Origin of the sequence: Haloarchaeobius baliensis, from assembly GCF_052060055.1 — an archaeon.
GTDB lineage: Archaea > Halobacteriota > Halobacteria > Halobacteriales > Natrialbaceae > Haloarchaeobius > Haloarchaeobius baliensis.
The window spans coordinates 221,990-277,741 of the sequence record NZ_JBPPFR010000002.1 but is presented as its reverse complement, the minus strand read 5'-3'; the positions used below and the strand labels follow the sequence as shown (position 1 = coordinate 277,741).

The window sequence follows — 55,752 nt, the reverse complement described above, 5'->3', positions numbered from 1 at the left end:
GTCGGGAACGCCATCCCGGGGCTCTCGGGTGTGTCTCGACGGATCAGCGGCGTGCTGACCGGCCACCTCGACCGCGCCACGAACTCGACCGGCATCGTCGGGCTCGGCGCGGTCCACGCCGCGTTGCCCTGTCCCATCACCTACCCGGCGTACCTGTACGCGTTCGTCATCGGCGACCCGGTCCGCGGGGCAGTCGCGCTGTCGCTGCTCGGCATCGGGACCATCCCGACGCTGTTCGCGTATGGACTCGCCATCGGCTCGCTGTCGGTCCGCAACCGGACGCTGCTGCACCGGGTGATGGGCGTGGCGTTCCTCGGGCTGGGCTACCTGCCGTTCGCCCACGGGCTGATGCTGTTCGGCATCCACCTGCCGCACCCACCCGTCCCGTACTACCAGCCGCTGTGAGCGACCGACACTCCGACACCACCGACCCATGACAGGCTGCACGCTCTGTGACCTGGACCTGCCCGCCGACCCGGTCACCGATCCGGACGTCGACGGGGAGTTCTGCTGTCGGGGCTGTCTCGCCGTCGCCCGTTCGCTCGACGACGTCGAGGAGCTGGACGCAGCCTCGCCAGAGGAGCTGCTCGACGGCGGCGACGAGGACGCCGACGGTGAGGTCTGCTACCTGTCGGTCGACGGCATGCACTGTGCGACCTGCGAGCTGTTCCTGGAGTCGACCGCGACGGACCACCCCGGCGTCGAGGGCGCGTCCGCGAGCTACGCGACGGACACGATGAAGCTCGTCTACGACCCGGCACGCGTCGACGCCGGCGACCTGCCCGACGTGGTCTCGACGACGGGCTACGAGGCGCGCGAGCGGGTCGCGGACGACGACCACGAGCCCGACTCCCCGACGGCGACGTTCCTCGTCGGCGGCGGCTTCTTCGGGATGATGACCATGCTGTGGTACGTACTGTTCATCTACCCGCAGCACTTCGGCTTCGACCCCGTCGTCGAGTTCGGCTCGTTCGGCCGACTCTACCTGCTCGCACAGATCTGGCTGTTCACCAGCGTCGTGCTGTTCTACAGTGGGTTCACACTCCTGCGCGGTGCGTACGTGAGCCTCCGGGCGGGCCAGCCGAACATGGACCTGCTCGTCTCACTCGCGGCGACGAGCGCGTACGTCTACAGCACCGCCGTGATGCTCACCGGCGGCATCGACGTCTACTTCGACGTGACCGTCGCCATCGTGCTCGTCGTCAGCGCGGGCAACTACTACGAGGACCGCGTGAAGCGCTCGGCCGTCTCGCTGCTGTCGGACCTGACCGCCGCGTCGGTCGAGACGGCACGGCGCCGCGACGGCAGCACGCTCCCGGTCGAGGACGTCGCACCGGGGACCGAGCTGCTCGTCCGGCCGGGCGAGCGCGTCCCGCTCGACGGCACCGTCGTCGAGGGCGTCGCCGCCGTCGACGAGTCGCTCGTGACCGGCGAGTCCCTGCCCGTGACCAAACGCGAGGGCGACGCGCTCGTCGGCGGCTCGGTCGTCACCGACGCCCCGCTCGTCGTCGCGGTGAACGAGGACGCGACGAGCACGCTCGACCGCATCGTCGGCCTGCTCTGGGAGGTCCAGAGCGCCCGGCCCGGCGTCCAGCGGCTCGCGGACCGGCTCGCGACGGTGTTCGTGCCCACGGTGACGGTCCTGGCGGTGCTGGTCGCCGCTGGCACGCTCGTCCTCGGTGGGAGCCCGACCGGGGCGCTGCTCGTCGGCCTGACCGTGCTCGTCGTCGCCTGCCCGTGTGCACTCGGGCTCGCAACGCCGCTGGCCGTCGCCGCCGGCATCCAGCGCGCCGCCGAATCGGGCGTCGTCGTCACCTCCGAGACGGTGTTCGAGGTGCTGCCCGACGTGGATATCGTCGCGCTCGACAAGACGGGGACGCTGACGAGCGGCGAGATGACGGTCACCGAGGTCGATTCGGACGACGACGATGGCCTCCTCGCCCGGGCCGCCGCGCTGGAGCGGTACTCGAACCACCCCGTCGCCGACGCCGTCGTCGCGTTCGCCGCCGGCGAGGGCGTGCGTCCCGGCCCCGAGACGCCGGCGGCCGACGGCGGCGAGCCGGCCGAGCCCACGGCTCAGCGCCGGGCCGCCGACGACTGGGACGACCCCGCCTCGGCCGTCGAGGTCCGACCCACCGGCGTCGTCGGGACCGTCGAGGGCGACCGGACCGTCGTCGGGACCCGCGAGCTGCTCGAGTCCGAGGGGCTCGTCGTCCCCGACCGCTTCGCGGCGCGCGCCGACACCATCGCCAGCGACGGCGGCGTTCCGGTCCTCGTCGGCTGGGACGGGCACTGCCGGGGTGTCCTCGCGGTCACCGACCGCCCGCGGGACGACTGGGACGCGACGGTCGACGCACTCGCCGCCGACGGCCGCTCCGTGGTCGTCCTGACCGGCGACGACGGCGCCGCCGCGGAGCGGTTCCGCGACCACCCGGCCGTCGACGAGGTGTTCGCCGGCGTCCCGCCGGACGGGAAGGTCGCCGCCGTCCAGCGACTCCGGGCCCGCGGCACCGTCGCGATGGTCGGCGACGGCGACAACGACGCCCCCGCGCTCGCCGCGGCCGACGTCGGCGTCGCCATCGCGGGCACCGGCGGGCTGGCCGCCGAGGCGGCCGACGCGGTGGTGACCGACGGCCGGCTCGACGCCGTCCCCGTGCTGTTCGACGTGGCCACCGCGACCCGGCGACGCGTCCGCGAGAACCTGACCTGGGCGTTCGGCTACAACGCGGTCGCCATCCCGCTGGCCGCCACCGGGCTCCTGAACCCCCTGTTCGCCGCGCTGGCGATGGGGGCAAGCAGCGCCCTCGTTGTGCTGAACTCCGCGCGGCCCCTCGTTCCCACGGAGTGAAAATCTGAGGACCGGGTTTATACGTGGACTGCGTATCTACTGGTATGACCCAGTACCCGAAGCAGACGACCGATGGACTCCCGACCGAAGAGCGCATCCTCTGGATCTCCGGCGCGCTCGGGCTCCTCGTGGCGTTCCTGCTGACGGCCGCGGTCGTGTTCGCGACCGTCGGTACCAGCACGCTCACGAGCGGCTACGTCCCGGTGGCGCTCGTGTTCACGTCCCTGCTCGTGCTCGTCGTGGCCGCGATGCGCCACTACGGCAACCTGCGCCCGCGCTGACGGACAGCTTCTCCTGCAGAACCGATAGGTACTCACACCGGACAGTTCTACGGACAGCCATGCACGTCAGGCCGGCGGAACCGGGCGACGCCGAGGCGGTCCTGGCGGTCCACGAGGCCGCCATCGCCGAGGGCGGCCCGCGAGCGTACGACGACGCCGTGGTCGAGGCCTGGCACGCCGGCCGGAGCGTCGACGACTACGAGTTCGACGGCGACGACACGTTCCTCGTCGCGGAGACGGACGAGGGGGCGGTCGTCGGGTTCGGCACCGCCCTCCCCGAGCACCGCGACCACCTCGCCGCCGACGTCGACGGCGAGGTGACCGCGCTCTACGTGGCTCCGGACCGGGCAGACGCGGGCGTCGGCACCCTGCTCCTCGATGCGCTCCACGAGTCCCTCCGTGAGCAGGGCGCGGCCACGGCCGCCTGCTGGGCGTCGGCCAACGCCGCTGGCTTCTACGAGCGCCGGGGCTACGAAGCCGTGACGACCCACCGGCACGCGTTCGCCGACGGCGTCGAGGGCGACGTGGTCGAGCTGCGGACCGGCCTCTGACCCCACCCCGAACCGCGGTCGGCCGACCGTCGCACCGCCCACGTGACACGGGTGTAACCTGCCGACACGGGTGTCCACACGCTATTTCTCCGCCCGACGCCTACCGGGACGCATGACCGATACGGACAGACTCCACGGCATCCACCACGTGACGGCGGTCGCGTCGGACCCCGCCGGGAACGTCGCGTTCTACACCGACGTGCTCGGCCTCCGGATGGTCAAGCGGACCGTCAACTTCGACGACGTGACCACGTACCACCTCTACTACGGCGACACGACGGGGACACCGGGAACGGCGATGACGTTCTTCCCCTTCGGCGAGACGCGGCAGGGCCGCGTCGGGAAGGGGATGGCGAGCGCGACGGCGTTCCGTGCGCCCGAGGGGTCGCTGGCCTACTGGCAGGAACGCCTTCAGGAGAGCGACGCCGACGTGACCGAACCGGTCGAGCGCTTCGGCGAGACCGTGCTGCCGTTCCGCGACCCGGACGGCCAGCCGCTCGAGCTCGTCTTCGGCGACGATCCCCACGACGACGGCGCGGTCGAGGCGTGGGGCGACGGCCCTGTCCCGGCCGAGCACGCGCTGCGCGGCTTCGCCGGCGTGACGCTGCTGCCGACCGACCCCGACGCGACCGCCGACGTGCTGGCGACGATGGGCTACGAGGCCACCGACACAGTCGGCGACCGCACCCGCTACGAGGTGCCCGACCGCGCCGGCGTCGTCGACGTCCTCGACCGCCCCGACGCGCCCGCCGCCCGCCCCGGTGCCGGCACGGTCCACCACGTCGCCTTCCGCACGCCCGACTCCGAGAGCGAGCTCGCGTGGCGTGAGGCGCTCCTCGACGCCGGCCAGCGCGTCACCGAGCAGAAGGACCGGCAGTACTTCCAGTCCATCTACTTCCGCGAGCCCGGCGGCATCCTGTTCGAGATCGCGACCGAGGGCCCCGGGTTCACTGCAGACGAATCCGTCGCGGAGCTGGGCAGCGAGCTCAAGCTCCCGCCGTGGCTCGAGGACGACCGCGAGCGCATCGAGGCCGGCCTCCAGCCGCTGGACCACGACTCCACGGAGCCGGTGACCGACGGCGGCGTCGCCGGCGATGGCAGCGGGGACACCGACGCGGACGACGGCCAGCCGGGTGGGCGGTGACGATGGCCGACGGCCCACATGCCGACGCGCAGGTGCTGACGACCGGTGCGCCGCTCGCGGAGGCCCGCGCTGCCGTCGTGGCGCTCCACGGCCGCGGCGCGATGGCCCGGAGCGTCCTCGCCCTCGCGAACGAACTCGACGTGCCCGACGTGGCCTGGCTCGGCCCGCAGGCCACCGGCAACACCTGGTACCCCTACTCGTTCATGGCCGACATGGCGAACAACGAGCCGCACCTCTCGTCGGCGCTCGCACTCGTCGACGAGACCGTCGACCGCGCCGTCGACGCCGGCGTCCCGCGCGAGCGGGTCGTCCTGCTCGGCTTCTCGCAGGGCGCCTGCCTCGCCAGCGAGTACGTCGCCCGGAACGCGACCCGGTTCGGCGGCCTCGTCGCCTTCAGCGGCGGCCTCATCGGGCCCGAGGGCACCCCGCGTGACTACGACGGTGACCTCGACGGGACGCCGGTCTACCTCGGCTGCGACGCGAACGACCCGCACATCCCGAAGGAGCGCGTGCACGAGACACGGGACGTGCTCACCGCTCTCGGTGCCGACGTCACCGAGCAGATCTTCGAGGGGATGGGTCACACCATCGTCCCCGAGGAGGTCGAGGGGGCACGGTCGGTGCTCGCGAGCGCCGCTGGCGACGACGGCGAGTAGCCGACAGGGACCCACTACAGCGCCCAAATCCTCTTTGTGCAGGTCCGTGAACTTCCGGCTATGTCCGACTCCGACATCGTCGTCGAGCGCCTCCCGCCGGACGAGGCGTTCGGCCTGGTGGCCCACGAGACCCGCGTCCGCGTGCTCGAAGCGCTGCTCGACGCCGGCGAGCCGCTGTCGTTCAGCGAGCTCAACGACCGCGTCGGGATGCGCGACACCGGGCAGTTCAACTACCACCTCGGGAAGCTCACCGACCGCTTCGTCGAACAGGACGACGACGACCGCTACGCGCTCACACTCGAGGGCGCCCGCGTCGGCGGCGCCATCCTCTCCGGCGGCTACACGAAGGGCATCGACGCCGACCCCGTCCAGATGGACGCTCCCTGCCTCGGCTGCGGCTCGGCGATGGAGGCGACGTTCGAGGGGACACAAATCCTCATCACCTGCCCCGACTGTGGCGAGGACTTCGCGACCGCCCAGGTGCCCCCGGGCGCCCTCTACGACTGCACGCCGGCGGAGGCCGTCGACGTCGCCCACCGCTGGGCCATGCAGATGCACCAGACCGCAGAGTTCGGCTTCTGCACGCGCTGCAACGGGCGGATGGACCGCTTGGTCATCGACGCCGCGGCCGACGGCGCCCCGGACTGGCTCGCCGACGGCCGTTTCGAGGCGTTCGTCCACTACGAGTGCGAGCGCTGCGGCTCCAGCTGGTTCACCGACGTCGGGCTCGCGCTGATGTCGCATCCGGCGGTCATCTCCTTCCACTACGACCACGGCATCGACACCCGAGAGACACGGCTCTGGGAGCTCGACTGGGTGAGTGCCGAGGCCTCGACCGTCGCCGACCGGAACCCGCTCCGCGTCGCCATCTCGGTCACGCTGGACGGCGAGACCCTGGAGCTCACGGTCGACGACGAACTGACCGTCCTCGACGAGGCACGGACGTCCGCCTGAACCAGCCCGACGCCCGCGTCGCCCTCACTGCACCGCCAGCCCGCGGACCGGCCCCGTCTCGTCCCACGCGACCGCCTTGCTCCACGAGCGACCACCGTCCGTACTCCGGTAGAGCCCGTCGTCGGCGGCCGCGAGGAACGTTCCGGGACCCTCGGGTGCAAGAACGGGTCGCCTGAACCCCTCCGGCTCCGGAAGCCCCGCCATCGCCACCTCCCAGGGGTCGTCGCCGTGCTTCCGGTAGACGTAGCTCTCGGCGGTCCCCGCTCGGTGGGCCCGGGACGCGCCGCTCGCCGCGGAGACCAGCCGCAGGTCGCGGTCCGCCCGGTCGACAGCGACGCTCCAGCAGTAGCGGTGGTCGAGCCCGGACTGCGGCTGGCCCCACGTCCGGCCGTGGTCGGTGCTCTCGGCGTAGCCGTCGCCGGCCGCGCTGTACACCCGGCCGACCGCGTCGGGATGCGTCGCGAGCTGGTGGTTGTCGCGACGGCTCCCGTCGGGCCGTTCGATCCACGTCTCGCCGCCGTCGTCGGTGACGACGAGCGCGCCCGCCTCAATGCCGACGTAGAGGCGGCCCTCGCGGTGCGGGTCGGGCTCCAGCCAGCGGACGTGATGGGTGTCCGGCCGGGGCGGGAAGTACCACTCGTCGGCGGAGGGGAGCTCGGTGAGTCCGGGGCGCTCGGTCCAGGAGTCGCCGCCGTCGCCGGAGTGGAACACGCGACTCGGTTCGGTGCCGGCCCAGACACCGTCGGAGTCGTGGGGATCGAGCGCGACCGCAGTCACGGAATCGGGGAGCGACTCGCCGACGCGGTGCCAGTCGCCGTCGCCGCGACCGCCGTCCTCTCGGCGGTACAGCCCGGCGTCGAACGTCCCGGCGAAGACGCGGTCCCGGCCGGCGGCCACGCACTCGAACTCGTGGCCGGCGTACCGCTCGGTCACCGTGTCGTCGTCGACGGTCAGGAGCGCGTCGTCCAGTGCGACGAACTGCATAGCTCCGGATACGCGCTCGCGGACAAAAACCTCGGGTGCCGGTGGCCGGTCGTGGGACTAGCGGTAACCCAGCGCGCTCAGACGGTCCTCCAGCTCCTCGGGGACCGACTCCTCCTCGTCGGGGGCGCGTCCTGCCTGGACGGTCTCCAGCGCCTCGAGCCGCTGCTCGGCGGCCCGGCAGAGCGCGTCGACACCATCCTCGTCGGCGGCCTCGGGCCATCGGTTCTCCTGCTCCTCAGGGTCGACGCTCCGGTCGTACAGCTCGCGCTCGTCGGCCGCCGGGCACTCGATGTACGTCCAGCGCTCGTCGCGGACGCTGACGACGGTGTCGCCGTCGCCGAGGTTCCGCGGGATGGGCTGCTGGGTGACCGAGTCGCCGCGGACCGTCACGGAGACGATGGGAGCCGCGTCGGGGTCCGCACCCTCGCGGAGCGTCGGCACGAGGCTGTCGGCGGTGAACCCCTCGGGACGCCGGACGTCGTGGAGCTCACACAGCGTCGGCGGGATAGCGTCGAGCGCGACCGGCGCGTCGACCCGCCGCGCCGGTGTGTCGGGCGCGTCGACGATGAACGGCACGTGCGTCAGCTCCCGGTAGAGCTTCGGGTAGTGCGAGAGGTGGCCGTGCTCCATGAACTCCTCGCCGTGGTCGCCCGCGACGACGACGGTCGTCTGGTCGCGGATTCCCTCGCGTTCGAGCGCGTCGAGCACCCGCCCGATGCTCTGGTCGACCTGATGGCTGGCCGCACGGTAGAGCGTCCGCAGGTCGGCGAGGGTCTCCGGGCCGACCTCCCGGCCGAGCCCGGTCCGCAGGTGCGGGCTGAGCATCCGGAGGGTGCCGTAGTCCTCGTCGGTGACCGCCCGGACGTTCACCGGCGCGGGGACGTACGGCGTGTGGGTGTCCATGTAGTGGATCCAGCAGAAGAACTCGCCCTCGGCGTCCTCGATGAACGAGATGGCGGCGTTCTCCACGTCGCGCATCCGGGAGGTGTTCTCCGCCGGATAGCTCTCCTGCCCTCGCAGGCGACGGACGGCGGCCCGGAACGGCTGGGTGGCGAACTGCGCCCACGCCTGCCAGGTCGGGTGCGCGGAGAGGAACTTGCTCACCGGGTTCGACCCCTCTGAGTGGTACGTCTCGAACGCCTGGAACCCTCGGTCGTAGCCCCAGTACGCGGTCAGGAACCCGTTCGAGGCGTTGAACCCGCCCGTGGCGATGTCGGACCGGCCGAGGGTCTCGGCGAGCGTCGGCCCGTTCCCGACGCCGATACGTGGCCCGTCAGCGAACACCGGTGCGCCCCCGAGGATGCTCGGGAAGGAGAAGGGCGTCCAGTTCCCCTGCGCGAAGGCGTTCTCGAACACGGTCGACCGACCGGCGAGGTCCCGAAGCGCCGGCGTGTGCGACGAGTCGGATGTCAGGTCGAGTGCGTCCGCTCGCAGCGAATCGACGGTTATCAGAACGGTGGCTCGTGCGTCCTCACTCATACGTGTCTGTCCGGGATACACCCCGGCTTCTCGCCTACTCCTAGCGCTGGTGCTGCAAAATAGCTATCGGGGGGAATATATATAGTGCTCCGGAGGTGGGATGGCGAACAGGCGACACGCGGCGGTTCCGTCGGCGACGTGTCGCACACCCGCTCTCCGCCGGCGGACGACGGTCAGGTCACGGCGGCTCTGGCCCCGGCTTCGTGTATAAACCATCGCCCAGAGACGGGCCGCCGATCCAGTTCAGAGCTCCCGCTCGACGACGTAGCCCCACCGCTCGTAGTCGAGTTCCTCGTAGAATCGATGGATGGAGGTCTTCTCCCGGGGCGAGGCGAGCGCGACCCGCTCGCAGTCCCGTTCGCGAGCCCACGCTTCGACGAAGCGGACGAGTTCGGTACCGTAGCCCTCGCCGCGATGGGCCTCGTCCACGACGAGGTCGTAGAGCCACGCGTGGCGGACGTGGTGGAGGACGCTCGTGAGGACGACGCCTGCGACTGCGACGAGCTCGCCGTCGACGTGGCCGCCGAACAGGTGGTACTCATCGTCGCCGGTCCACGCGAACACGTCGTCGGGGTCGCGGTCGGTCCACAGCTGGCGGAGGAGCGGGACGGCGGCGCGGCGTTCGGCGTCGCTCGTCAGCTCGCGTATCTCCATGGTCGGACTCCAGCAGCCGGGGAGAAAAACGCTGGGTCGCCCTCAGTCGTCGTCGGTCGGCGTCGCCATCTCGCGGGTGACTGGTTCGACGCGCTGGCCGCGCGGGCCCTCGACGTCCACGTCGGGGAGCAGGTCGCGCAGGTAGCGGCCGGTGTGCGAGGCCTCGACCTGCGCGACCTCCTCCGGGGTGCCGGTGGCGACGACCTCGCCGCCGTGTTCGCCGCCCTCGGGCCCGAGGTCGAGGACGTGGTCGGCGTTCTTCACGAGGTCGAGCTCGTGCTCGATGACGACGACGGTGTTGTCGTTGTCGACGAGGCGGTGCAGCACGTCGATGAGCTTCTTCTCGTCGGCCGAGTGCAGCCCCGTCGTCGGCTCGTCGAGCAGGTAGAGCGTGTTGCCGGTGTCGCGCTTGCCGAGCTCCTCAGCGAGCTTGATGCGCTGGGCCTCGCCGCCGGAGAGCGTGGTCGACGGCTGACCGAGGGTCATGTAGTCGAGGCCGACGTCCTTCAGGAGCTTCAGCCGGCGGCGCAGGCGCGAGGACGCCTCGAAGAACTCGTACGCCTCCTCGACGCTCATGTCGAGCACGTCCGCGATGGTCTTGCCCTTGTAGGTGACGTCGAGCGTGGCGTCGTTGTAGCGCGCGCCCTCGCACTCCTCGCAGGGGACGTAGACGTCCGAGAGGAAGTTCATCTCGATCTTCACGGTGCCCTGTCCGCCACACTCCTCGCAGCGGCCGCCCTTGACGTTGAACGAGAAGCGGCCCTTCTCGTAGCCGCGCTGCTTCGACAGTTTGGTCTCGGCGAACAGCTCGCGGACGTAGTCGAAGATGCCGGTGTAGGTCGCGGGGTTCGAGCGCGGCGTCCGTCCGATTGGGCTCTGGTCGATGAGCCGCACCGTCTCGATGCCCTCGATGCCCTCGATGTCGTCGTGCTCGCCGGGGTTGACGGAGGTGTTGTCGTTCATCCGGCGGGCGAGACCCTTGTACAGCACGTCGTGCATCAGCGTGGACTTCCCGGAGCCGGAGACCCCGGTGATGGCGGTGAAACAGCCCAGCGGGAGGTCGACGTCGACGTCCGTGAGGTTGTGCTGGCGCGCGCCGAGCACCGTCAGGTGGTCCTCCGCGGTGCGGCGCGTGTCCGGCACCGGAATCTGCCTGCGCCCGGCGAGGAAGTCGCCGGTGACGCTGTCCTCGCTGGCGACGATCTCGTCGAAGTCACCCTGCACGACGACCTCGCCGCCGCGCTTGCCGGGGCCAGGCCCCATGTCGATGACGTTGTCGGCGCGGCGCATCGTCTCCTCGTCGTGTTCGACGACAATGAGGGTGTTCCCGAGGTCGCGCAGGCCCTCCAGCGTGTCGAGCAGTTTGTCGTTGTCGCGCTGGTGCAGGCCGATGGACGGCTCGTCGAGGACGTACAGCACGCCGACCAGCCCGGAGCCGACCTGCGTCGCGAGCCTGATCCGCTGGGACTCGCCGCCGGAGAGCGTGGAGGCCTCGCGGTCGAGCGTGAGGTACTCCAGGCCGACCTCGGTCATGAAGCCGAGCCGGGCGCGGATCTCCTTCAGTATCTCCTCGGCGATGGTCGTCTGGCGCTCGTCGAGCTTCGCCTCCATCCCCTCGAAGTGCGCCAGCGCGTCGCCGATGCTCATGCCGTTGACCTCGCTGATGGCGGTACCGGCGACGTAGACGGAGCGCGAGGCGGGCTTCAGACGCGTGCCGTCACACGCCGGGCACTCGGTGACGGACATGTAGTCCTCGATGTGGTCGCGGGTGCCCTGCGAGTCCGTCTCGACGTAGCGGCGTTCGAGGTTCGGGATGATGCCCTCGAAGCGCTTCTCCTTGCGCCGGATGCCGTTCTTCGTCTGTCGCTTGAACACGACCTCGTCGTCGGTGCCGTAGAGGAACTGGCGCTGGATATCCTCGTCTATCTCCTCGAACGGCGTGTCGAGGCTCACGTCGAAGTGCGCGGCGACGGCGTCGAGGCGCGTCTGGTAGTACGACCGGTTGTAGCTCCAGGGCTCGAAGACGTGCTTCAGGGGCTTCGACTCGTCGACGACGACCCGGCGCTCGCTGACCTCCTTCGTCTCGCCGATGCCCTCGCACTCCGGGCAGGCGCCGTGGGGCGAGTTGAACGAGAACGAGCGCGTCTCGATCTCGGTGAAGTCGATGCCGCAGTGCGTGCAGGCGAGCTCCTCGGAGAACTCCAGCACGAGGCGGTCGGCGCCGGCGTGGTCGCCGTCCTCGTCGCCCGCGACGTCCGCGAGGTCGCCCGTCGAGCGGGCCTCGCTGCCGCCGATGTCGGGGTCCTCGGGCGGGTCGGGGAGGATCAGCTTCATGACGCCGTCCGCCTCCTCGAGTGCGGTCTCGACGGAGTCGGTGATGCGTGGGCGGGCGTCCGACGAGAGCTTCACGCGGTCGACGACCACGTCGATGGTGTGGTCGTAGTTCTCGTCGAGCTCCGGCCGGTCGACGGTCAGGTCGTACTCCTCGCCGTCGACCTCGACCCGGGCGTAGCCCTCGCTCACGAGCTCGTCGAAGCGGTCCTCGAACGCGCCCTTCTGGTCGCGGACGACCGGTGCGGCGATCTTCGCGCGGGTCCCCTCAGGGAGGTCGAGGATGCGAGAGACCATCGTGTCGGCGGACTGCTCGCCGACCTCGCGGCCGCACTCCGGGCAGTGCGGCGTGCCGACGCGGGCGTACAGCAGGCGGAGGTAGTCGTGCAGTTCCGTGACCGTGCCGACGGTCGACCGTGGGTTGTTCGCCGCGTTCTTCTGGTCGATGGAGATGGCGGGCGAGAGCCCCTCGACCGTCTCGACCTGCGGTTTGTCCATCTGCCCCAGGAAGTTCCGGGCGTACGCCGACAGCGACTCGATGTACCGTCGCTGGCCCTCGGCGTACACCGTCTCGAACGCGAGCGAGGACTTGCCCGACCCGGACAGCCCCGTCACCACGTTGAACTGCTCGCGTGGGATGCGAACGTCGAGGTCTTTCAGGTTGTGCTCCTCGGCACCCTTGACCTCGATGAAGTCCTTGCTCATCTGGTCGTAGCCTGGGGCGGGACGACCCTTAGGGTGTCGGTTCCGGGTTGTCCCGTGTGAACGGGTCGAACGATGCCGGGGTTTAAATGCCGGGCGGCGGGCAGTGAGAGTAATGAGTGCACCAGCGCGCTACGACATCTCGGGCGTCGAACTCACCGACGACCGGTACACCGTCGTCCAGAGCCTCATCCGGAACAAGTACAGGGCCGACGACGCGGCCGGGAACACGGTGCTGAAGGGGAAACAGAAGCTGTTCAAGATGAAAGAGGAGTTCCCGTTCGTCGACGCGAACGGTGAGGAGGTGTTCACCGTCAAGGCCGGTGGTATCATCGACGTGGCGGGCAACTACATGCTGCGCGACGCCCGCACAGGGGAGGACGTCGTCGTCCTCGACAACGACTTCTCGCTCCTGCAGGACACCTGGCGGGTCCGGGACGCCCGCACCGAGGAGGTCATCGCCCGGATCGACTCCCGCGGCGCGGCTGTCACCCTGGCCCGGAACTTCCTGCCGTTCGGCGAGCTCATCCCGCACAAGTACGAGATAACCGACGCGAACGGGGACCACGTCGGCAAGATCGACGGCCAGTTCTCGTTCAAGGACCGCTACGACATCGTCATCGACGACGCCACCGACGTGCCGAAAGAGCCCATCGTCGCGGCCGCGATGGTCATCGACGCCATCCAGGGCAACTGAGCGGACGTCCCACCCTCACGCTGGTCGCAGGTGGACGACGACCTCGGTGCCGACCTCGGGGTCGCCGAACGTGACCTCTCCGCCGAGCGACCGCACCACCCAGTTGACGACCCAGAGACCGAGTCCGTCGCCGTGTTCGACCTGCGAGACGTCCCGGTCGCCGGTGAGGAACGCCCGCTCGTGCGCGGGGATGCCGGGCCCGTCGTCGGTGACGTGGATGTGGACGCCGTCGGCGTCCGTCTCGACACGGACCCCGACCGCCGGCTCCGGCGCGTGGGTGTGCTGGATACCGTTCTCGACGAGGTTCTCGACGGCGAGGTCGAGGCGCTCGTCGGCGTGGGCCATCGCGGTCTCGGGCGCGTCGACGTCGATGGTCGCCTGCGGGTAGCGGTCGCGTAGGCCGTCGACGAGCGGCTCGAGCCGTTCGACCACGTCGGTCGGCCCCGGTGTCAGGTCGGTGTCCTGCTGGATGACCTGTTCGAGCTGGTGGACCTTGTCGGCGAGGCGGGCCACGTCCTCGGCACGACCGGTGACCCGCTCGATGAGCGCGTGGGCGTCGGGGTCGTCGAGCCGGTCGTCGAGCTGGTCCAGATAGCCGATGACGACGCCCATGTCGGTTCGCAGGTTGTGTCGGAGCACGCGATGGAGCACCTGCAGGTGGTGCTCGCGGTCCCGCTGGTCGGAGATGTCCGTGTAGATGCCGAAGGCGTGGGTCCCCCAGTCGTCGGTGCGGTACGGGATGCCCCTGAACAGGAAGTAGCGGTCTCCATCGGCGGTCTCCCGGCGGACCTCGGCGGAGACCGGGTCGTCTCCCTCGGCGAGCGTGCGCCGGTCGAGCTCCCGGCCGGTGTCCTCGTCGTCGGCCGGCACGAGCACGTCGTTGACCGACTCGCCGACGACCTCGCCCGTCTGGTGGCCGAAGACACGTTCGAACGCCGGGTTCACGGTGTCGACCACGGGCTCGTCGCCCTCGAACCGCGTGTCGACCACGGGGTCCGGCAGGTGCTCGAACAGCGACCGGAAGCGGTCGCGCTCGTGGGCCAGCCGCTCCTCCGTCTCGACGAGGTCAGAGATGTCCCGCACCGCACCGATAGTGCCGCGGAACTCGCCGTCATCGCTCGGGAGCAACGAGAGCTCGATCTCGATGGGTACCGTCGTCCCGTCGCCCTGGATGCCCGTCGTCCGGTACGTCCGGCTCCCGTCGTCGCCGGCCGCGAACAGCTCGGCGACGAGCTCGCTGCCGCGCTCGACCCCGTCCTCATCGAGGAACTTCGAGACGTGCTCGCCGACGAGCTCGTCGCGGTCGTAGCCGGTCGCCTCGACGATCTGCCGACTCACGAGGACGATGCGGGCGGTCTCGTCGAGGACGTACACCATCTCGCGGACGTTGTCGACGACGGTCCGGTACAGCTCCAGCGTCTCCTCGCGGGCGGCACGTTCGAAGGCGGCCGAAGCGTTCGCCGTGAGTATCTCCGCGAGCTGGACGTCCGACTCCTCGACGTCGGTGACGCTGCCGGTGCCGACGGCGAGGACGCCGTGCTCGCCGAGCGGGAAGTACAGTGCGGCGTCGTCGTCCCGGCGTTGCACGGTCGGCTGGCCGGTCTCGAAGACGCGGCCGACCGGCGGTTCGCCCACGTCGTACGCCGGGTCGTCGCCGCCGGCGGCGGGGGTCAGCCGCTCGGCGTGGTCGTCGGCGAGCCAGACCGTCGTCCACTCGAAGTCGAGGGTGTCCACCGCCGCGTCGACGACGACGTCCGCGATCTCGTCCGGCGAGTGGGTGGTGAGGAGCTGCCGGGCGGTCGCGAGCAGGCCGCTGAGCGTCCGCTCGTCGGGTCTGGTCGGGTCCTGCTCGCGCGAGAGGAGCGCGACCCGCTCCGCGAGTCGGCTCGCCGGGTCGGCCCAGATAGAGAGCGGGACGTACTCCGAGGCGGTGCCGTCGGCGACGGCGGCGGCGACCTCGTCGCTGGGCTCGTCGGTGACGAGGATGCTCGGGACGTGTGGGTAGGCGTTGCGCAACCGGCCGAGGAGTTCGAGGCCGGAGAGTCCATCGCGCGTGTTCGGACAGACGACGCAGTCGACGGGGTCGGTCGCGAGGTGGTCGGCGGCGTCGGCGTGGTCCTCGGCCACCCTGACCGCGACATCTGGGTGGTTCGACAGGAGTGGCTCCTCGCGGGAACCACGGACCGACAGGACCACCGGACGCGAACTCATGCGGGTGAAGTCACTCGGACGATGGGCAGGTGGCTACATGAAACTGTCTCCCAGCCGCCGTCGGCGCGAGCTGTCAGTACTCGGACGCGAGTAAATCTAACCGCTTAAGTGCGAGCCCGCCCGTGTCACTCGTAGCATGGCCACGTACGCGGGCGTCGACCTCGGCGCGACGAACGTCCGGGCGGTCGTCGGCGACGGCGACGCCCGCATCCTGGGGTCGCACCGAACGAGCACGCCACAGGGTCCGACCGGCATCGCCGTGACAGAGGCGGTGCTCGACACGCTGCGGAACGCCTGCGCGGACGCCGGGGTCGACCCGACCGACGTCCGCGCCTGCGGCATCGGCTCTATCGGTCCCCTCGACCTGGCCGAGGGTGCCGTCGAGGACCCGGCGAACCTCCCCGACACCGTCGAGCGCATCCCGCTCTCCGGTCCCATCGGGCAGCTCATCGCCAGCGACCGGGTGTACCTGCACAACGACACCGCCGCCGGCGTCATCGGCGAGCGGTACCACGCCGACCGCAACCCCGACGACATGGCGTACATCACCATCTCCTCGGGTATCGGCGCGGGCGTCTGCGTCGACGGCAACGTCGTCGCCGGCTGGGACGGCAACGCCGGTGAGGTCGGCCACTACGTCGTCGACCCGCAGGGCCGGCTCACCTGCGGCTGCGGCAAGGACGGCCACTGGGAGGCGTACTGCTCGGGTAACAACATCCCGAACTACGCCCGCCTGCTCGCCGAGGACGACCCCGAGGTCGAGACCTCCCTGCCCCTCGAGGACCCCGAGTTCACCGCGAAGGACGTGTTCGACGCCGTCGGCGAGGACGAGTTCGCGGACCACGTCGTCGACCAGCTCGCGCACTGGAACACCATCGGCGTGAGCAACGTCGTCCACTCGTTCGCTCCCATCGTCATCTACATCGGCGGCGCTGTCGCGCTCCACAACACCGACCTCGTCCTCGACCCCATCCGCGAGCGCATCGACGAGATGGTGATGACGAACATCCCCGACATCCAGCTGACCACGCTCGGCGACGACGTCGTCGTGAAGGGTGCGCTCGCGAGCGCGCTCACCGGCGGCACTGGTGACAGGAGTCGGACACGTCGCTGACCGGAGCCGGGATTCACCCTGGTCGGTCCGACACCAGTCGGCCGTTTCGACGCGAGAACTAGTAACAAAAAGACATCTTTGAGCTACCTGAACCTTTAGTTGGGGACGCCCGTTCCATCGCGGTATGGAACGAAGAGATGTTCTCCGTGCGGGTGCAGGCGCACTCGCACTGGGTGCAGTTGGAGGGACAGTCTCCGCAACACGAGCACAGGACGCCTACGAGCCACTCGGGAGCGTCGACATCGAGGGGACCATGGAGGTCGCGCCGACCGAGGACGGGAACTTCGCGTTCGTCGCGACCGGCGACGGCTTCGTCTCGGTCGACATCTCGGACGAGGCGAACCCATCCATCGCCTTCGAGGACCGCGACCTGCTCGCCGACCGCGAGGCCGGGCCGATGCAGGCCGTCGCGGACCTCAAGGTCGACGGTGACCGCCTGCTCGTCGTCGGCCCGAACCAGCGCGGCGAGGTCATCAAGGCGACCCTGCTCTACGACATCTCCGACCCCGCGAACCCCGAACAGGTTGCGGTTCAGACCGTCGACCACTCCATCCACAACAGCTTCTTCGTCGACGGCTACGCCTACCTGACGAAGGGCGACCGGTTCCGCATCATGGACACGTCGAACGACGAGTTCAGCGCGGTGTCCGAGTGGGGTATCCACCAGACGAGCGACATCTGGTCCGAGGTCAACTCCGCGTTCCGGAACGTCCACGACCTGTGGGTGCAGGGCGACTACGCCTACCTGGCGAACTGGGACGCGGGGACCGTCATCGTCGACATCTCCGACAGGGCCAACCCCTCGATGGTCACGCGACTCGGTGGTGCTGACCCCGAGAAGCTCGCACAGATCCAGCGCCAGGACCTCGGCGCGATCTTCTACCAGCCGCCGGGGAACGACCACTACGTCACCGTCGACGACAACGCGGAGACGCTGTACGTCGGTGCGGAGTCGTGGGACGCCAACCCCGACGACGACCGACGCGGCGCCAGCGGCATCGACATCTGGGACATCTCCGACAAGACCAGCCCCGAGAAGCTCACCACCATCCGGGCACCGGGCGCCGAGAACGAGGGCTTCCAGGGCCAGTTCACCACCTCCCACAACTTCGAGGTCCGGCAGGGACGCCTCTACACCTCCTGGTACTATGGCGGCGTGATGATCCACGACGTCTCCGACCCCGCGAACCCCGAGCGCCTCACCTGGTGGCGCGACCCCGACAACACGCAGTTCTGGGGCGCGAAGCACGCGCGTTCGAACGGCCCCGACGCACAGGGCGTCTTCGTCGCCGGCAACATGGGTCCCGGCCAGAGCACCGGCGGCCTCTACGTCTTCCCCGACACCGAGGGCGAGATGGCCGAGCCGCCGGGCGTGTTCACCCCGCCGGAGGAGACCAGCATGATCTCGAGCGTCGACTGGCCGGACTACGTCGGCAACGGGAGCGAGAGCCCGAACACCCAGACCCCTACCGAGACGTCGACGCCGACGGAGACGCCGACGGAGACACCCACCGCGACGCCGACCGAGAGCGGCACGACCGCGGCGGACGGCACCACCGCCGCGGACAACACCACCGCCGGGACGACCGAGAGCGGTGACGACGGTGGCTCGCCCGGCTTCGGCGCGCTCACCGCCATCGCCGGCCTCGGCCTCGGTGCGGCCCGCTTCCTCCGCAGCGACGAGGAGTAGCGAGAGACCGCACACCTGAGCGGCGAACACCGGTCCGGTCCGATCCGGTCCTGGCGGGGACCCACCCCCCGCGTCGGCCACCGCTGGATGCCGTCGGAGAGTAGGTAGGTAGTTCAGCTTACATTCCGGCAGTCTTTTTTCGATTCGAACGTTCCAGGGGTGTATGCAACGTAGAACGCTCCTCCGCGCCGGTGCCGGCGCGTTCGCAGCGAGTACCCTCTCCCGTGCCGTCGCCGCCACCGGGACGACGGCGTACGAACCGTCCGGCGAGCTCCAGATCGACGGCGCGGCCGAGGTCGTCCTCGACGCCGACGGCTCGACGGCGTACGTCGCGGCGGGCACCGGGTTCGCGACCGTCGACGTCTCCGACCCCGCCAGCCCGACCGTGCTCGCCGAGAAGCGCCCCATCGAGACAGGCGGCGGGAGCTCGGCCCGCGAGATCCTCGACATCAAGGTCGACGGGAACACGCTCCTCGTCCCGACCGCCGCACAGGGCGGTGGTCCCCTCGGCTTCTTCCTGTACGACGTCTCCGACCCCGCGAACCCGACCCAGATCGGGGACTTCTACGACACACCCCACGGCAACCACAACTCGTTCATCGAGGACGACGTGGTGTACCTGACCGGCAACACCCGGCAGGCGACCTACCTCAGCATGATCGACGTCTCCGGCGAGGAGTTCGAACAGGTCGGTCGCTGGTCGCCGAGCCAGGACCTCGATGCGGGCTGGGGCGAGGTGCTCGGCAAGGTCCTCCACGACATGTACGTGCAGGACGGGATGGCCTACTGTGCGTACTGGGACGCGGGGACGTTCGTCGTGGACGTCTCCGACCCCGCCGACCCCGAGTTCGTGGTCCGCATCGGCGACTACGCGTTCGAGGACCTGCGGGAGTGGAGTCGGTCGCGCGCCAGCACGGACTACACCGAACCGCGTGGGAACTCGCACTACGTGGCGGTCGACGACGACGCGAGCATCCTCGGCGTCGGGCGCGAGACGTGGGACACCCGGACCGACGACGACCACGGCGGCCCCGCCGGTATCTCGCTGTACGACATCTCCGACCCGACGAACCCCACACACCGCGCGACCATCGAGCCGCCGATGCCCGCAGACGGCGACACGAGACAGAGCGGCACGTGGACCACGTCGCACAACTTCCAGTTCGTCGGGGACCGGCTCTACACCTCCTGGTACCAGGGTGGGGTGAAGGTGTTCGACGTTTCGGACCCCACGAGCCCGGAACAGCTCTCGTGGTGGCGCGACCCGTCGTACGCCTTCTGGACTGCGGTGTCGACGCCCGACGTGGACTTCTACGCCGCGACGAGCTACAGCGGCGTGCCCGGTGCGGACAACAGCGCGCTGGTGTTGTTCCCCGACGAGGCCGGCGAACAGTCCTCGGCACCGTCGAGTCTCGTCGACGCGGACCCGCTGGTCCGCGCGGAGAACGAGCACTACGTCGACCTGCCCGGTGCATTCGGGGGCGACGGCGGCGACAGCACGGCGACGTCGACGGCAACGCCCGAGCCGACGCCGACAGCCACACCGACGCCGACAGCCACACCGACGCCAACCGAAACCACGACCGCCACCGAGAGCGGCGGCGACGCTGGTTCGCCCGGCTTCGGGGCGCTCACCGCCATCGCCGGCCTCGGCCTCGGTGCGGCCCGGTTCCTCCGCGGTCGCGACGAGGAGTAGCGCGGTTCCTCACGGTCGTTCCTGTCGAATCGTGCGACACGGACCCAAAGCTTTCTCATCGTCGGAGTGCCTACCCCAGAGTGATGAGTACCGACGCGGCCGAGACGGACGACGCGCTCGCCGAACGCGTAGAGCAGTGGCTGGCGCGCGAGATGCCGATCATCCAGATGCACGGCGGGACCAGTTCCGTGCGACGGGCCGACCTCGAGACCGGCGAGGTCGTCGTCGAACTCGGCGGCGGCTGTTCGGGCTGTGGCGTCGCCGACATCACCACGGGCAACATCGAGGCGGAGCTGCTGAAGTGGCCGGAGATCGAGGAGGTCACCGTGCGCGTGCCGGAGAGCGGCGAGTCACTGGGCGTCGAGCAGGCCGAGTCCATCATGGGCGTCGACCGGACGGAAGGTGGGCGCGGCGACTGGGGCTCCTCGAACCCCGGGAAGGATCACCTCTGAGGCGAGTCGACGGCGCCGTCGCTGTCCGTTCTGGCGAACAGGCGGTGCGTGCGGCTCCCGCGCGGGGCACACCGCACTCCCGCCCAGACCACCGCGCGGCCGGATCGTGGCTGACGCTGGTTCTGGGCGCGGCTTCCGAGATAAAGACTGGTCCCGCTCAGTCGCGGCCGAGCTTCTCGCGGCTGATCTTCACGCCCGTCGGTGTGACGATGAGCTGATCGTCGCCCTTCTGGACGATGTCGCCGTCGACCTCCTGGGCGACCTGTCTCAGTTCGTCGACGATGTGTTCGACCGTCCTGTCCTCCGTCCGCAGGCGAGTGATATCGGCGATGACGAGGTCGCCGTCGTAGACGGCGTCCTTGATGTCGATCGCGTCGGCCTGTCCGGCGACCTCGGCGATGTGAACCTCCATCGCCGCGTCGCCCGAGACCGTATCGAAGTCGTCGAGGTCGAGTTCGAGATAGTCCTCGGTGCTGTGAGAGTTGTTGCCGCCGAGGATCTTGCTCATGAGGCCCATGAGTGTCTACCTACGGTGGCGAGCGTTTAGTTCTTACGTCAGACACGGCGACGGGGCCCTGCGACGAGGGGGCGTGACGGCGACCGCGGCAGCGGATGAGCCGCACTCTCTTTTACACATTCGACGGTGAGAATGAATAAGCAACCATATCTAAAATTGTTACCACGTACAGTTAATTATATAATCGGCGGTGGACGACAACAGGCCACATGGTCAGAGACACCAATGGCGTTTCCCGACGGCGGCTGTTGAAGGGGGTCGGTGCTGGAATGGCCGCGACGACGATGGCGGGCGAGGTCGTCGCGGGCGAGGGTGCGGCGGACGTCGTCGTGGGCGTCGCCGACGACCACGGCCTTCAGACAGCGCGGGACCAGGCATCGTCGGTCAGACACGAGTTCGACTTCGGCGACATCGGGCGGGCCGTGGCGGGGCGGTTCCCCGCCGAAGCCATCGAGGGGCTCCGGAACAACCCCCACGTTCGATACGTCGAGGCCGACGGGGAGTACCACGCACTCGCACAGACGCTTCCGTGGGGGGTCGACCGCGTGGACGCCGACGTGCTACACAGCAACGGCGACACCGGCGACGGAGCCGACATCGCCATCCTCGACACGGGCATCGACAGCGACCACCCCGACCTGGCCGCCAACATCCAGGGCGGGAAGTGCTTCACCGCGGACTGCTGTGGGGAGGCCAGCGGGGGCGGCGGCCCGTTCGGCTGCAACACGAACAACAACGACTGTCCCAACGCCTGGGACGACGACAACGACCACGGGACACACTGCGCCGGCATCGCGGACGCGATGAACAACACCGAGGGCGTCGTCGGCGTCTCGACGCAGGCGAACCTCTGGGCGGGGAAGGTGCTCGACGGCTGTGGCTCGGGCTCGCTCTCCTCGATCGCGGCCGGCATCGAGTGGGCCGCCGACCAGGGCTTCGACGTGGCGTCGATGTCGCTCGGGGCGTCCTCGGGCGACCAGACGCTGCAGGACGCGGTGCAGTACGCCGCGAACCAGGGGCTGCTGATGGTCGCGGCGGCAGGCAACGACGGCCCCTGTTCGGACTGCGTGGGCTATCCCGCGGCCTATCCGGAGGTCATCGCGGTCTCCTCGACGGCCAGCGACGACAGCCTCTCGGACTTCTCCTCGACCGGCCCGGAGGTCGAGCTCGCGGCGCCGGGCACCGACATCTACTCGACCGTCCCGAGCGGCTACGCGACGTTCTCGGGCACGTCGATGGCCTGTCCGCACGTCTCCGGGGCCGCAGCACAGGTGATGGCCACGGGCGCGACCGCCTCGGAGGCCCGGACGATACTCCAGGACAGCGCGGAGGACATCGGCCTCGGCGGCAACGAGCAGGGCTACGGGCTCCTCGACGCGGAGAACGCCGTCGCGGCCTCCGGCGGTGGCGGCGGCGGAGACGACGCCGCGCCAAGCGTCTCGTGGGCGAACCCCGCGGACGGCGACACCGTCAGCGACTCGGTGGCGATACAGATCGATGCGTCGGACGCCGAGGACAGCGACGACTCCCTGACCGTGGAGTGGCGCGTCGACGGCGGGACGGCACGGTCTGCGTCGTACGACAGCACCTCCGGCTACTACGAGGCCAGCTGGGACAGCACGGGCGTCTCCGACGGCGACCACACGCTGTCCGCGACGGCGACCGACTCCGCCGGCAACTCCAGCAGCTCGTCCATCACGGTGACGACGGACAACAGCAGCAGTGGGAGCACTGCACCGGCCATCGACGAGTTCGGCATCAGCAACCGGAGCAACGGTGGCTGGGCCCGCTTCGAGGCGAGCTGGTCGGTCTCCGACGCCGACGGCGACCTCGCTTCGGTCGACCTCGTGCTCGACCAGAACGGCACCGTCGACTCGGCGAGCTACGGCGTGAGCGGCTCGACCGCGTCGGGCTCGACCCGGCTGCAGGACAAGAAGGGCTCGGGCAGCTACGACGTCACGCTGACCGTGACCGACGCCGCGGGCAACACGACCAGCCAGACGAAGACGGTCACGGCGTGAGGGTCGCGTAGCCACCCGACGGCGCCTCGACTTCCGGCACACCGGCTTTTTTGCTCGGCTCGGCCCTGTCCCCGGGTATGACGTTCAGCATCTGCGTCCACGAGACGTACACCGACGACGACGGCACGGAACAGGACCGCTTCGGCGTGGCGGTCACCACCCGACTCCCCGGCGTCGGGACGCTCTGTCCGTTCGCCAGCGAGTCCGGCGCGGTGGCGACACAGAGCCTCGTCAACGTCGAACTCGGCCGGAAGGGAGTCGAGTACCTGGACGACGGGCTCGCCATCGAGGACGCCCTCCAGTCGCTGCTGAACGCCGACGAGGGCGCCGAGAACCGCCAGCTCCACGGTGTCGACGCCGAGGGGACGTTCGTCTTCTCCGGCGAGGAGTGCAAGGACTGGTACGGCCACATCGAGGGCGAGAACTACACCGTCGCGGGCAACCTGCTGACCGGCGAGGCCGTCGTCGAATCCGTCGCCGAGGAGTACGAGGCGAGCCGCGACGACGACCGCCCGTTCGCCGAGCGGCTCGTCGACGCGCTCGCAGCCGGGCACGAGCAGGGCGGGGACAAACGGGAGGAGCTGCACATCCAGAGCGCGGCGCTCGTCGTCGAGTCGACCGAGGAGCGCGTCGTCGACCCGTACTACGAGGACCTGCGGGTGGACGCGACGGAGACGCCCATCGCGGACCTGCGCGAGACCTACGAGTACGCGGTCGAGGGCTACGAGATGGCGATGGAGCTGTACGAGGACGCCTACGACGAGGACGGGATGGACCCGGTGGACGACGGCGAGGACGCCGCATCGTCGGACGACGAGTCAGCCTGAGAACTCGAAGAGGTCGTCGCCGACGTGGTGGATGGACTCGACGACCTTGCCGGAGTCGCCGACCATGTCGTCGCCGTCGGCCTTCGCGCGACCGACCGCGAGCACCTTGCCGTGGGTCTCCTCGGCGATGACGACGAGGTCGCCCGGCGCGATGTCCGAGGTCGCCTCGACGATGCCGGGGCGCATCACGTCCGCGCCGTCGGAGACGAAGGAGATGGCACCGGCGTCGACGGTGACGACGCGGCTGGTCGGCTCGGTCGCGTTCGCCCCCGCGACGGTGAGGAACGGTTCGTCGTCGACGTAGAAGACGTGGGGCTCGCCGTCGACGAGGACGACGTCGAACTCGCTGTCCTCGAACTCGACCAGCTCGTACGTGTCGCCGTCGAGCTCGACGCCCAGTGCGTCCGCCACAGCGGTCTCGACGTCCCTGACGTCGTCGCTGCGGAGATGATGTCGGGACTTCACCTGCATACCCGAACCGTCCACGGGGAGCCGCATAAACCGGTCGTTCTCGCGGAGGGTGCTCGACGGTCGACCGCACTTAAACTGGGTGAGAATCTCGCGGCAACGCCTTTATACGGGCCCACCGTTGCCCAAACCATGTGGGGTGCCCGGCGAGACGGCGACGACGACCCCGTGACGTGCATCGCGTGCGGCGACGAGGTCCCTCGCACCGACGCCCGCGAGTACGACAAGCACGGCAACCGGTGGGAGCGTACGAACAAGGAGTTCGAGTACCTCTGCAAGCCCTGCGACCGGGCGTGCTGTCACCAGCCGCGGAAGGGCCTGGAGGCGATGCTCGTCGACATCGACGCCGGCCGGCTCTCCGAGGAGGAGTTCCTCGCGCGTTTCCACGACGCGACCGTCGAGGCACAGGAGCACTCGGACTGAGCGGTCGGTCGACGCCACGACCTGTCGTCGGCGAGAACGTTTTTGCGAGCCCACCCTGAATCGGAAAGCAATGCGCTACGACCGACGACGACTGCTGGGCCTGCTCGGGACGGGTCTCGCCACCTCGGTGGCGGGGTGTTCCGGTGACGGCGGTGGGGCCGAACCGACCGCGGCGGAGACAGATCAACCGACCACCACCCAGCCAGGTGGCGACGGGACGACCGCCACGACGGAGGAGACGGGCGATGGGACGGACGAGGACGGCGAGACCACGGCCTCGGTCGCCTGGAACGTGGTCGGCCACACACCGCAGAACCACACGTACGACGGGGCGGTTGCCGGCCCCGGTGGGGAGCCGACCCGGCGGTGGCGCTGGGAGTACCCGCTCGTCGAGGAGGCAGAGTACCCGGGCGTCGTGTACTCGACGCCGGTGGCCGACGACGGGACGCTCTACAGTCTGTTCTCGGGGTACTTCCGGGACGTGGGCACGGACTCGAACGACGACGGCGAGACCTACCGCAACCGGCTGGTGGCGGTCGACGCGGCGAACGGCGAGCAGCAGTGGGAGACGCAGGTCGCACCGGAGGACGGCTGGGCGAACGGTCTGCCCGCGCCGACGGTCGGTGACGGAGCAGTCGTCGTGTACGTCCGAACACTGCAGGCCATCGACGCGGAGTCCGGCGAGCGACGCTGGCAGAACGAGAACGCACGGACAGCCTACGGCCCGCTCGTCGCCGATGCGGGCGAGGTGTTCGTTCCCTCGGCCGGAGACGGAACGAGCCTGGCCGTCTACGACCTCGCCGACGGGAGCGAACGCTGGACGGCACTGGACCGCGTCTCCACGAACTCGTTCGTCGGACTCTCGGACGACACCGTGTTCGCCGCTGCTCGTGACGAGGTCGTCGCGCTGGACCGGAGCGACGGCACCGAGCTGTGGCGGACCAGCGCGGGGACCGAGAGCGTCGTCCTGGGCGCCGGGCGGCTGGGGCCCGTCCACGCACCGGTCGTCGACGACGAGGCCGTGTACGTGGCTGGCGGCTATCAGGCGGCGGTCCAGCGCGATACGGGCGCAGTCGTCGCCCTCGACAGGAGCGACGGCACCGAGCGGTGGCGCTTCAAACCGGAGGCCGGAGACGCACAGACGGAGATCTCGGGCGTCTGGGGGCTGCCGGTGCTGCACGACGGGACGCTGTACGTCGTCGGTGGGCGGGGCGACGTGACGAGTGGGTCCGCCTCCTACCAGCTCTACGCGGTCGATGCCGACAGCGGAGTCGTCGAGTGGGAGGCGAGCACGCCGTCCCTCACGTTCCAGCTCGTCGGTGCCGGGGAGTTCGTCTACGCCGTCACGGGCGACCGGCTGCTCGCGTACTCGACCGCCGACGGAAGCCAGGTCGGGAGCGCGTCGGTCGACCCCGGGACGCTGTCCTCGACGCTCCCGAACGTCCTCGCCGGGGAGACGCTCGCGACGGCGTCGCAGAACGGTCTCGTCGGGTTCGGCCCCAACTGACGGGCGGCCCGCATCGCACACCGTCGGGACGCCCCGATACGTTTTCCCGTCCCCCCCTCGTAGCCCGGGCCATGACCGACGACGCCAGCGCGCAGGCCGAAGCCGGCACCGCCGAGGGCCAGGGCCCCGTCGAGATCGACGAGGAGCTCGCGCGCCATCTGGAGAACAAGCGCGAGGAGCTGTTCGAGAAGTTCGAGATCGCCGACGCGTTCCCGCCGGAGGTACTCGAGGAGGCCGAGGAGCGCACCGAGGGCGTCCAGCAGGAGATCGAGGACGAGCTGGACGAGCGCGAGGACCTGCGGGATCTGACGACGTGGACGACCGACCCCGTCGACGCACAGGACTTCGACGACGCCATCTCCATCCGCGAGAACGAGGAGACGTTCACGCTGTGGGTCCACATCGCCGACGTGACCCACTACGTCCACCCCGAGAGCGCGATGTGGAAGGAGGCCGTCGAGCGCGGCAACACCGTCTACCTCCCGGCGTACACAATCCACATGCTGCCGCCGACGCTCGCGGAGACGGTCTGCTCGCTCGTCCCCGAGGAGGACCGGCTCGCCCACACCGTCGAGATGGAGCTCGACAAGGAGCACCTGAGCTACGAGTCCATCGACATCTACAAGTCCGTCATCCACTCGAACGAGCGGCTCACCTACACGCAGACCGAGAACCGACTCGACGAAGCGGACGCGGACCTCCACGACGAGATCTCGCTGGTGTTCGAGGTCGCCGACCGGATGCACGAGCAGCGCAAGGAGGACGGCTCGCTCGTGCTCAACCCGCGCCGCGACCGCGCCCACACCATCATCGAGGAGTGCATGCTGAAGGCGAACAAGGCCGTCACGCACGAGCTGATGTGGAACCGCGGCGTCGAGGCGATGTACCGCGTCCACCCGCAGCCGACCCCCGACGAGTGGGACAAGGCGCTCGTCGAGATCCAGGACCTGGACGGCGTCTCGATCCCGGGTGACTCCTGGGACGACCCCCGGAAGGCGGTCAACGCGACCCTCGAGCAGGCGCCCGGCCGCCAGCTCGGCAAGATCCAGTGGGCAGTGATGAAGGTGATGCCCCGTGCGAAGTACATGAGCGACCCCTTCGGCGGGCACCACGCGCTCAACTTCGACATCTACGGCCACTTCACGAGCCCCATCCGGCGGCTCTCGGACCTCATCAACCACTGGATCGTCTACACGAACGACGTGCCCGAGGACCTCGCCGCGCTCTGTTCGCGCGCCTCGGACAAGCAGAAGGCCGCCGAGCAGTGCGAGCGCGAGTACAAGGGGTTCCTCCAGGAGGTCGGCCTCGACCCCGACGCCGTCAACAACCGCGGTATCGAGGTCGTCGACGACCCCGACGAGGAAGAGTGAACGGACCGGTGACGCCCCACTGACACGACGGCGGCATCCCTTTCCTCGCTGCCGACGTACGTCCACCCATGTACCGGATCGTGCTCCCCGAGGGAGTCATCGAGTGCGACGAGTACGAACACGTCGACCACGGCATCGAGTGCTACATCGACGGCACGTTCGCCGCGTTCGTCCCCTACGAGAACTGCCACGCGCTCGTCGACGAGGAGGTCGTCGACGCGGACGAGCGCTCCGTCTGGTAGCCGCAAGTCACCTCAGGCCGTCGGCGGTCGCCCGGCGGGCAGCGTCCGCCGGACCGTGACGTACGCGACGACGGCCGCGACGAGGACGGCCGCCGGCAGCCCGAACACGAGCACGGCGAGTCCGACCTCGCCCACGTCGAACACGACGGCGGCGACACCGAGCGGCACGACGATCACGCAGGTAGCGACCGCGACGACCGCCGCCCGGTACGCCGCGACGAGACGGGTGTCGAGGTCGCCGGCGTGGCGGTGCTCGCGGTAGCGTAGCGTCGCCACTGTCGCGAGTGCGACGGTGACCCCGACGGTGACCCCGACCGGGATGCCGACGAACAGCGACGGCCAGATGTGCGGGTCGAGGACTGCCGTGACCGCGAGCCCTGCGAGGACGAAGCCGAGCAGTCCGAGGGCGAGCGAGACGAGGGTCTTCGAGAGCGTGTTCATACCCAGACTACGCCGTCTCCGACGTTATACTCGTGTTCTGCTTCCCGACCGGTGGGAACCGGGACACCACAACCATCATGCGAACCACTGCCGTACCCGTGGGTATGGGCGCGTTCTCGTCACTCTTCGCCCGGGCACCGAACCAGCGCCGCTCGCGAGCCATCGTCAAGACGCTGCTGTACCGCGTGCTGATGGTCGTCATCACCGTCGTCGTCGCCTTCGCCGTCACCGACGACGTGCTGGCGTCGGTGAACATCGGGCTGGTGACCAACGTCGTGAAGACCGGGACGTACTACGGCTACGAGCGGCTGTGGGACCGGATCGCCTGGGGCGTCTGACCCGCGAGACGCTCGGCTCGCTGGATGGGCAGGTGTCCCCAGAACCTTCACTACGAGCCATTGTCGCGAGAGGTACTTAAACGGCTCCGGGACGGGCACCTCGCGCACGTCTCCGGCCACTGACGACGGAACCACCCGACGGTGTGGCCCCGAACGCGCACCGTTCCGGTCGCTATGCCGACGTTTGAGTCCGAAGCCGGCGCTCAATCCTCCCGTTGAACGGTGACGTGGCGACCGATAACTACGGTGCTACGAGATGACGAAATAATCGACCGAACGGCCCGGCGCACGCCGGGGTTCGGGGGGAAACCAAGATGACTGACGAACACACGACCGGACTGACGCGGCGGCGCATCCTCGGTGGCATCGGTGCCGTCGGGGTCGCGTCCGTCGGCGCCGGACTGGGAACGAGCGCGTACTTCAGCGACACCGAATCGTTCACGGGCAACAGCCTCACCGCTGGCGAACTGGACCTCAAGGTCGGCTGGCAGCAGGTGTACTACGGTCCGAACGGACTCGAACCGGACGCGGGGCCGATCCGCCCCCGGAACGGCGACCTCGGCGAGTTCGTCAACGCCAACCCGGACCACGACGGCGACGGCCAGCAGTCCATCGACACCGAGGACGGCGTGTACGACTGGAACATGGGCGGCCCGACCGGGGGCGACACCGACGTCACCGACGTCATCGACTGCGAGAACGTCGGCGAGGACTACGAGGAGATGTTCGGGGACCAGGAGACCCTCGTCGCACTCGACGACGTCAAGCCCGGCGACGGCGGACAGCTCACGTTCAACCTCTGTCTCTGTGACAACCCGGGCTACATCTGGCTCACGCTGGCGAACGTCGTCGAGGGAGAGAACGACGTCACCGAACCGGAGAGCGAGGTGGACAGCACGCCCGACGACGGCGAGCTCGCCGAGCACCTGAACGTCTACGTCGCCCTCGACGAGAACTGCAACTCCCGGTTCAACGACGAGGACACCACCGTCTGGAGCGGGACCCTCGCCGAGGCCCGCGAGGCGATCGAGACCGGCTCCAACGGTCTCCTCCTCTCCGAGGACTGCTTCGAGGGCGGCGAGTGCCACTGCGTCAACGTCGGCTGGGAGCTGCCCGAGGACGTCGGCAACGTCGTCCAGACCGACTCCGTCGGCTTCGACGTCGGCTTCTACACCGAGCAGTGCCGGCACAACCCCGACCCGTGTCCGTGCCTCGCCGACGAGTTCGTCGTCGAGGCCGGCGGCGAGCAGCACTGCATCAGCGCCATCGAGGCCGACATGTCGGTGGAGGAGTTCTACAACTACGGCGCCAACCACGTGAACGAGCCCGCGGTCGCCTACACCGAGGCCGACCGCAGTCAACTGTTCCTCTACCGTGACACCGGCTCAGGCGACACGAGTCTCGTGATGATCCACGACACCGTCGACGACGGCAGCGGGGGCGCGGCCACCTTCGAGTTCGAGTTCGCGGGCATCGCGCCGGGCAGCTGGGCCGTCCAGGACGACCCTGCCGACGACTACGCGACCAGCGGCGGCGTCATCTCGCAGGCTGACTGGACCTGGGCCAACGGCCCCACCGACGGCGGTGCCATCCCCATCGACGGCGACCCGTTCAGGGTCGACATCACGCCGGCGTTCAACGACGCCGCGGAGAAGGCGCCGCTCAACCCCGGCGAGATCAGCTCGTGGGTCGCCCTCTCCGGGGACGATACGGTCGTCGACCTGCCGCTGGACGAACCCGTCAGCATCTACTCGTGCGGCGGCAGCGACCTGTGAGGAACTGAGCACCCCCTCGTCGGGTGCACCACCATCGACACGTCCCACCGCCGTCTTCTTTCAAGTGCGTCTCGTGAGAAGGGCTCGTAGTGAGGCGTTCTACGCGCACCTCCGACCACCGAGTTGCGACGCCACGCCGTCGACCCGACGGATATTTCTCGCCTGTTCCATGTGAAAATAGTTATAAGCCACCCGATTCGTTGTTTCGGCCACACGATGTCCGTCCACGACAGCGCAAAGGCGGCTCGGAACGCCACCACGGTCGACGTGCCCAGGGTCGCGGGAATCGGTGCAGGGCTCGTCGCGGTGAACGTCCTGCTGATGCTCGTGGGGAGCTACACACCCCTCGCCGACCTCGGGACGGTCCTGTTCTCGAACTACTTCGTCGCCGTCGGCACGTTCGTCGTCACCGTCGGTGGCGGCTTCTGGGTGTCGAACAAGGGCATCGAGAACGACTCGATGCCCGTCGCCGGTGCCGGCGTCTCCCTCATCCAGTTCGGCTACACGCTCCTCGGATCGGCCATCCTCGTGGTCGCATCCCCGACCGTGCGGCTCGTCGCACTCGGCGTCACGACGGTCATCACGGGCCTCCTCACCGCCGGGGTCGTCGTGGTCGTCTACCGAACCGACCGGTCGTTCGAACGCTGGCAGCTGTACTCCAGAGGGCTGTTCGTCGGCGGGTTCGTCGTCGGCGCGGTCGGCTTCTTCGTCAACTCGCTGCTCATGCTCGGCGCATCGGTGCTGTTCTTCCTCGGGTTCGTCGCCGACCTCACCTACGAGATCTGGGCCGTCAAGGAGAACCGGTACGCGAGCGCGCTCCGCAACGCCATCGGCATCTACGTCGCCGTCATGGGCGTGTTCATCCACATCCTCCAGCTGGTGCTCCGGGCGCTCTCGTACCTGGACAACTGACGGGCGCCCGCCGCCGGCCTGCCCACTCTCTCCCGGGAGCCGAAGCCGTGGCACCGGCGCTCGTTTAAGTGCTTCCCGCGACAACGGCTGGTAGTGAAGCACTCCTCCGGAGCCACATCGTCGACGAGCGACTGCGAGCGTCGGCAGTCGTGATGGTCGCCCCCGCGGCGACCGTTCCCTGTCCGGTCAGCCCGTCTGGACGCCGACCTCGTCGGTGGTCGGGACCGGCTCGGGTTCCTGTGCGAGCGCGTCGTGGAAGTGGACGTTGGTGTACGCCGGATGGGACTCCCAGGTGGAGACGGCGGCGCCGCTCCCGTCCGCGGGCTGTCCCGTCACCGGGTCCATGAGTGTGGTCGAGCCGGGGCTGCTCGGACCGTCGCTGCTGCCCCAGTAGTTCCGGTCGGCATCGACCCAGCCGTCCGCCCGGTTGTCGATGCCGAGCCCGCCGGTCGTGCTGATTGCGTTCCCGTGGATGTCGACGTCCGAGACCCACGCCGACCGGTCGCAGCGCGTCGGTTGCCGGTCGTCGGTCTCGACGTTCTCGACCAGGATACCGGTGGTCGTGTTCCGGACGTCGTTCGCCGCGACCGTGATCGAGCCCTCGTTGCCCGAGATGCGCACCCCATGCGAGGCGTCCTCGACGACGTTCCGGGTGAGCTCGAAGTTCTCGCCCACGTTCACGAGGGTCACCGCATCGTCGTTCGCGGTGGGGCCCTGGATGTGGTTCTCCGTGACGGTGATGTTGTCGCCCCCGCGAACGGTGAGGCCCGCTTCGACGACGTCGTTGTGTCGGAAGACGACGTCGTGCGTGTAGGTCCCGAGCGACGCCCTGTCGATCGTGTTGTTCTCCACGACGCCGGTCGCACCGCTCAGGGAGAGGCCGCTCTCGACCGTGTTGTTCCGCGCGTGGAGGTCGACCGGCCCGAGCAGCGTCTTCACGAGCAGCTGCTCGAGGTCGCTATCGACGACCGTGACCGTTCCCTCACCCTTGAGCAGGATGCTGTCTGTGCCCCCACGGTCCGAGTCCGCGAGGCCGGCGGTGACGTTCCGGATCTCCCCGTCGGTGTCCTGGAACCGTATCGCGTCGTCCCAGTTCCGGAAGCCGACGTCCCGGACGGTCACGTTCGTCACGTCCTCAGCCACGATGGCAGTGGGACCGGTGTCCCAGCCGTCCGTCGCGATCTCGTGTCCGTTCCCGTCGATCGTCACGTCGTCGGCGCTGACGTTCACACACGTCTCCGCCGAGGTCGTGATATCCTCCGTGAGGACGTACGTGCCGGCGCTCGTGATCTCCTGGCAGGCCGCGATCTCCGTGGGTGTCTCCGCGCTGTTCGTGTCTGCGAGTGCTGTGACGGGAAGCGCACCCTGGACGGTCACGGTCGCGGTCGCGACCAGGAGCACGAGTGCGACGCCACTGATTCGATGAACCTTCGACATGTTGTGATCCGGGCAGCACTACTCACAGTCCTCGTATCACTATCGGTTGGATAAGGGCGCCGCTGGTCGCTTATACCACTGCTAAGACCGCCCGCACCGAGTCACACAACTGTCCGACGGCGGCCCCTGCGCGTCCCGCGGTCGAGCGACGCCGCTCTCCTTCGAGACCGTGCAAAACCGGGATGGACTTGCTGGGATTTGAACCCGAAGGAAGACGTTCCTGCTCGCTTCGCTGCGCGGGCTGCGACTTCCAGGGCTTCAAATCCCAGCTACGTGCTTCGTTTCACGGCGCTGTCGACTCGCTTCGCTCGTTGCATAGCGCCACGAAAACTCAGTGGACTTGCTGGGATTTGAACCCAGGGCCTCTTCCTTGCGAAGGAAGCGATCTACCGCTGATCTACAAGCCCGCGAACGCATCCAATGCTTGCCCGTGGTGCGTATTAGTACCTTTCCTTTCGGGTGCTGTACGAGGAGTTGTGTGACACGGCGAGCAGGTTGGCGCGGCCGGCTGCGACGCCGACGAGGAAGCCGGTGAAGTGGGCGACGATGGCGACCCCGGGTGCCCCCGTCGCGACGGTGACGACGAGTGCGACGACGAGGAACACGCCGTACTCGGCCCACGCCGGCACGTCGAGGTTCCGGAGCAGGCCGTCGGTGAGCCGATTCCCGCCGAGGACGTAGCCGTAGAGTGCGAAGACGGCCCCGCTGGCGCCGAGGACGCCGACGGGCTGACCGAACCCGAGGCCAGCGAAGAAGCCGCTCGTGAGCACCTGCGAGAGTCCGGCGATGGCACCCGTCAGCACGAAGAAGAGGTGGAACCGGAGGCGGGTGGTGTACCGTTCGAGGATGAACCCGACGAGCACGAGTGCGACGGCGTTCGAGAGCAGGTGGCCGACGCTCCCGTGTGCGTAGACGCTCGTGACGAACGTCCACGGCTGCGAGAACGGTGCGTCGAGGACGAACAGGAAGGCGTAGACGGGGCGCCACGCGCCGAGGAATCCGAAGAGACCCTTCACCAGCACCTGGAAGGCGAAGACCACGGCGAAGATGACGAGCGTCTCCAGGGTCGGGCTGCCGCGGGACATGTATTCAGCGGGGCACCGCAGCTACTAAACTGGCGGGGTCGACCGCGCGTCGACCGACGGCGCTGCGCGAGAGAGAGAAGCCGTCGGCAGCGTCCTCAGTCCTCGAGGACGATTTCGATGCTGACGTCGTTCGGCACCTGAATCCGCATCAGCTGACGAAGCGCACGTTCGTCGGCGTCGAGGTCGATCAGGCGCTTGTGGACGCGCATCTCCCAGTGCTCCCAGGTCGCGGTCCCCTCACCGTCGGGGGACTTGCGAGTCGGGATCTCCAGCGTCTTGGTCGGGAGCGGAATCGGTCCCGACAGCGAGACGCCGGTCTTGTTCGCGATCTCGCGAACGTCGTCGCAGATGTTGTCGAGGTCGTCGGGGCTGGTGCCCGCGAGACGGACGCGTGCCTGCTGCATCTGTTTACTTCTCGTTGACGCTCAGGACCTGGCCTGCGGCGATGGTCTGGCCCATGTCGCGCACCGCGAAGCTGCCGAGCTCGGAGATCTCGCCGGCCGGCTCGATGCTGAGCGGCTTCTGCGGGCGAACGGTGACCTTCGCCGCGTCGCCGGACTGGATGAAGTCGGGGTTCTCCTCCGCGATCTCACCCGATGCCGGGTCGATCTTGGCGTCGAGGCTCTCGATGGTACACGCGACCTGTGCGGTGTGTGCGTGGAAGACCGGCGTGTAGCCGGCCGTGATGACGCTCGGGTGCTGCATCACGACGATCTGGGCCTGGAACGTCTCGGCGACCGTCGGCGGGTCGTCGGCCGGACCACAGACGTCGCCACGGCGGATGTCGTCCTTGCCGATGCCGCGGACGTTGAACCCGACGTTGTCACCGGGTTCTGCCTTGGGGACCTCCTCGTGGTGCATCTCGATGGTCTTGACCTCGCCGCCCACGTCGCTGGGCTGGAAGGAGACCATGTCGCCCGTGTTCATCGTCCCGGTCTCGATACGTCCGACGGGGACGGTACCGATGCCGGAGATGGTGTAGACGTCCTGGATCGGCAGGCGGAGCGGCGCGTCCGTCGGCGGCTCCGGCTCCGGCAGGCTGTTGAGTGCCTCGAGGAGGATCTCGCCGTCGTACCAGTCCGTGTTGTCGGACCGCTCGGCGATGTTGTCGCCCTCGAAGGCGGAGATCGGGATGTACGTGGCGTCGTCGGACCGGAACTGGACCTGCTTGAGGAGCTTGTTGACCTCCTCCTTGACGCCGTTGTACTTGTCCTCGCTGTAGTCGACGATGTCCATCTTGTTGACACCGATGATGAGCTCGCCGATGCCCAGCGTGCGTGCCAGGAAGACGTGCTCTCGGGTCTGGGGTGCGACACCGTCGTCTGCGGCGACGACGAGGACTGCGTTGTCGGCCTGCGAGGCGCCCGTGATCATGTTCTTGACGAAGTCACGGTGGCCCGGACAGTCGACGATGGTGAAGTAGTACTCGTCGGTGTCGAACTCCTGATGGGCGATGTCGATGGTGACACCACGCTCTCGCTCCTCGGCGAGGTTGTCCATGACGTAGGCGAACTCGAAGCCGCCCTTGCCCTTCTCTTCTGCTTCCTCTCGGTACTGCTCGATTACGTGCTCCGGGACGCTCCCCGTCTCGAAGAGGAGTCGCCCGACCAGTGTGCTCTTACCGTGGTCGACGTGGCCGATGATGGCCAGGTTCTGGTGCGGTTTGTCGCTCATTGTTGTATCTCACGCGCAGAGGCGCTGTGTGGGAATCTTTCGGCAGAAACGGTTAAAACCATTTCGATACGGACTCCCGCCGACATCGCCGCCGTCTTGCGGTTTGTGTCACACCGACACACGGTGCCCCCTCCCCGTCGGGGAGTCAGCAGTCCAGGCGCGCGACGTCCGCGAGCACCGCACTCGCGGTCTCGTCGCCACCGGCACCACGTCCGCGGAGTGCGAGCGTGCCCGCGTGGGTCGTCTCTAGCTGGACGATGTTCTCGGTCCCGCCCACGGCGAGCGGGCTCTCCGTCGGGACGAGTCGCGGGCCGACGCGGATGCCGTCCGGCGTCGCCTCGCCGACGAGACGGACCGTCCGCCCGTCCGCCTGTGCGAGCGAGAGCGCGCTCGGGGGGATGTCGACTATCCCCGACACCTCGGCGTCGGCGAGCGTGTACCCCCCGTCGCCGAGGACGTTCGCGAGGATGACGCACTTGAGCGCCGCGTCGGTCCCCTCGACGTCGAACGCCGGGTCGGCCTCCGCGACGCCGAGGTCCTGTGCTTCCGCGAGCACGTGCTCGTAGTCCAGCCCCTCGGCGGCCATCCGCGAGAGGATGAAGTTCGCCGTGCCGTTGAGCACGCCCCGGACCGCCGTCACCTGGTCCGGACCGTAGTCGGCGATGGTGCCGAGCACCGGAATCGCACCGGCGACGGTCGCCTCGAACAGCACCTCGCCCTCGCTCTCGGCTTCGAGTCGTCGCACCTCGCCGTAGCGCTCCGCGACCGGGCCCTTGTTCGCGAGGACGACGTGCCTGTCCCGGTCGAGCGCCCCCCGGACGTGCGAGAACCCCGGTTCTGCGTCGTCGAGCGTCGTCGGCGTCGCCTCGACGAGTACGTCGTACTCGGCCCCCAGCACGTCCTCGGGGTCCGCGCCGCCGACGCTGCCCCGCGCCGACTTCCGCGACAGCACCGCGTCCGGGTCGAGTCCGTCAGCGTCGATGGCCGCTCCCGCGGAGTCGGCGACCGCCGTGACCGTGTGGCCACGTTCGCGCGCCAGCCGGACGACCGAGCGCCCGACCGCGCCCGCACCAACGACGGCGAGTCTCATCGCTCGCCCTCCACGAGGGGCTCGACGACCTGCAGGCCCTTCCGGTCGGCCACGTCGCGGACGACAGACAGTACGTCCTCGACCTGTGGCGGGTCGACCGCCAGCCGGAGCCGGGCGCTCGACTGCTCGTCCGTGCCGGCCGGCGCGTCGAGCGAGAAGTCCGTGACCGACGCGCCGCTGCAGGACTCCACCGTCGCCAGCGTGTCCGAGAGGTCCGTGTCGACGAGGTGGCCGACGAGCAGCAGCGTCACCTCCTCGGCGTAGCCGTCCGCGCCGGCCTGTGTCACCGTCACGCCCGCGTCGCGCAGTCCCGCCACGACGTCGTCGAACCGGCCCGGCGAACACTCCAGGTCCACCTCGACCGGGATGTTCCCCCGCGGTGTCAGGTTGCCGCGCTCGTGGAACACCGACAGGAGGTTGCCGCCGTTCTCCGCGATGGGCCGAAGTGCACGCATCAGCTCGCCGGGCTCGTCGACGAGCTCCAGGCGGACCGTGTACGCTCGCCGCGTCTCGGCTACGTCAGCCATCGCTCTCACCCGACACCGGGCGTCGTCGCTTCATGTCTCGTCTGTTCGCCGGGGCGGATATAAGCCTTCAGCCACGTGCAAGTCTCACCACTGTCGCGGCGGCCTGACACGGTCGCTCCCCGCGACGACCCGGTCCGGTGGCTTCTTGCCCCGTCGCCCGAACCCTCGCGTATGACCGTCGCTCGCCAGATGGTCGAGGTCGTGGTCGCGACCGTCCTCGCCATCGCCGGAATCCTGCTCACCGGACTCGTCGCGTCCGCCTCGTTGGCCCAGACCGTCGGCATCATCATCGCCTGCGGCTACTACTTCTCCCGGTACCCCTGGGGGTCGCGCCAGCCAGAGGGCATCAACGACAGCATCGACGCCTTCTACGACCGAATCCTGCCGTTCTGAACCGACCACCACACGACGATTCCGAATCAACCGACAGGCGCGCGGCTGGCGAGCGTGCCGAACGAAGTGAGGCCGCGAGCCATTCCGCGCGAGGGATGAGAAGCGCAGGGAGCGGTCACGAGACGCTTGCGTCTCGTGAGCCCACCGGAAATCTCCGATTTCCGGGGACGTTGCCAGACTGCGTCTGGCAAGCAGTCAGAACGCGAAGCGTTCTGACAACGCTAGCGACTGAGCATCACAGGAGGCTGGGGAGGTACGAGGTGCGATGCGGTTGCGGTGGGCGGGACTGAAAGGGGCCGTCTGCTCGGCGAACCCGGACGACGCAAGCACCGCAAGAACGAGGAGCGCAGCGAGTTCTCCGCGAGCGTGCGAGCGGAGGGCAGCGAGACGACGGAGGAGTCTCGCCAGTCCCGGGAGCCGAGCAGGCGGGGGCTTTCTGGCTGCTTTCAGAGCTACCTGTCCTCATCGATGAAGGGGCTTTCTGGCTGTTCTCGTCACCCAACCAGAACCCAAAGGCGACCACCACGAACAATCCACAGAGCAGTCGAGACACACGAAAAACGCGCTGCCGAAGTCTTAAACGCGTCCGCGTTCTACGCCGTTCCATGCAGCAGCACGTGAAGATTCCGCAGGACCGCATCGGCGTGCTGATCGGCGAGGGCGGCGAGACGATGCGACGGATCGAGAACCGGGCCGGCGTCCGACTGGACATCGACTCGGAGAACGGCTCCGTCGCCATCGAGCAGGTCGGCGACCCCGTGGACGCGCTGAAGGGGCCCGACATCGTCCAGGCGATCGGCCGCGGCTTCCCACCCGAGGAGGCGCTGACGTTGCTCGACGACGACATGCGGATGTTCGACCTCATCGACATCGACGCCGCGGCGCGCAACAAGCGCGACCGCAAGCGAAAGAAGGGCCGGCTCATCGGCGAGGACGGCCGGACCAGAGAGCTGATGGAAGAGCTGACGGGCGCGAGCGTCGTCATCTACGGGTCGACGCTGGGCGTCATCGGCGGGCCGGAGCAGGTCCAGATCGTCCGCGAGGCCGCTGAGCGACTGCTCGACGGCGCGCCGCACGGCTCGGTGTACGCCTTCCTCGAACGGAAGCACAACGAGCTGAAGCGCAAGGGGATGGACTACCACCGGTACCCCGGCGGGACGTAACCCCCTTCGCACCGTCTACCGCTTCTCGCCGCCCCGTTCGACCGACCGCGAGCGGCAGCCGTGACCATCGCCGGAGACAGTATATAAACCACCACCCATGACAACAAATAACAAGGGTCGAACGGCCAGCGTACGGTGGTTTGGAGAGGCCCCACCACAATCTTTTTATAGAATGCCATTCAATCATTCGGACGACCATGGCTCAGCAAATGGGTAATCAGCCCCTCATCGTTCTCTCCGAGGACAGTCAGCGAACGTCCGGCAAGGACGCGCAGTCGATGAACATCACGGCCGGAAAGGCCGTCGCCGAGTCCGTACGCACCACACTCGGCCCGAAAGGGATGGACAAGATGCTCGTCGACTCGACGGGTAGTGTCGTCGTCACGAACGACGGCGTCACCATCCTGAAGGAGATGGACATCGAGCACCCGGCGGCCAACATGATCGTCGAGGTCGCCCAGACCCAGGAGGACGAGGTCGGCGACGGCACGACCTCCGCCGTCGTCGTCTCCGGTGAGCTCCTGAAGAAGGCCGAGGACCTCCTCGAGCAGGACGTCCACGCGACGACCATCGCGAACGGCTACCGCCAGGCCGCAGAGAAGGCCAAGGAACTCCTCGAGGACGCCGCCATCGACGTCGACGAGGACGACCGCGAGTACCTCGAGCAGATCGCCGCGACCGCGATGACCGGCAAGGGCGCGGAGTCCTCGAAGGACCTCCTCGCCGAGCTCGTCGTCGACGCCATCCTCGCCGTGCAGGACGAGGAGGGCATCGACGCCGACAACATCAAGATCGAGAAGATCGTCGGCGGCTCCGTCGACGACTCCGAGCTCGTGGACGGCGTCCTCCTCGACAAGGTCCGCGCGCACGACAACATGCCGTTCTTCGTCGAGGACGCGAACGTCGCCGTCATCGACGACGCACTCGAGGTCCGCGAGACCGAGATCGACGCCGAGGTCAACGTCACGGACCCCGACCAGCTCCAGCAGTTCCTCGACCAGGAGGAGAAGCAGCTCAAGGAGATGGTCGACACGCTCGTCGAGGCCGGCGCGGACGCCGTCTTCGTCGGTGACGGCATCGACGACATGGCCCAGCACTACCTCGCCCAGGAGGGCATCCTCGCGGTCCGCCGCGTGAAGGACTCCGACGCGAAGCGCATCGCCCGCGCGACCGGCGCCCGCGTCGTCGCCAACGTCGACGACGTCGAGGCCGACGACCTCGGCTTCGCCGGCCGCATCAGCCAGCAGGACGTCGGCGGCGACGAGCAGATCCTCGTCGAGGACGTCGAGGACGCGAAGTCCGTCACGCTCCTGCTCCGCGGCGGCACCGAGCACGTCGTCGACGAGGTCGAGCGTGCGATCGACGACTCGCTCGGCGTCGTCCGCACGACCATCGAGGACGGCACCGTCCTCCCCGGTGGCGGCGCACCCGAGGTCGAGGTCGCACTCCAGCTCCGCGACTTCGCCGACTCCGTCGGCGGCCGCGAGCAGCTGGCCGTCGAGGCATTCGCCGACGCGCTGGAGGTCATCCCGCGCACCCTCGCCGAGAACGCGGGTCTGGACTCCATCGACAGCCTCGTCGAGCTCCGCTCGCGCCACGACGGCGGCGAGTACGCGGCCGGTCTCGACGCCTACACCGGCGACGTCATCGACATGGAGGAGGAGGGCGTCGTCGAGCCGCTCCGCGTGAAGACCCAGGCCATCGAGAGCGCCACCGAGGCGGCCGTCATGCTCCTGCGCATCGACGACGTCATCGCCGCGGGCGACCTCTCCGGCGGCAAGGTCGACGGCGACGACGGCGGCGACGACATGCCCCCGGGCGGCGGCGGCATGGGCGGCGGCATGGGTGGCATGGGCGGTATGGGCGGTATGGGCGGCGCGATGTGAAGTCGGTTCACGCCACCACACCACCCACCGTCTGACCCGCGTACCGTCTCCCGAGCGAACTCCGATTTCTTTCGACGCAACCCCATAGCGGCAGCGTCGCCGCGGGGTCGCGCGCCGGCGGGTGGCCGAACGCTTCTTCCCCAACCGTGGTCGATACTCAGTCATGCAGGTCCGCGAGATCATGTCGAAGCACCCCGTCAGCGTCGACGAGGACGCGTCGGTGCGGACCGCGGTCGAGCTGATGGTGGACGAACACATCGGCAGCGTCATCGTGACCCGCCAGGGCGCGGCGCGCCCGTACAAGGTCGGCATCCTCACGCGGAGCGACGTGCTCGAACTCGAGCGCGATGAGCACGGCGACACCTCCCCGAGCGGGGCACTCGCCCGGTTCCTCGACCGGTTCCGCGGGTCGACGAACTCGACGCTGGACGACGTCACCGTCGGCGAGGTGATGAGCTCGCCGCTGGTGACGGTCTCGCCGAAGCTCTCTGTCGAGGACGTGGTGAAGCGGATGCAGGCGGAGGGGGTCCGCCACGTCGTCGTCACCGAGAAGCTCCAGGCCATCGGCATCGTGACGCCGACGGACGTGATGGAGCATCACCCGAAGGCCGTCGAGCTCGCGCGGCGGCTCGGCGCACGCGGACCGGACTGGGGCGACCGGTGAACCCGTCGCCGGTTTCCGACCGTGGTCGGGTTCCGATTTAACTAAGTACGGTGGTTCAGTACCGCCACTCATGCAGACGCTCCTTCTGGGCAGCGACGACGTGGACGAGAACGCGCAGATGCCCGAGGTCATCGGCGCGGTCGAGGACGCGTTCGCAGCCTACGAACACGGGAACGCACAGATGCCGGCGAAGTCGTACATCGACCTGCCGCAGTACAACGGCGACTTCCGGTCGATGCCCGCCTACCTCAACGCCGAGACGTGGGACGCCGCGGGTATCAAGTGGGTGAACGTCCACCCCGACAACCCCGACGACCACGACCTCCCGACGGTGATGGGGACGATGATCTACTCCGACCCCGAGACCGCCTTCCCCCTCGCCATCATGGACGGCACCGAGCTGACGATGAAGCGTACCGGCGCGGCCGCCGCCGTCGCCACCGACCACCTCGCCGTCGAGGACGCCACGAGCCTCGGTATCGTCGGCGCCGGCGTGCAGTCGTACACCCAGCTCGACGCCATCGCCGAGGTCCGCGACATCCAGGAGGTCGTCGTCAGCGACGTGCGCGACGAGGCAGTCGAGCGGTTCATCGACCGCTACGACGACGAGTTCGACGTCCGCGGCGGCTCCATCAGCGAGGCCGGCCACTGCGACGTGCTCTCGACCGTGACCCCGGTCGAGGAGCCGCTCGTCTCCGCCGACGACCTCGGCGAGCACACCCACGTCAACGCGATGGGTGCCGACGCCGAGGGCAAACACGAGATCGCCGACGAGGTGCTGCTCGCCGCGAAGCTCGTCATCGACGACTACAAGCAGTGCACCCACTCCGGCGAGATCAACGTCCCGTGGCACGACGGCGTCCTCGACGACGACGACATCTACGGCGAGATCGGCCAGATCGTCACCGGCGAGATCGCGGGCCGCACCGACGACGACGGCGTCACCGTCTTCGACTCCACCGGCCTCGCCATCCAGGACGTCGCCACCGCCCACGTCGTCTTCGAGCACGCCGACGAGAACGACAACGGCACCCCGTTCGACCTGCTCGGCCTCGGGAACTAATCCTCTGCCGCGTACTCCTCCAGCGTCTCCATCTCGACGGAATCCAGCACCGCCTCGTTCGTCGCCGACAGGTCGACCGGCGGTGCGACGCCCTGCTCCTTCGCCTCCAGCCACCGCCCGATGCAGAGACACCAGCGGTCGCCTGGATGCAGCCCCGGGAACTCCAGTTCGGGCCGCGGCGTCACGAGGTCGTTGCCCTGCTCGCGGCTGTACTCCAGGAACTCCTGCGTGACGACCGCACAGATCTCGTGCCGGCCGAAGTCCGCCTCGACGTGGCGACAGCAGCCGTCGCGCAGGTAGCCCGTCGGCGGTGTCGAACAGCAGGGTTCGAGCAGGTCGCCGTGGACGTTCCGGTCGTCGGGCTCGGCGTTGCCGATGTGGGTCATACCCGGGCTTCGAACGGGAGGGAGAAAGACCTGTTCGACGGCGACGAGCAGGTCGTCGCAGCTACTCGATGTGGACGGCCGGCCGGAACGGGATCGCCTGCCCTGCCTTCCCGCCGGGGTCGACGACGTCGTCGTCGTCCTCGCGGTAGAGCTCGACGGTGGCGTCGTACTCGCGTTCGAGCGCGTCGAGCGCCTCCGCGTACACTGCGGCCTCGTCGAGGTCGGCCAGCGTCTCCAGGGTCTCGTCGTCGCGCTCGCGGACGAACGCGACGAGGTCCTGCACGAGGTCGTTGACCGCGTCGCCCTTCTCGCGGAGGTCGGGGTCGGACATCACCTGTCCCATGACGGCACCGACGTCAGGCCCCGTCTCGACGACCTGCCCGAACACGTCGTGCTTCCAGTCGGCGGCGACGTACACCCGGACGGTGTCGGGGTCGGTGTCGGTGACGTCGACGATGTCGCGCACGTCGTCGGTGAGGTCGGCGACCAGCGACTCCTCGACCTCGACCTGCGGGTCGACGAGGCCGTCGTCGACCGACGGCCAGGGGGCGTCCTCGGCGGGCTCGCCGGCGAGCTGCTCGTGGAGCTCGTTCGCCATGTAGGGGACGAACGGGGTGAGCATGCGCAGGCGGGCCTCGAGCACCGTCCGGAGGGTGCGTCGTGCGCCCTCGCGGTCGGTGTCGGTGCGCCGACGGTACCAGCGCAGGTGCTCCTGGAAGTCGTAGAAGGCGGCCTGGCTCGCGGTCCGAGTCTCGAAGTTCTCCATCGCCTCCGTCGCCGTCGCGATGGTGTCCTGCAGCTTCGAGAGCAGCCAGCGGTCGATGCGCTCCAGTTCGGCGGCGACGCTCGCGTCGACGGCTTCGGGCACGTCGCCGTCGCCGATTATCTCCTCGGCGCGGCGCCAGAAGCGGTCGAGCTGGTCGCGCGTGCTCGTCACCTGGTCGGCGCGCCAGTCGAAGTCCTGCCACGGCTCCGCGGAGTTCATCAGGAAGAACCGGACGGTGTCGGCGCCGTAGCGGTCGATGGCCTCGCCGGGGAGCACGACGTGGCCCTTCGAGGAGGACATCTTCTGACCCTCCAGCAGGCCCATCCCCATGACGGTGATGCCCTGGGGCCACTTCGGCTGGTCGAACAGCTCGGCGTGGTGGAACAGGTAGAAGGTGAGGTGGTTGTTGACGAGGTCGTTCGCCGAGCAACGGTAGTCGACCGGGTACCAGTAGTCCCACTCCTCGCGGAGGTCGAGTGCCGTCTCGTCGGGGTCGTCGACGGCCTCGGCGCCGTAGAACAGCGTGTCGAAGAACTCGCGGTCCATCGCCTCGGGGTCGACGTCGTCGATGCGGTGGGCGATGGTGTAGTACGCCATGTACAGCGTCGAGTCAGACAGCGGCTCGATGACGAAGTCCTGGTCCCACGGGAGCCGCGTGCCGAGCCCGTAGTTCCGGATGCAGGGCCACTCGTTGAGCCAGTCGATGGTGTGGTCGTACTGCTCGCGGGTGTTCTCCGGGATGGCGTCCATCTGCGCGACGGCCTCGTGGGTCTCCGCCTTCCAGTCGGGGTCGTTGTAGCGGAGGAACCAGGTGTCCTGCTTGGCGACCTCGACGGCGCCGCCACAGCGACAGACGACCTCCTCGGAGAACTCCTGCATGGTGGCGAACGCGGTGCCGAGGTAGGACTGCTTGAACTCGTCGCGCACGTCCTCGACGACGCCGCCGGCGAACTCGCCGTACTCCTCCAGCAGTTCGCCGGAGTGGAACTCGGCGTTGTAGAGGTCCTGTGTGACTTCCTTCAGCGCGGGGTCCTGCGAGGACTCGATGCCGGCGGACTCGACGGCGTCCTTCGCCGGGATGTCGCCGTAGCCCTCGATGGTGAGGATGGGCACCGGTTCGATCTCCCGCACGTCCTCGGCGTCGATGCCGTACTCGGCCATGTCGTCCGCGGCCGCCTTCGCCTCCTGCAGCGCGAGGTAGTCGTCCGGCGAGTGCGCCGGGACGGACATGACGACGCCGGTCGCGTTGTCGGCGTCGACGAAGCCCGCCGGGAGGACGAGCACGTCGTCACCGGTGACCGGGTTCGTGACGTGCTTGCCGACGAGGTCGCGGCCTGCGTACTCGTAGCGGGTCTCGACCTCGTGGCCCTGCAGTCTGAGCTTCTCGGCCGCAGTCGCGGAGACGAACCAGAACTCGCCGTCGACCTCGGCGACCACGTAGTCGGCGTCGGGGTCGACGAACGCGTTCGTCACGCCCCGGACCGTCTCCGGACGCAGGGTCGCCATCGGCGCGACGACCTCGGCCCCGTCGACCTCCGTCTCGAACTTGACCAGCGTGTACTCCTGGAACTCGGCCTCCTCGCCCTCCAGGATGTCGTGGGTCGTCACCGGCTGGTCCTCGTTCGTGCAGTACTTCACCGGGTGCAGGCCCTTCTCCAGCAGGCCGCGCTCCTTCAGCGTCTCGTACTGCCAGGTGATGAACTTCGAGTAGCGCTCGTCGTTCGTCGTGAACTCGCGGCGCCAGTCGACGGAGATGCCGAGGCGTTTCATCCCCTTCTTGTAGTGCTCCTCGATGAAGTGCCGGGCGAAGCCCATCGGGGTCTCCAGGTCCGAGAGCGTCTCCTCGGGGACGTTGTACGTGTTCTTCAGGACGTCCATCTGCTCGGGTTCGCGCTTCTTCAGGCGCTCGACCGCGCCGATGATCGGCGTCCCGGTCACGTGCCACGCGATGGGGAACAGGACGTTGTCGCCCTGCTGTCGTCGGTACCGTGCGTAGACGTCGGGCACCGTGTAGGTCCGGGCGTGCCCGATGTGCATCCCACCGCTGGGGTACGGGTAGGGCACCGTGACGAACGTGGGGTCCTCGTCCGCGACGGCGTCGGGGTCCGCCTCGTAGCGACCCTCGCTCCGCCAGCGGTCCCGCCACTCCGATTCGAGTGTCTGCGGGTCGTAGGTCATGGGGAACCGTTCACTCGGAGTCGTTAAAAGGACTATCAATCCCGTCTGGCGGGCGGGACCCGCCGTCTCGGCGTGACGACTGGACCCCAGCCTACTCGAACGCCAGCTCCGACGGCTCCACGTCGCGAGCCGCCTCGACCGCGTCGTCGCCCGAGAGCTCCGTCGTCGCGCAGTCGAGGCAGTAGTGGGTGAACCGCTCGGAGCTGGTGAACAGCGGCACCCCGAACAGCACGTACTCCTCGCGCCGGCGACGGACCAGGCCCGCCTCGACCCGCCCGCCGCAGGCCGTGCAGCGCTCGGTGCACCGCTCCTCGGGCCGGACGACTCGCTCGTCGACGCTGCGGGCGCGGCCGACCGTCGTCGGTGACCGAAGCCGGTCCAGCCGCCGCTTCGTCCACGGGTTGACGAGGATGCCCGTCCCGACGAGCACGAACGAGACGACCGCGGCGAACAGGGTCAGCAGGGAGGCGGCGACGCTCGGGTGCCGGACGAGGTTATCGAAGGCGGCGTAGATGAAAACGAGCCCGAGCATGGCCAGGCCCGTCCCGAAGAACCCGTAGATGACGTCGTAGATGAGGTCCGCGAGGACGGCGGAGTTCGGCCTGTCGTTCGACATCTGTTCGGTACGTTACGTTCCGTGCCGTATCAAAGTTGAGTACTTCGCCCTGGGCAGCGCCTGGAGACGGCGACACCGGACGCCTGTGGAATAGCCGTCAATTCTTGCCGCAACCAGACACACCGGAATGTCAGATAGGAACGACTTGAACGCCGGGAGACCTACCGTCGAGCAAGAGTCCCCACGATGTCGCGACAGACATGGTTCGACCACACACGAATCGAGCCACGGTGGCAGGCCCGCTGGGACGACGCCGACGTCTTCCGCGTGCCCGACGACGCGACCGACCCGACGTACGTGCTCGCGATGTTCCCGTACACCTCCGGCGAGCTGCACATGGGTCACGTCCGGAACTACGCCATCACCGACGCCTACGCCCGGTACCGCCGGCTGCGTGGCGAGACGGTGCTGCACCCGATGGGATGGGACGCGTTCGGGCTGCCCGCCGAGAACGCCGCGCTCGAACGGGACACCGACCCCGACGCCTGGACGCGCCGCTGCATCGAGCAGATGCGCGAGCAGTTCGCGTCGCTGGGTTTCGGCTACGACTGGAACCGCGAGGTGACCACCTGCGACCCCGACTACTACCGGTGGAACCAGTGGCTGTTCGCCCGGTTCCGCGAGGCCGGACTGGTCGAGCGCGAGGCCAGCGCGGTGAACTGGTGTCCCAGCTGCGAGACCGTCCTCGCCGACGAGCAGGTCGAGGGCGAGGCCCCGACGACGTCGACGGGCGGCGACGGCGTCTGCTGGCGCTGTGACTCCCCCGTAGAGCCCCGCGAGCTGGACCAGTGGTTCCTGCGCATCACCGACTACGCCGACGAGCTGCTCGACGGTATCGACGAGCTGGACGACTGGCCCGCCGGCGTCCGCGACCGCCAGCGCAACTGGATCGGCCGCACCGAAGGCGCGGAGATACCGTTCCCCGTCCGGACGCCCGACGGCGAGCGCGACGTGACGGCCTTCACGACCCGCATCGACACCATCCACGGCGCCACGTTCGTCGCGCTCGCACCGGACCACCCGCTGGCCGAGGCGGCCGCGGAGCGGGACGAGTCAGTACGCACCTTCGTCGACCAGGTCGCGGACCCGGACGGCGACGAGCCACAGGGTGTCCCGACGGACATGACCGCCACGAACCCCGCGACCGGCGAGGAGATACCGGTGTTCGTCGCGGACTTCGTGCTGAGCGATGTGGGGACTGGCGCGCTGATGGCCGTCCCCGCCCACGACGAGCGCGACCACGCGTTCGCGACGGCGCACGACCTCCCGGTCCGGCAGGTCGTCGAACCGGCCGACGGAACCGAGGTCGACGTCCGTGACGCCGCGTTCACCGACGATGGCGTCCTCGTGAACTCCGGCGAGTACGACGGTCTCGCCAGCGCCGTCGCTCGCGAGCGACTGGTCGCCGACCTGCCCGGTGCCGAGGCGACGACGCAGTACCGGCTGCGCGACTGGGGCATCTCCCGCCAGCGCTACTGGGGCACTCCCATCCCGGTCGTCCACTGCGACGACTGCGGGCCGGTCACGGTTCCAGACGAGGAGCTGCCGGTCGAACTCCCCGAGTTCGTCCACACGACGGGCAACCCGCTGGACGCCGCAGCGGAGTGGCAGGAGACGACGTGTCCAGAGTGTGGCGCTGACGCCACCCGCGAGACGGACACGATGGACACGTTCGTCGACTCCTCGTGGTACTTCCTGCGCTTCGTCTCGCCCGACCTGGCGAACGCGCCGTTCGACACCGACCGCGCGAACGACTGGCTGCCCGTCGACGAGTACGTCGGCGGCGACGAGCACGCGGTCATGCACCTGCTGTACGCCCGGTTCGTGACGATGGCGCTCGCGGACCTGGGGCTGCTCGACCACCGCGAGCCGTTCGACGCGGTGCTCACGCAGGGGATGGTGCTCGGTGCGGACGGCGCGAAGATGTCCAAGTCGGGCGACAACGGCGTCTCGCCGGAGCGCATCGTCGCCGAGTACGGCGCGGACACCGCCCGGCTGTTCGTCCTGCGGGCGGCCCGCCCGAGCAAGGATTTCGTGTGGCGCGAAGAGGGAGTCCAGTCCAGTCACCGGCTGCTCCAGCGGGTGTACCGCATGGTGAGGTCGGTCCAGAACGAGCCAGCGGATGCGCCTGAGACAGCCGCCGGGCGGTACGTCGTCCGCGAGACCGACGCTACGGTCTCCGCGGCGACCGACGCCTACGACGACCGCCGGTTCGAGCGCGCCGTCCGCGAGGTCGAATCGCTGTTCGCGCTGCTGGGGCGGTACCGCGAGCGCGACGACGCCGAGCCGGGTGTCGTCGCCCGGGGGGTCGCCGCAGTCGTGCGACTGCTGGCACCCATCGCCCCGCACGTCTGCGAGGAAGCCTGGCGCGAACTGGGTCAGGACGGCTTCGTCACGACCGCGGACTGGCCGACCGTCGCGAACGACGTGACCGACTACGAGCGAGAGCGGTCGCTGGTCGAGAACACCCGCACGGACGTCCGACAGATACTGGACGTGGCGGACATCGACGAGCCGACGGCTATCGACGTGGTCGTCGCGCCGGCGTGGAAGCACCGCGCGCTGGAGGTCGCCGGCGATGTGACTGACGGTGACGTCGTCGGCGCCGTGATGGCCGACCCGGAGCTCCGAGCGCAGGGCGAGGCCGCGGCCGACTTCGCGACGGACCTCGCCGCCGAGCATCCCGGGCTGGACGCGACGCTCGCGCCGGAACGGGAGCGTGCCGCACTGGAGCGGGCCGCGTGGCTCATCGAGGACGAGTTCCACGCGCCGGTGCAGGTGCTGGCGGCCGAGGAGACCGACGACGAGTTGGCGTCGAAGGCGCGGCCAGGGCGGCCGGCGATCCACGTCCACGAAGACTAAGACGCCGGCGGCCCAGCTGCAGCTCGTGGGCGAGTTCGCGCGAGAGGTACAGGAGCGGCTTGCCGGCGACCTCGAAGCGGCGCGACCCGACCTCTCCTGGGCGGTCGAGCACCGGGTCGGCACGACGCCGGTCGACGTTGCCGGTGTGGGCCCGAACGTGCTGGTGCTCGTCGAACTGGAGATGCGCCGGGCAGACCCGGCGAACAACACCGTGAAGCTGCTGCGTTCGCTGGAGGCCGGTGCGCTCGACGAGTACGAGACCGTCGTCGTCTGCCAGGCGTTCAGCGCGTACTACGACCTCGCCAGCGGTGGCGTGAGCACGAAACGCGAGAACGCGACGTTCGTGGGGCGACTCGCCGAAGACGCGTTCGACCGGGTGACGTTCCACGCCGTCGAGTTCCCGGTCGAGCCGCCGAAACGCGGGGTGGAGTGGCCCGACGACTGGACCGACGCACTCGCGACGACGGTGGACGCCGTCGTCGAATCGACGCCGTAGCTATCGGCGTCGGCAGCCGTCAGTCGATGTCGATCCGGTGGCCCTCCTCGACGTCGGCCTTCGGGGCGACGACGGTGAGGGTGCCGTTCGTGTAGCTGGCGCTGATGGCGTCCTCGTCGACCGACTCGGGCAGCCGGATACTGCGGCTCACGGCGGTCTGGCGCTCGCGGTGGACGTAGTGGCCCTCGTGTGCCTCCTCGGTCTCCTCCTCGCGGCTCGCGTCGATGGTGATGGTGCCGTCCGAGAACGTCAGCTCGATCTCCTCGGTGTCGTAGCCGGGGACGTCCGCGACGATCTCGTACTCGTCGCCGTGGTCCTGCATGTCGACCGGCACCGACTCGAGCGTCGGCATGCCGCGCTGCTCGAACTGTCGGCCCATACGGTCGAACATCTCCTCGAGTTCTTCGAACGGATTTCGTCGCATCGTAGCCGACAGATACGGCGGGCGGACACTTAAAATCCTCGCGTGGACGCGTGGCTCGGTAGGGCGAACAGGCGGACGGACTGCCGGACGGCGCGTGTCCGCACACCCGCGAGGCGCCGCCCGTCGACGGTCAGGGCACGCCGTTTCTGGACCCGGCTTCCGGTAAAAGAGTTCAGTCCAGCACGTGCTCGACGTCGTACGACCCGAGCACGCGCACCCAGCCGGCGCTCGCCAGCGCCTCGACGTCCTCCAGTGCGGCCTGCGTGCGCTCCTCGAACAGGCCGGCGTCGACGTCGACGTGGAAGGCGTAGTCGCCGAGGCGCTCGCCGGAGGGACGGGATTCGAGCCGTGAGAGGTTGATGTCGCGGTCGGCGAAGGGCTGGAGGAGTTCGAGCAGGAGCCCGGGGTAGTTCGCACCGGGGTAGACGACGAGCGTGGTCTTGCCGCCGGCGTCCGAGCGGTCCGCGGGCGGGGCGACGACGAAGAAGCGGGTCGCGTTCGAGGTGCGGTCCTGGATGTCCTCGGCGAGCAGGGAGACCACCTCGTCGGCGGTGCCGGGGTGGGCGATGGCCGCGACGGTGTCGTCCTCGCGGGCGGCCTCGACGCCGCGGGCGGTGCTCGCGACGGCCTCGCGGTCGACCTCGGGGTAGTGCTCGTCGAGGAAGCCGCGGCACTGCGCGAGTGCCTGCGGGTGGCTGGCGACGGTGTCGAACTCGTCGCCCTGGGCGAGCAGCGCGTGGCGGATGGGGGTGACGACCTCCTGCGTGACGGCCACGTCGAACTCGGCGAGGGCGTCCAGCGTCTCGGTGACGCTGCCCTCGATGCTGTTCTCGATGGGGACGACGCCGCGCTCGGCGTCACCCTCGGCGACGGCCTCGACGATGCTCGTCACGGACTCGCGGAACTCGACCCCGTCGGCGACGGCGCTGGCGGCGCGGTGCGAGTACGTCCCGGCGGGCCCGAGCGTGACGACTGTCATGGCTGGCCGTACACCGCTGGTGGGCAAAAGGCCGTCGGGGCGACAGGCTGCTCAGATCGGCTCGTCGGGACCGGTGGTGTCGTCGTCGGGGCCGTCCTCGTCGTCGAGCACCAGTCCGAGCGTCAGAAAGACGATGCCGACCGTGACGAAGGACCCCCAGAGTGCCACGTCACCGCCGACCGAGGTGGCGATACCGATCGTCAGGAACATCGCCCCGGTGACGAGGAACGCGGTCTGCATGGTGCTAGCACGTCGCTAGACAGCAAATACGTGCCGGTGGGTCGCCACTGCTCCGGCGGACCCACCGGGCTACGCCGGATGCACGACGGCCTCGCAGTCCGGACACTCCGCGAGGAGCTGTGGCCAGCCGTCGGGGGGCTCGTACACCGCGAGCAGTCGTCCGGACGGAATCGACATCTCGCAGTCCGGGCAGCGCCCGAGGAACCGCCGTAGCGCCGTGCTGTCGCTCCCTCCCATGCGACTGGAGACGGGCCACGACCGCATTGTTACGGGCTGCCTATCGAGACGACTGGGACCGCTTACCGCGAGAAGAGTTCGCCGGAGCCGTCGGTCAGTTCACCGGTTCAGCGTGTGGATGGCGTGTCCGAGCGCGTTCTCGGCGGCCTCCATCGTCGACTCGGCGAGCGTCGGGTGCGTGTGGACCGTCGAGGCGACGTCCTCCAGGGTCGCGCCCATCTCGATGGCGAGGGCGACCTCGGCGACGAGTTCGCTGGCCTCCGGCCCGACGATCTGTGCGCCAAGCACGAAGCCACTGGGCTCGTCGGCGACGATGCGGACGAAGCCGTCGGTCTCGTTGGTGGTCATCGCGCGCCCGCTGGCGTTGAACGGGAACTTGCCGGTGACCGGCTCGAAGCCCTGTTCTGCGGCCTCGTCGGCGGTCAGGCCGACGGTGCCGATCTCGGGCGCGGTGAACACGGCGGCGGGCATCGCCTGGTAGTCGATGGCCGAGGGCTCGCCGGCGATGACCTCGGCGGCGACCTGGCCCTCCTTGCTGGCCTTGTGGGCGAGCATCGGCTCGCCGGCGACGTCGCCGACCGCGAAGATGTGCTCCTTCTCGGTGCGGGCGCGGTCGTCCGTCTGGATGAAGCCGTTCTCGTCGGTCTCGATGCCGGCGGCCTCGAGGTTCATCGTGTCGGTGACGGGCTGGCGGCCGACCGCGACGAGCACCTTGTCCGCGGAGAGCTCGAGGACCTCCTGCTCGTCCTCGGCCTCGGCGGCCTCGCCACCGTCGGCGGCTGCGGGCGTGGCGGTGACGACGACGCCGTCTCCGTCCTCCGCCCAGTCCTCGGCGGTGTAGCCGAAGTGGAACTCGACACCGAGCTCCTCGGCGTGCTTGCGGACGATGCGGCTCACGTCGTCCTCGTACGGCGGCAGCACGTCGTCCAGCATCTCGATGACGGTCACGTCGGTACCCAGCCGGGCGTAGACGCCGGCCAGCTCCATGCCGATGTAGCCCGCGCCGACGACGACCAGCTCGTCCGGGACGGTCTGGAGGTCCAGCGCCGCCTCCGAGGAGATGACGTGCTCGCCGTCGAACTCGAAGCCCGGAACCTGGATGGGGCGCGAGCCGGTGGCGATGATGGCGTGCTCGAAGTCGATGGACTCGCTGCCCTGGCCCTCGCCGCCGTGGACGACGCGGACCGAGTCCTCGCCCGAGAACTCGGCGGTACCCTCGACGAGGTTGACGCCGTTGGCCTTGCAGAGCTTCTCGACGCCGCCGGTGAGCCCGTCGACGATGCCGTCCTTCCAGTTCATCATCTGCGAGAGGTCCACGGCCGGGTTCGCGTGGATGCCGAGGTCCTCCGCGTTGCCCGCGTCGTGGGCGAGCTTCGAGCCCGTGATGAGCGCCTTCGACGGGATGCAGCCCCGGTTGAGGCAGGCCCCGCCGTAGGCGTCGCGCTCGACGAGCGTCACGTCGAGGTCGAGCTGTCCGGCGCGGATGGCGGCCACGTAGCCCCCCGGACCCGCGCCGATGACCAGTACGTCCGTGCCAGTAGTGACGTCTCCGACGACCATACTACACAGACCGACCAGCAGCCATAAAAAGCCGCAGGAATTGCCAGCGACGGCAGAACCCGGAGACGGAGCGGAGTCGAGGGGCGTCGTGTGTGGGCACGTGACAGTCAGTCGAGCCGCTCCGCCCGCTCCCGGCAGTCCTCGAACACGCCGCGGGCCCACGCGAGTGCATCCGGATCGTCGGTCGTCGCCACGGCAGCGACCACGCCGCTGTCCGGGTCGTAGCTCGGAACGACGAGCGTGTCGTCGTAGATGGCGATGTCGAGCGGCGGTTCGTCGATGAGGTAGGTCGCGGTCGTGTCCATCGCCATGAGCTCGTCATGTCCGTCGCCGTGGTGGCTCCGGACGCCCTCGAACGTCTCTGGCGTGAGGACCCACTCGACCGGCACGCCGCTCCGGACGACCTCGTAGGTCCGCTCCATCACCACCGGCGAACCGAACGAGGTCGTGACGCCGACCATCTCCCGGCTGGTGTCCGCGACGATGCTCGCGAGCTCCTGGTCGATGCGGTACGGCGCGGACCGGTCGGCCGTGAGGACGGTCGCATCGGTGAACAGGTGGGTGTTCGAGACGAGCTCCGGAGCGTCGACGCGCGCAAGCAGCGGTGCCAGCGTGCGCGCACCGGCCAACCCCGCCTCGAACGACTCGACGTGCGTGAGGACGGCGCGCCCGAACCCCGTGAGGCGGTAGCCGTCTGTGCGACGTTCCAGCAGCCCGCGCTCGGTCAGCGCGTTCGTCGCTCGGTACGCCGTCGCCCGCGACACTCCTGCACGGTCCGCGAGGGTGGAACGGTCCGTCGGGCCGCCGCGACAGGCCGCCAGAACGGGTGCACGGTGCAACAGGGCGACGGCATCGTCGACGGCAGCCCGGTCCATACCGGGGTATTCGCCCCGGCCGTGATAATCATTCGCTATCAGTGCCGTCTCAGCGGTGAGACGGAGTCTCAGCGGTGCCTATATGCCATCTTCGAGCGTCCACATAGACGGGCAGTCCGAAACCACGCGGCGGCCGGGGGGCGTCGCGGTGCTGCCGAGTGCACGACCGTCGGGGGGCGGTCGGCACGGGGGAACGGAGTGTCTCGCCCGTTCGGGGCGGCCACTCCGATGCGACAGCGACGAACTGTGTTCTCGTGCGATTGCGTACCACGACTCACCGAAGGTTAATTACAGCCCGGACGAGGCTCGATCATGGCCGACGACAGCGACGGCGCGACGCTCTCCGTCTCGCCGGACCGACCACGGCTGGACACCGTCCCGAGGATACGAGCGAACGGACTCACCGCCGGCGAACAGGTCACCCTCCGAACGACGACATCGTGGGGCGACGCCACCTACACCGCCACGGCGACGTTCATCGCCGACGCCGACGGTACCGTCGACACCGCCGAGATGGCACCCGAATCCGGCGACTACGACGGGGTCGACCCGGCCGGACTGCTCTGGGGGGCGACGCTGACCGAGGGCCGGCCGAGCCGGGAGACGCCCGCGACCGCGCCGACGGCCGTCACGCTCGAACGCGAGGGCGAGCAGCTCGCGGACGCGACCGTCGAGCGCGTCGTGAAACCCGACGGCGTGACCCGGCAGGACGCCACCACCGACATTCCCGCCGACCTGTACCTGCCGGGCGACGAGGAGTCGGCGGAGACCGTCGACCCTGCGCCCGGCATCGTCGTCCTCGGCGGTAGCGAGGGCGGCCGCCCGCGCTCGCCGCTCCCGTGGCTGCTCGCCGACGAGGGGTACGCGGTCCTCGCCCCGGCGTACATGGGCGAGGACGGCGCCCCCGCCGACGAACTCTCCGAGGTACCGGTGGCAGCGGTCGCAGACGCCGTGCGCCGGTTCGCCGACCACGACGCGACCAGCGGTCGCCTCGCGGTCCTCGGGAAGTCCCGCGGCAGCGAACTCGCCGGCCTGCTCGCGACCCGCGTCGACGCCATCGAGTTGTACGTCGGCGTCGCTCCCAGCGGCATCGCCTTCGAGGGACTCGACAGTCGCAACCAGACCACCGGCACGAGCGCGTGGGCCATCGACGGCGAACCGACTCCGTTCGTCCCCATCGACGAGGACGCCATCACCGCCGACCCCATCGAGATCGCCGACAGCTACGTCGGCGGCATCGACGCGACCGACGACGGGCGCGTCGCCAACGCGGAGCTCCTCGACGGCTTCGACGGGACGGTCCTGCTCGTCGCCGGCGAGGACGACCGGATGTGGCGCTCCGCGCGACTCGCCGGGCGACTCGCGGACCGGCTCGACGACGGGCCGGCTTCCGTTCGACTCGAGACGTACCCCGATGCCGGCCACGCCATCTCGCCGCCGGTCACGCACACGACCGGTCGCGCGCTGGTGCCCGCAGGGCCGGAGCACCAGCTGGCACTCGGCGGAACGGCCGAGGGCTACGCCCGCGCCGACCGCGAGCACTGGGACGTGGTGCTGGAGACGCTGGCGGTGCTACGGGAATAAGAGAACGAGAGAACCGAACGCAGAACGAGTTCGCTACTCCAGCAGGAGCAGCTGCGGGTTCTCGAGGTACTTCATGACCTCGTTGGTGAACTGCGCGCCCTCCGCACCGTCGATGATGCGGTGGTCGAAGCTGAGCGACAGCGTCATCACGTGACGGATCTCGATCGAGTCCTCGCCGTCATCGTCGGTGACGACGCGGGGCTTCTTCTTGATCTCGCCCATCGCGAGGATGGCGGTCTCGGGGTAGTTGATGATGGGCGTGGCGTACTCGCCGCCGATGCC

General features: G+C 69.1%; 53 protein-coding genes and 1 tRNA gene (2 of these 54 only partly in view). 29 read left to right on the top strand and 25 right to left on the bottom strand.

From position 1 onward, the window contains the following. The 7 genes from ACSG06_RS12235 to ACSG06_RS12205 all read left to right on the top strand — a co-directional run. Positions 1-405: the end of a sulfite exporter TauE/SafE family protein gene (locus ACSG06_RS12235; RefSeq protein WP_440990564.1), read on the top strand. 420 nt of this gene lie to the left of the window's left edge; 405 of the gene's 825 nt are visible here — the last part of the coding sequence; its start codon lies beyond the left edge, outside the window; the stop codon is at positions 403-405. Between the two features lie 28 nt (positions 406-433). Then, positions 434-2,848: a heavy metal translocating P-type ATPase gene (locus tag ACSG06_RS12230; protein WP_440990563.1), complete on the top strand. Its 2,415-nt coding sequence runs from the start codon at positions 434-436 to the stop codon at positions 2,846-2,848. Between the two features lie 44 nt (positions 2,849-2,892). Further along, positions 2,893-3,129, top strand: coding sequence for a hypothetical protein (locus ACSG06_RS12225; protein ID WP_440990562.1), 237 nt, complete (start codon positions 2,893-2,895; stop codon positions 3,127-3,129). A 59-nt stretch (positions 3,130-3,188) separates the two neighbouring features. Beyond that, positions 3,189-3,680 (top strand): GNAT family N-acetyltransferase, encoded by a 492-nt coding sequence (locus tag ACSG06_RS12220; protein WP_440990561.1) that lies wholly within the window; start codon positions 3,189-3,191, stop codon positions 3,678-3,680. Between the two features lie 112 nt (positions 3,681-3,792). Then, positions 3,793-4,824: a ring-cleaving dioxygenase gene (locus ACSG06_RS12215; protein ID WP_440990560.1), complete on the top strand. Its 1,032-nt coding sequence runs from the start codon at positions 3,793-3,795 to the stop codon at positions 4,822-4,824. Between the two features lie 2 nt (positions 4,825-4,826). Continuing rightward, positions 4,827-5,480 carry an alpha/beta hydrolase gene (locus tag ACSG06_RS12210; RefSeq protein ID WP_440990559.1) on the top strand — a complete coding sequence of 218 codons (654 nt, stop codon included), beginning with the start codon at positions 4,827-4,829 and terminating at the stop codon, positions 5,478-5,480. Between the two features lie 60 nt (positions 5,481-5,540). Next, positions 5,541-6,434 carry a winged helix-turn-helix domain-containing protein gene (locus tag ACSG06_RS12205; RefSeq protein ID WP_440990558.1) on the top strand — a complete coding sequence of 298 codons (894 nt, stop codon included), beginning with the start codon at positions 5,541-5,543 and terminating at the stop codon, positions 6,432-6,434. Between the two features lie 24 nt (positions 6,435-6,458). Here ACSG06_RS12205 and ACSG06_RS12200 read toward each other — a convergent pair whose 3' ends face one another. The 4 genes from ACSG06_RS12200 to uvrA all read right to left on the bottom strand — a co-directional run bounded on the left by ACSG06_RS12200 (position 6,459) and on the right by uvrA (position 12,587). Beyond that, positions 6,459-7,418: a WD40/YVTN/BNR-like repeat-containing protein gene (locus tag ACSG06_RS12200; protein ID WP_440990557.1), complete on the bottom strand. Its 960-nt coding sequence runs from the start codon at positions 7,416-7,418 to the stop codon at positions 6,459-6,461. 57 nt (positions 7,419-7,475) lie between these two features. Next, entirely contained in the window at positions 7,476-8,897 is a 1,422-nt protein-coding gene (locus ACSG06_RS12195; RefSeq protein ID WP_440990556.1) for a sulfatase, read from the bottom strand. 243 nt (positions 8,898-9,140) lie between these two features. Then, positions 9,141-9,551: a GNAT family N-acetyltransferase gene (locus ACSG06_RS12190; RefSeq protein ID WP_440990555.1), complete on the bottom strand. Its 411-nt coding sequence runs from the start codon at positions 9,549-9,551 to the stop codon at positions 9,141-9,143. Between the two features lie 42 nt (positions 9,552-9,593). Beyond that, complete coding sequence (gene uvrA, locus ACSG06_RS12185) at positions 9,594-12,587, bottom strand: excinuclease ABC subunit UvrA (protein WP_440990554.1); 2,994 nt, start codon at positions 12,585-12,587, stop codon at positions 9,594-9,596. 112 nt (positions 12,588-12,699) lie between these two features. Here uvrA and ACSG06_RS12180 point away from each other — a divergent pair, with 112 nt between their 5' ends. Beyond that, a complete protein-coding gene (locus ACSG06_RS12180) occupies positions 12,700-13,281 on the top strand; it encodes an LURP-one-related/scramblase family protein (RefSeq protein WP_440990553.1) in 582 nt (193 codons plus the stop codon). 15 nt (positions 13,282-13,296) lie between these two features. Here ACSG06_RS12180 and ACSG06_RS12175 read toward each other — a convergent pair whose 3' ends face one another. After that, positions 13,297-15,492: a PAS domain S-box protein gene (locus tag ACSG06_RS12175; RefSeq protein WP_440990552.1), complete on the bottom strand. Its 2,196-nt coding sequence runs from the start codon at positions 15,490-15,492 to the stop codon at positions 13,297-13,299. A 136-nt stretch (positions 15,493-15,628) separates the two neighbouring features. On the opposite strand from ACSG06_RS12175, the gene ACSG06_RS12170 reads away from it, so the two are divergent. The 4 genes from ACSG06_RS12170 (at position 15,629) to ACSG06_RS12155 (ending at position 20,444) form a co-directional block, all read left to right on the top strand. Beyond that, positions 15,629-16,606 (top strand): ROK family protein, encoded by a 978-nt coding sequence (locus ACSG06_RS12170; RefSeq protein ID WP_440990551.1) that lies wholly within the window; start codon positions 15,629-15,631, stop codon positions 16,604-16,606. Between the two features lie 124 nt (positions 16,607-16,730). Further along, on the top strand, positions 16,731-18,296 hold the full coding sequence (locus tag ACSG06_RS12165; protein ID WP_440990550.1) for an LVIVD repeat-containing protein: 1,566 nt from the start codon (positions 16,731-16,733) through the stop codon (positions 18,294-18,296). A 163-nt stretch (positions 18,297-18,459) separates the two neighbouring features. After that, on the top strand, positions 18,460-19,992 hold the full coding sequence (locus ACSG06_RS12160; protein ID WP_440990549.1) for an LVIVD repeat-containing protein: 1,533 nt from the start codon (positions 18,460-18,462) through the stop codon (positions 19,990-19,992). An 83-nt stretch (positions 19,993-20,075) separates the two neighbouring features. Next, entirely contained in the window at positions 20,076-20,444 is a 369-nt protein-coding gene (locus tag ACSG06_RS12155; protein ID WP_440990548.1) for a NifU family protein, read from the top strand. Positions 20,445-20,601: 157 nt separating this feature from the next. On the opposite strand, the gene ACSG06_RS12150 is transcribed toward ACSG06_RS12155, so the two are convergent. Then, positions 20,602-20,961, bottom strand: coding sequence for a cell division protein SepF (locus ACSG06_RS12150; protein ID WP_256297957.1), 360 nt, complete (start codon positions 20,959-20,961; stop codon positions 20,602-20,604). 209 nt (positions 20,962-21,170) lie between these two features. Between ACSG06_RS12150 and ACSG06_RS12145 the strand changes: the two genes are divergently transcribed. Next, the gene (locus ACSG06_RS12145; RefSeq protein WP_440990547.1) at positions 21,171-22,982 is read left to right on the top strand and encodes a S8 family serine peptidase; all 1,812 of its coding nucleotides are present in this window, start codon (positions 21,171-21,173) and stop codon (positions 22,980-22,982) included. A 77-nt stretch (positions 22,983-23,059) separates the two neighbouring features. Beyond that, positions 23,060-23,809, top strand: a complete 750-nt coding sequence (locus tag ACSG06_RS12140) for a DUF1028 domain-containing protein (RefSeq protein ID WP_440990546.1) — start codon at positions 23,060-23,062, stop codon at positions 23,807-23,809. Here the strand turns inward: ACSG06_RS12140 and ACSG06_RS12135 are convergent. Then, complete coding sequence (locus ACSG06_RS12135; protein WP_440990545.1) at positions 23,801-24,280, bottom strand: RNA-binding protein; 480 nt, start codon at positions 24,278-24,280, stop codon at positions 23,801-23,803. The genes ACSG06_RS12140 and ACSG06_RS12135 overlap by 9 nt on opposite strands. Before the next feature lie 129 nt (positions 24,281-24,409). Here ACSG06_RS12135 and ACSG06_RS12130 point away from each other — a divergent pair, with 129 nt between their 5' ends. From ACSG06_RS12130 to ACSG06_RS12115, 4 genes are all read left to right on the top strand, one after another. After that, on the top strand, positions 24,410-24,700 hold the full coding sequence (locus ACSG06_RS12130; RefSeq protein ID WP_440990544.1) for a DUF7562 family protein: 291 nt from the start codon (positions 24,410-24,412) through the stop codon (positions 24,698-24,700). A 70-nt stretch (positions 24,701-24,770) separates the two neighbouring features. Further along, complete coding sequence (locus ACSG06_RS12125) at positions 24,771-26,207, top strand: outer membrane protein assembly factor BamB family protein (protein WP_440990543.1); 1,437 nt, start codon at positions 24,771-24,773, stop codon at positions 26,205-26,207. 71 nt (positions 26,208-26,278) lie between these two features. Then, on the top strand, positions 26,279-27,577 hold the full coding sequence (locus ACSG06_RS12120) for an RNB domain-containing ribonuclease (protein WP_440990542.1): 1,299 nt from the start codon (positions 26,279-26,281) through the stop codon (positions 27,575-27,577). A gap of 68 nt (positions 27,578-27,645) precedes the next feature. Next, positions 27,646-27,819 (top strand): hypothetical protein, encoded by a 174-nt coding sequence (locus tag ACSG06_RS12115; protein WP_440990541.1) that lies wholly within the window; start codon positions 27,646-27,648, stop codon positions 27,817-27,819. Between the two features lie 12 nt (positions 27,820-27,831). Here the strand turns inward: ACSG06_RS12115 and ACSG06_RS12110 are convergent, their stop codons facing one another. Further along, positions 27,832-28,260 (bottom strand): DUF8147 domain-containing protein, encoded by a 429-nt coding sequence (locus ACSG06_RS12110; RefSeq protein WP_440990540.1) that lies wholly within the window; start codon positions 28,258-28,260, stop codon positions 27,832-27,834. Positions 28,261-28,364: 104 nt separating this feature from the next. Here ACSG06_RS12110 and ACSG06_RS12105 point away from each other — a divergent pair, with 104 nt between their 5' ends. The 3 genes from ACSG06_RS12105 (at position 28,365) to ACSG06_RS12095 (ending at position 31,285) form a co-directional block, all read left to right on the top strand. Then, the gene (locus ACSG06_RS12105) at positions 28,365-28,598 is read left to right on the top strand and encodes a DUF2061 domain-containing protein (RefSeq protein ID WP_440990539.1); all 234 of its coding nucleotides are present in this window, start codon (positions 28,365-28,367) and stop codon (positions 28,596-28,598) included. A 314-nt stretch (positions 28,599-28,912) separates the two neighbouring features. Next, positions 28,913-30,373 carry a SipW-dependent-type signal peptide-containing protein gene (locus ACSG06_RS12100; protein ID WP_440990538.1) on the top strand — a complete coding sequence of 487 codons (1,461 nt, stop codon included), beginning with the start codon at positions 28,913-28,915 and terminating at the stop codon, positions 30,371-30,373. A 216-nt stretch (positions 30,374-30,589) separates the two neighbouring features. Beyond that, positions 30,590-31,285: a hypothetical protein gene (locus ACSG06_RS12095; protein ID WP_440990537.1), complete on the top strand. Its 696-nt coding sequence runs from the start codon at positions 30,590-30,592 to the stop codon at positions 31,283-31,285. A gap of 186 nt (positions 31,286-31,471) precedes the next feature. On the opposite strand, the gene ACSG06_RS12090 is transcribed toward ACSG06_RS12095, so the two are convergent. From ACSG06_RS12090 to ACSG06_RS12060, 7 genes are all read right to left on the bottom strand, one after another. Beyond that, positions 31,472-32,722 (bottom strand): right-handed parallel beta-helix repeat-containing protein, encoded by a 1,251-nt coding sequence (locus tag ACSG06_RS12090; RefSeq protein ID WP_440990536.1) that lies wholly within the window; start codon positions 32,720-32,722, stop codon positions 31,472-31,474. A 335-nt stretch (positions 32,723-33,057) separates the two neighbouring features. Next, positions 33,058-33,129: transfer RNA gene (locus ACSG06_RS12085), tRNA-Ala, on the bottom strand. Between the two features lie 33 nt (positions 33,130-33,162). Further along, entirely contained in the window at positions 33,163-33,807 is a 645-nt protein-coding gene (locus ACSG06_RS12080) for a rhomboid family intramembrane serine protease (protein ID WP_440990535.1), read from the bottom strand. Between the two features lie 95 nt (positions 33,808-33,902). Beyond that, entirely contained in the window at positions 33,903-34,211 is a 309-nt protein-coding gene (rpsJ, locus tag ACSG06_RS12075) for a 30S ribosomal protein S10 (RefSeq protein WP_089733751.1), read from the bottom strand. Between the two features lie 4 nt (positions 34,212-34,215). Further along, the gene (gene tuf, locus ACSG06_RS12070) at positions 34,216-35,481 is read right to left on the bottom strand and encodes a translation elongation factor EF-1 subunit alpha (protein ID WP_440990534.1); all 1,266 of its coding nucleotides are present in this window, start codon (positions 35,479-35,481) and stop codon (positions 34,216-34,218) included. Between the two features lie 145 nt (positions 35,482-35,626). Further along, positions 35,627-36,571, bottom strand: a complete 945-nt coding sequence (locus tag ACSG06_RS12065) for a homoserine dehydrogenase (RefSeq protein ID WP_440990533.1) — start codon at positions 36,569-36,571, stop codon at positions 35,627-35,629. Beyond that, a complete protein-coding gene (locus ACSG06_RS12060; protein ID WP_440990532.1) occupies positions 36,568-37,098 on the bottom strand; it encodes an amino acid-binding protein in 531 nt (176 codons plus the stop codon). Before ACSG06_RS12060 ends, ACSG06_RS12065 begins: the two co-directional genes overlap by 4 nt. Before the next feature lie 171 nt (positions 37,099-37,269). Between ACSG06_RS12060 and ACSG06_RS12055 the strand changes: the two genes are divergently transcribed. From ACSG06_RS12055 to ACSG06_RS12035, 5 genes are all read left to right on the top strand, one after another. Further along, positions 37,270-37,491, top strand: a complete 222-nt coding sequence (locus tag ACSG06_RS12055; RefSeq protein ID WP_440990531.1) for a hypothetical protein — start codon at positions 37,270-37,272, stop codon at positions 37,489-37,491. Between the two features lie 605 nt (positions 37,492-38,096). Next, on the top strand, positions 38,097-38,654 hold the full coding sequence (locus tag ACSG06_RS12050) for a KH domain-containing protein (protein WP_440990530.1): 558 nt from the start codon (positions 38,097-38,099) through the stop codon (positions 38,652-38,654). Positions 38,655-38,851: 197 nt separating this feature from the next. Continuing rightward, positions 38,852-40,540: a thermosome subunit alpha gene (thsA, locus tag ACSG06_RS12045; protein ID WP_440990529.1), complete on the top strand. Its 1,689-nt coding sequence runs from the start codon at positions 38,852-38,854 to the stop codon at positions 40,538-40,540. Positions 40,541-40,703: 163 nt separating this feature from the next. Continuing rightward, positions 40,704-41,204, top strand: a complete 501-nt coding sequence (locus ACSG06_RS12040; RefSeq protein ID WP_440990528.1) for a CBS domain-containing protein — start codon at positions 40,704-40,706, stop codon at positions 41,202-41,204. Positions 41,205-41,274: 70 nt separating this feature from the next. Further along, complete coding sequence (locus tag ACSG06_RS12035) at positions 41,275-42,267, top strand: ornithine cyclodeaminase family protein (protein ID WP_440990527.1); 993 nt, start codon at positions 41,275-41,277, stop codon at positions 42,265-42,267. Here the strand turns inward: ACSG06_RS12035 and ACSG06_RS12030 are convergent. The 3 genes from ACSG06_RS12030 to ACSG06_RS12020 form a co-directional block, all read right to left on the bottom strand. Further along, positions 42,264-42,653: a DUF2237 family protein gene (locus tag ACSG06_RS12030; RefSeq protein WP_440990526.1), complete on the bottom strand. Its 390-nt coding sequence runs from the start codon at positions 42,651-42,653 to the stop codon at positions 42,264-42,266. The two genes, ACSG06_RS12035 and ACSG06_RS12030, sit on opposite strands and share 4 nt — an antisense overlap. A gap of 61 nt (positions 42,654-42,714) precedes the next feature. After that, positions 42,715-45,597 carry a leucine--tRNA ligase gene (gene leuS, locus ACSG06_RS12025; RefSeq protein WP_440990525.1) on the bottom strand — a complete coding sequence of 961 codons (2,883 nt, stop codon included), beginning with the start codon at positions 45,595-45,597 and terminating at the stop codon, positions 42,715-42,717. Positions 45,598-45,688: 91 nt separating this feature from the next. Continuing rightward, positions 45,689-46,213 (bottom strand): DUF8108 domain-containing protein, encoded by a 525-nt coding sequence (locus ACSG06_RS12020; RefSeq protein WP_440990524.1) that lies wholly within the window; start codon positions 46,211-46,213, stop codon positions 45,689-45,691. 186 nt (positions 46,214-46,399) lie between these two features. Here ACSG06_RS12020 and leuS (ACSG06_RS12015) point away from each other — a divergent pair, with 186 nt between their 5' ends. Both leuS (ACSG06_RS12015) and ACSG06_RS12010 read left to right on the top strand, forming a co-directional pair. Beyond that, a complete protein-coding gene (gene leuS, locus ACSG06_RS12015; RefSeq protein ID WP_440990523.1) occupies positions 46,400-49,075 on the top strand; it encodes a leucine--tRNA ligase in 2,676 nt (891 codons plus the stop codon). 25 nt (positions 49,076-49,100) lie between these two features. Then, complete coding sequence (locus ACSG06_RS12010) at positions 49,101-49,571, top strand: hypothetical protein (RefSeq protein ID WP_440990522.1); 471 nt, start codon at positions 49,101-49,103, stop codon at positions 49,569-49,571. Positions 49,572-49,590: 19 nt separating this feature from the next. Here ACSG06_RS12010 and ACSG06_RS12005 read toward each other — a convergent pair whose 3' ends face one another. From ACSG06_RS12005 to ACSG06_RS11980, 6 genes are all read right to left on the bottom strand, one after another. Further along, a complete protein-coding gene (locus ACSG06_RS12005; RefSeq protein ID WP_440990521.1) occupies positions 49,591-49,995 on the bottom strand; it encodes an Hsp20/alpha crystallin family protein in 405 nt (134 codons plus the stop codon). A gap of 172 nt (positions 49,996-50,167) precedes the next feature. Beyond that, complete coding sequence (pheA, locus tag ACSG06_RS12000; RefSeq protein ID WP_440990520.1) at positions 50,168-50,974, bottom strand: prephenate dehydratase; 807 nt, start codon at positions 50,972-50,974, stop codon at positions 50,168-50,170. A 51-nt stretch (positions 50,975-51,025) separates the two neighbouring features. Next, positions 51,026-51,214, bottom strand: a complete 189-nt coding sequence (locus ACSG06_RS11995) for a hypothetical protein (protein ID WP_440990519.1) — start codon at positions 51,212-51,214, stop codon at positions 51,026-51,028. A gap of 69 nt (positions 51,215-51,283) precedes the next feature. Continuing rightward, entirely contained in the window at positions 51,284-51,451 is a 168-nt protein-coding gene (locus tag ACSG06_RS11990; protein WP_440990518.1) for a DUF7837 family putative zinc-binding protein, read from the bottom strand. A 99-nt stretch (positions 51,452-51,550) separates the two neighbouring features. Next, the gene (lpdA, locus tag ACSG06_RS11985) at positions 51,551-53,011 is read right to left on the bottom strand and encodes a dihydrolipoyl dehydrogenase (RefSeq protein WP_440990517.1); all 1,461 of its coding nucleotides are present in this window, start codon (positions 53,009-53,011) and stop codon (positions 51,551-51,553) included. Between the two features lie 107 nt (positions 53,012-53,118). Next, a complete protein-coding gene (locus ACSG06_RS11980) occupies positions 53,119-53,886 on the bottom strand; it encodes a helix-turn-helix transcriptional regulator (protein ID WP_440990516.1) in 768 nt (255 codons plus the stop codon). 312 nt (positions 53,887-54,198) lie between these two features. On the opposite strand from ACSG06_RS11980, the gene ACSG06_RS11975 reads away from it, so the two are divergent. Further along, positions 54,199-55,470, top strand: a complete 1,272-nt coding sequence (locus ACSG06_RS11975) for an acyl-CoA thioesterase/bile acid-CoA:amino acid N-acyltransferase family protein (protein ID WP_440990515.1) — start codon at positions 54,199-54,201, stop codon at positions 55,468-55,470. A 33-nt stretch (positions 55,471-55,503) separates the two neighbouring features. Here ACSG06_RS11975 and ACSG06_RS11970 read toward each other — a convergent pair whose 3' ends face one another. Then, positions 55,504-55,752, bottom strand: the 3' portion of a protein-coding gene (locus ACSG06_RS11970; protein WP_440990514.1) for a dihydrolipoamide acetyltransferase family protein. 1,302 nt of this gene lie beyond the right edge of the window; only the last 249 of its 1,551 coding nucleotides appear in the window; its start codon lies beyond the right edge, outside the window; it ends in the stop codon at positions 55,504-55,506.

Bases quoted from the DNA above. Each gene is read 5' to 3' on its own strand.
- ACSG06_RS12230 (WP_440990563.1), top strand. From the start codon at position 434: ATGACAGGCTGCACGCTCTGTGACCTGGACCTGCCCGCCGACCCGGTC.
- ACSG06_RS12225 (WP_440990562.1), top strand. From the start codon at position 2,893: ATGACCCAGTACCCGAAGCAGACGACCGATGGACTCCCGACCGAAGAG.
- ACSG06_RS12220 (WP_440990561.1), top strand. From the start codon at position 3,189: ATGCACGTCAGGCCGGCGGAACCGGGCGACGCCGAGGCGGTCCTGGCG.
- ACSG06_RS12215 (WP_440990560.1), top strand. From the start codon at position 3,793: ATGACCGATACGGACAGACTCCACGGCATCCACCACGTGACGGCGGTC.
- ACSG06_RS12210 (WP_440990559.1), top strand. From the start codon at position 4,827: ATGGCCGACGGCCCACATGCCGACGCGCAGGTGCTGACGACCGGTGCG.
- ACSG06_RS12205 (WP_440990558.1), top strand. From the start codon at position 5,541: ATGTCCGACTCCGACATCGTCGTCGAGCGCCTCCCGCCGGACGAGGCG.
- ACSG06_RS12200 (WP_440990557.1), bottom strand. From the start codon at position 7,418: ATGCAGTTCGTCGCACTGGACGACGCGCTCCTGACCGTCGACGACGAC.
- ACSG06_RS12195 (WP_440990556.1), bottom strand. From the start codon at position 8,897: ATGAGTGAGGACGCACGAGCCACCGTTCTGATAACCGTCGATTCGCTG.
- ACSG06_RS12190 (WP_440990555.1), bottom strand. From the start codon at position 9,551: ATGGAGATACGCGAGCTGACGAGCGACGCCGAACGCCGCGCCGCCGTC.
- uvrA (WP_440990554.1), bottom strand. From the start codon at position 12,587: ATGAGCAAGGACTTCATCGAGGTCAAGGGTGCCGAGGAGCACAACCTG.
- ACSG06_RS12180 (WP_440990553.1), top strand. From the start codon at position 12,700: ATGAGTGCACCAGCGCGCTACGACATCTCGGGCGTCGAACTCACCGAC.
- ACSG06_RS12175 (WP_440990552.1), bottom strand. From the start codon at position 15,492: ATGAGTTCGCGTCCGGTGGTCCTGTCGGTCCGTGGTTCCCGCGAGGAG.
- ACSG06_RS12170 (WP_440990551.1), top strand. From the start codon at position 15,629: ATGGCCACGTACGCGGGCGTCGACCTCGGCGCGACGAACGTCCGGGCG.
- ACSG06_RS12165 (WP_440990550.1), top strand. From the start codon at position 16,731: ATGGAACGAAGAGATGTTCTCCGTGCGGGTGCAGGCGCACTCGCACTG.
- ACSG06_RS12160 (WP_440990549.1), top strand. From the start codon at position 18,460: ATGCAACGTAGAACGCTCCTCCGCGCCGGTGCCGGCGCGTTCGCAGCG.
- ACSG06_RS12155 (WP_440990548.1), top strand. From the start codon at position 20,076: ATGAGTACCGACGCGGCCGAGACGGACGACGCGCTCGCCGAACGCGTA.
- ACSG06_RS12150 (WP_256297957.1), bottom strand. From the start codon at position 20,961: ATGGGCCTCATGAGCAAGATCCTCGGCGGCAACAACTCTCACAGCACC.
- ACSG06_RS12145 (WP_440990547.1), top strand. From the start codon at position 21,171: ATGGTCAGAGACACCAATGGCGTTTCCCGACGGCGGCTGTTGAAGGGG.
- ACSG06_RS12140 (WP_440990546.1), top strand. From the start codon at position 23,060: ATGACGTTCAGCATCTGCGTCCACGAGACGTACACCGACGACGACGGC.
- ACSG06_RS12135 (WP_440990545.1), bottom strand. From the start codon at position 24,280: ATGCAGGTGAAGTCCCGACATCATCTCCGCAGCGACGACGTCAGGGAC.
- ACSG06_RS12130 (WP_440990544.1), top strand. From the start codon at position 24,410: ATGTGGGGTGCCCGGCGAGACGGCGACGACGACCCCGTGACGTGCATC.
- ACSG06_RS12125 (WP_440990543.1), top strand. From the start codon at position 24,771: ATGCGCTACGACCGACGACGACTGCTGGGCCTGCTCGGGACGGGTCTC.
- ACSG06_RS12120 (WP_440990542.1), top strand. From the start codon at position 26,279: ATGACCGACGACGCCAGCGCGCAGGCCGAAGCCGGCACCGCCGAGGGC.
- ACSG06_RS12115 (WP_440990541.1), top strand. From the start codon at position 27,646: ATGTACCGGATCGTGCTCCCCGAGGGAGTCATCGAGTGCGACGAGTAC.
- ACSG06_RS12110 (WP_440990540.1), bottom strand. From the start codon at position 28,260: ATGAACACGCTCTCGAAGACCCTCGTCTCGCTCGCCCTCGGACTGCTC.
- ACSG06_RS12105 (WP_440990539.1), top strand. From the start codon at position 28,365: ATGGGCGCGTTCTCGTCACTCTTCGCCCGGGCACCGAACCAGCGCCGC.
- ACSG06_RS12100 (WP_440990538.1), top strand. From the start codon at position 28,913: ATGACTGACGAACACACGACCGGACTGACGCGGCGGCGCATCCTCGGT.
- ACSG06_RS12095 (WP_440990537.1), top strand. From the start codon at position 30,590: ATGTCCGTCCACGACAGCGCAAAGGCGGCTCGGAACGCCACCACGGTC.
- ACSG06_RS12090 (WP_440990536.1), bottom strand. From the start codon at position 32,722: ATGTCGAAGGTTCATCGAATCAGTGGCGTCGCACTCGTGCTCCTGGTC.
- ACSG06_RS12080 (WP_440990535.1), bottom strand. From the start codon at position 33,807: ATGTCCCGCGGCAGCCCGACCCTGGAGACGCTCGTCATCTTCGCCGTG.
- rpsJ (WP_089733751.1), bottom strand. From the start codon at position 34,211: ATGCAGCAGGCACGCGTCCGTCTCGCGGGCACCAGCCCCGACGACCTC.
- tuf (WP_440990534.1), bottom strand. From the start codon at position 35,481: ATGAGCGACAAACCGCACCAGAACCTGGCCATCATCGGCCACGTCGAC.
- ACSG06_RS12065 (WP_440990533.1), bottom strand. From the start codon at position 36,571: ATGAGACTCGCCGTCGTTGGTGCGGGCGCGGTCGGGCGCTCGGTCGTC.
- ACSG06_RS12060 (WP_440990532.1), bottom strand. From the start codon at position 37,098: ATGGCTGACGTAGCCGAGACGCGGCGAGCGTACACGGTCCGCCTGGAG.
- ACSG06_RS12055 (WP_440990531.1), top strand. From the start codon at position 37,270: ATGACCGTCGCTCGCCAGATGGTCGAGGTCGTGGTCGCGACCGTCCTC.
- ACSG06_RS12050 (WP_440990530.1), top strand. From the start codon at position 38,097: ATGCAGCAGCACGTGAAGATTCCGCAGGACCGCATCGGCGTGCTGATC.
- thsA (WP_440990529.1), top strand. From the start codon at position 38,852: ATGGCTCAGCAAATGGGTAATCAGCCCCTCATCGTTCTCTCCGAGGAC.
- ACSG06_RS12040 (WP_440990528.1), top strand. From the start codon at position 40,704: ATGCAGGTCCGCGAGATCATGTCGAAGCACCCCGTCAGCGTCGACGAG.
- ACSG06_RS12035 (WP_440990527.1), top strand. From the start codon at position 41,275: ATGCAGACGCTCCTTCTGGGCAGCGACGACGTGGACGAGAACGCGCAG.
- ACSG06_RS12030 (WP_440990526.1), bottom strand. From the start codon at position 42,653: ATGACCCACATCGGCAACGCCGAGCCCGACGACCGGAACGTCCACGGC.
- leuS (WP_440990525.1), bottom strand. From the start codon at position 45,597: ATGACCTACGACCCGCAGACACTCGAATCGGAGTGGCGGGACCGCTGG.
- ACSG06_RS12020 (WP_440990524.1), bottom strand. From the start codon at position 46,213: ATGTCGAACGACAGGCCGAACTCCGCCGTCCTCGCGGACCTCATCTAC.
- leuS (WP_440990523.1), top strand. From the start codon at position 46,400: ATGTCGCGACAGACATGGTTCGACCACACACGAATCGAGCCACGGTGG.
- ACSG06_RS12005 (WP_440990521.1), bottom strand. From the start codon at position 49,995: ATGCGACGAAATCCGTTCGAAGAACTCGAGGAGATGTTCGACCGTATG.
- pheA (WP_440990520.1), bottom strand. From the start codon at position 50,974: ATGACAGTCGTCACGCTCGGGCCCGCCGGGACGTACTCGCACCGCGCC.
- ACSG06_RS11995 (WP_440990519.1), bottom strand. From the start codon at position 51,214: ATGCAGACCGCGTTCCTCGTCACCGGGGCGATGTTCCTGACGATCGGT.
- ACSG06_RS11990 (WP_440990518.1), bottom strand. From the start codon at position 51,451: ATGGGAGGGAGCGACAGCACGGCGCTACGGCGGTTCCTCGGGCGCTGC.
- lpdA (WP_440990517.1), bottom strand. From the start codon at position 53,011: ATGGTCGTCGGAGACGTCACTACTGGCACGGACGTACTGGTCATCGGC.
- ACSG06_RS11980 (WP_440990516.1), bottom strand. From the start codon at position 53,886: ATGGACCGGGCTGCCGTCGACGATGCCGTCGCCCTGTTGCACCGTGCA.
- ACSG06_RS11975 (WP_440990515.1), top strand. From the start codon at position 54,199: ATGGCCGACGACAGCGACGGCGCGACGCTCTCCGTCTCGCCGGACCGA.